The sequence below is a fragment of the Pseudomonas sp. F3-2 genome (assembly GCF_038804275.1).
In the GTDB taxonomy this organism is placed as follows: domain Bacteria; phylum Pseudomonadota; class Gammaproteobacteria; order Pseudomonadales; family Pseudomonadaceae; genus Aquipseudomonas.
Genome location: NZ_CP152388.1, coordinates 5,153,226 through 5,210,778 on the forward strand (window position 1 = coordinate 5,153,226; position 57,553 = coordinate 5,210,778).

Below are 57,553 nucleotides of genomic sequence, written 5' to 3' on the forward strand. Positions count from 1 at the left end.
CGGCCAGACGCCTGACCTGTGGGAGCGAGCTTGCTCGCGAAGGGTGAGTCTCAGTCACAGAAGAGGCTGAACTCAACCGAGCTATTTCAACACCAGCAACCGATAAACCCCCGCCTCGTTTTCGATCCCGTGGGTATCGTGGGTGAACCCCGGGAATGACTTGTCGAAGCTTTCCAGCGCGCGCAGATAGGCCAGCAGCGGGCCGTCGGCGGGACCTGCGTTCTCGCCCGGCATGAGCAGCGGGATACCGGGTGGATAAGGCACGATGCCCGTCGCCGCGATGCGCCCGGCAGCTTCCTCGAGCGTCACCTGTTCCACCTCGTTCTTGACCAGCTTCTCGTACGCTTCCACCGGGCTGAATTCCGCTTTGGGCAGCGTGCCGAACGCTTTGGACATGGCAGCGGTTGTCCTGGTCTGCTTCATCGCTGCGAAGATTTCTTCAGACAAATCCTTCAGGCCCATGCCGGCGTATCGCAACTGGTTGGCGGTCAGCAGGTCGGGCAGGCAGAGCTCCAGCTCAAGGTTGCTGTCGTAGTCGCGTTTGAAGTCCAGCAGCGCATTGACCAGCGTGCCCCACTTGCCTTTGGTGATGCCGATGGAGAACAGGAAGAGGATAGTGAAATCAGTGGTCTTCTCAACCACGATGCCCTGATGGCCAAGGTAGGCGCTGAGCACGCACGCGGGGATCCCGAAGTCGAGCAGGTTGCCGTCGTCGCCCATGCCGGGGCTCAGGATCGACACCTTGATCGGGTCGAGCATGCAGTAGCCGTCTTCGATGTCGCCAAAGCCATGCCAGACTTCGTTCGGGTGCAGCACCCAGCAACTCGGATCGGTTTTCAGCCGCGCCGGATCGACCTCGTGAAACGCCAATGCACTGCCGTCGACCTGCACGGACGGCGGCTGCCAGCACGAGAAAAACCAGTCGTCATGCCCCAGCATTTCAGTGCGCATGCGCGAAATGACCTGGCGGAAGGCGATGGCCTCTTCGATCGATTCGTTGGTGAGGATCTGCCCGCTCGGGGCCTCCATCATCGCTGAGCTGACGTCGCACGAGGCCATGATCGCGTAGTTGGGCGACGTCGAGGCGTGCATCATGTACGACTCATTGAAGCGGCCGTGCGGAATCGGGTTACGCCCGTTGCGCACATGGATCATCGACGCCTGGGACAACGCCGCAAGCAGTTTGTGGGTCGACTGCGTGGCGAACACGGTGGGCCGGGATTCATCGTGATCGTCCGGGCTGCCGTGCATCGCGAAGCGGTCCTTGTACAGCGGATTGAAGCGCGCGTAGCCGTACCAGGCCTCGTCGAAATGCAGCCGATCGACGCTCTGCCCGAGCAGCTCCTCGACGCGGGTGACGTTGTAGGTCAGGCCGTCATAGGTCGAGTTGGTGACGATCGCGTGCACCGGCTTCGGGTCGATGTGGCTCTTGACCAGCGGGTTGTTGGCAATCGCCGCCTTGACGCCCTCGGCGCTCAGCGTCTGCGGCAGAATCGGCCCGATGATGCCGAAGCGGTTGCGAGTCGGCACCAGATACGTGGGAATGGCGCCCGACAGCGTCATCGCATGCTCGGCGGACTTGTGGCAATTGCGGTCACACAGGGCGATCTGGTCCCGCGTGACGCTGGCCATGAGGATCACCCGGTTAGACATCGACGAGCCGTTGGTCACGTAATACGTACGATGCGCGCCGAACACCTTGGCCGCGTAACGCTCGCCCTGACCGATGGGGCCGCTGTGGTCGAGCAACGAACCCAGTTCGCCGACCGAAATCGACAGATCGGATCGCAGCAGGTTTTCACCGAAGAACTCATAAAACGCGCGCCCTGCCGTGCTCTTCAGAAACGCCGTACCGCCGGCATGGCCAGGCGTGTGCCAGGAATATTCGTAGCTGCGCGCGAACTTGAGCAGTGCGCCGAACATCGGTGGCAGGACCGCCTGGCGGTAACGCTCGATGGCCGCCATGATTCGCCCGCTCAAGAACCGGCTGGTGTCTTCCGGCAACCAGATGAAGTCATCGGCGTGCTGCATCACGATCAACGGCACGCTGGACGCGGTGCTGCGGTCGCTGATCAGGAACACCGGCACGCGCGTGTTGCGTTCACGCAGCGCGGTGAGCAAGTCGATGCATTCCTGATGGTCCTCGCTGTCGTCCATTTCCCAACTGAGCAGCACACACTGAATGGCAGGATCGGAGCTGAGAATCGACTTGGCATCGCTTAGGCTTTCAGACGTCAGCACGCTGATGGAGCGCTCCTCGACATCGCTGATCAGCTGGATCAGGGCCCGGCCGAACACGCTGCGTTTGTCCGGCTGTTTGCTGACCAGCAGCGCCAGCATGCCAAGCAGGTGTCTGTATTCCGTCATGGTTGGTTCTCCAGGGTGGCGTGATTCATGGCGTTGGGCGGCAAGTCATTGACCGGGATCGGCTCGCCGACGATGTGCTGCGCCGCGACGGTCTGAGTCGGAACGCTGTTGTTCAAGGCTTCGAGGCGGATCAACCGCGTGTTGACGAAGCCGAACAGCGTGTAGCCGACGATGGTCGCGACACCGCCGAGCATCAGCGCCTGAGCGCCCGAGCTGTAAAGCGCCAGATAGCTGTAGGCGGCAGCGATGCCCGCAACGATGTTGGTAATGAGTGCCTTGTTGGCCGGAACGTTCGAGATTTTTTGCAGCGTCATCAGCGTGGCCATCGACAAGATGTACGGCACCAGGTTGGTGACCACTGCCAGGTTCACCAGTGTGTCGAACTGCTTGGCCAGATCGGGGCTGATCGTCAGCAGCGCCATGGCGGTCTGCATCGCCAGCAGGATCAGCATGCTGATGATCGGCACGCCATGTTTGTTGGCTTTGGCGAAGATTGGCAGGAAGTAACCGGTGTCCGCCGAGCTTTTGAACACCTGAGCCACGGTGAATTGCCAGCCCAGCAACGAGCCGATGCAGGCGAGCACCATCAGACCCATGACGATGTTGCCGACCATCGGCGTAAACATCTTGGCGAACACCAGGCCGAACGGCGCGGTGGACGAGACCAGTTCGGCGTTGTCGACAATGCCGGCGATCACATTGGTGGAAACGATGTAGATCACCGCTGCGCCCAGCGTGCCGCCGAGCACGGCAATCGGCACGTTCTTCTCGGGGTTTTCAACGGCGTCGCCGTTGGCGCAAGCCGATTCCAGCCCCAGAAATGCCCACAGCGTGATCGCCACCGAGGCGCCCGCCGCTTCGTACCAGGATTTATCGTGGGGATTCCAGCCTGCGGCATAAACGCTGCTGTCGAACCAGAACCAGCCGATGGTGGAAACCAGCACCACCGGGGCAATGACGCCCCAGACCGTCACCGCACCGATCTTGCCGGTAATGCTCGCGCCGCCGAAGTTGGCGAACGTGGTAATCCACAACAACGCGATGGTCGCCAGGCCAACTTGCAGTGAGTCGAGTTTGATGTCGAACAGCGTCTGGATATAACCCACGGCGGTAATACTGATCGCCACATTGGCAATCAATAACGACAGACCGTAGGTGTAGTTAGTGATGTAGTTGCCGGACTTGCCGAACGTATATTCCGCGTATCCGCCCATGCCGCCCGTCTTGCGACTGAGCATGCCGCATCGTGCAAACGCGTACGCCAGAGCAAGGGAGCCGGTTGCGGTAATGAGCCAGGAGAGGATTGAAATACCGCCCACTTCTGCGAGTTTGGTCGGCAGTAACACAATGCCCGAGCCCAACATGTTGACGGCGGTCAACATCGTCAGCTGTCCCACACTCATTTTCTTTGCGACTGACATTCCATTGCCTCATTTGATGACGTGAGAGGCTTTTAGCTATAGCAAAAGATTCTCACTAAGCAAGAAATGAAAGCGGGCGGGACAACTAGCGAAATGCCATCTTTGGCAATAAAAGATGAAGGTAACTCACTCGTTTGGGGGCATCCGTATGACAACTAAAAACAGACGGCTAATTGGCAGCGGCGGGTCAGAATCGCCACTGCCAATGGACGTTTTCAGCCTCAGGCGCAATCAGTTGGATAGGCCACTTTTCAGCCGACCCATGACCTCAAGGTCCGTTCGCTCAAATCGCAACGGTGTGACGGAAATCCCACCCTGGGTCACAACGAAGGTTTCGCTGTCGTCGAAATCCGGGCGTTCATGACGATCAATGTTCAGCCAGTAATAACCTTGTTCGCGCATGTCGGTGCGCTGAGTGATGTTCAAGCCATCCATGCGTCCGATGCCCTGTCGGGTGATCTGCAGCGGCCTGGCATGTTCGGGGGCGACATCCGGAAAGTTGATGTTCAGGCAAACGTCCGCAGCCCATTCCATGCCGATCACGCGACGAATGACATCAGGTGCGAGCGCTCTGGCGGTTTCCCATTTCACCGCATCGCGGCGTGTGAAGAACTGGCTGAGTGCAATTGAAGGTACGCCCATCAACAGCCCCGCCATCGCGGCGCCGACGGTGCCGGAAAACATGGTTTCCACACCCAGATTCGCGCCTTTGTTGATGCCTGAAAGCAACAGCTGTGGCCGCTCTTCCATCAATTGACCAAGGGCAATGGCCACACAATCGGCCGGCGTTCCGGACACCGAAAAACGCCGCTCGCCGCGCGCCTTGACTCGCAAGGGGTGATGGATGCTGAGCGCGTGGGAAATCCCGCTCTGATCCTGCTCGGGTGCGACAACCCAGACTTCTTCCGCCAGCTCGCGGGCAACGGCTTCCAGAACTTCCAGCCCCGGCGCGTCGATGCCGTCGTCGTTGGTGATCAGGATGCGCTCGATTCGCGGGTTCGACATGCAGTTCTCCTTCGCAAGGGTTTGATCAACAATGTTCAAGCGTTGCAGCCACGATCGCTGCCGGATCTCAGACGAACAAGGTGAACAACGCAAATCCGACGTACCAGACAATCGCAGCGCGAATCAGCAGTTCCCACAGCACGTCGAGACTGTTCACACCGTCGACGCCCACCACGGGAGCAGGCACTTCACCGGCGACGCAACCCACTTTGGTAATCAGGCCGGAGGCAGTGATATTCCAGTTGAGCAACTCGCTGAGCATCACCCGACTGACCGCGACGAAATTGCCCACCAAGGCAAAACTTGCAGCCAGCAGACGCACCGGCACCCAGTCGAAGGCGTGTCGCAGCTGGGTCGCGCGCTCCACCAGTGCAGGCGTGCGGCCATGCTCGGACGCCAGCGCCAACAGCCGGTAGGCCAGCGCCGCCACCGGGCCAAGCACGAAATACCAGAAAATCACGGCGAAGAAACCTTGATAGACCTGCCACAAGAGATAGGTCTGGGCGCCACCCAAAAGCTGCTCTTCGTTCTCGGCCTGAACGCCGAGGTCGCGCTCGGCGACCAGCACCGCGGCCTCCTGATCGCCCCGTCGGCAGGCGTCGCGGAAGGAACCCAGGTTGGACTTGATGTCGCCGCGCCCCAGGCTGTAGATCAGCACCAGCAGATGAATCGGCAACGCGAGCCAGCCATAGGCGACGGAGCCGACGATCACCAATACCAGCGCCAGCACCAATAGTGGCAGCAACACGGTCAGCGTCAGAATCCACCAGGGACGGCTGGCGCTGCGCGGATTGGACTCAAGCCGCGCCAGTTGCTGCAGCCATGGCCCATCGCGTTGAACACGCTGGCGCAGGGCCGAGAACTTCTCGATCCAGACCGCCAGCAGCAAAACCAGAAAACTCATCTCCCGCTCCTCAATTCAAATCTCTAAAGCCGAACGAAACCGGGCCCAATCAAAGCACGGGCCGGGATCGGTCTTGCGTCCCGGAGCAATGTCGCTATGGCCGCAAATGCGCTGCGGGGTGATCGCAGGCCAGGACGACTGCAACTGCCGCGTCAGCGCGATCAACGCCTGATACTGCGCATCGGTGAAGGGCTGATCGTCAGTGCCTTCAAGCTCGATACCAATGGAAAAATCGTTGCACGTCTCGCGGCCTTCGAACACCGACACGCCCGCGTGCCACGCCCGGTCGAGGCAGGAGACGAATTGGGTGACGGCGCCGTCCCGCTCGATCAGAAAATGCGCGGAGACGCGCAAGTCGGCGATGCCTTCAAAATAGGGATGTTCGGTGATATCCAGCCGGTTCTGAAAAAATGCCTGAACCTTGCCGGTCTTGAACTGCGCGGGGGGCAAGCTGATGTTGTGGATCACCAGCAGCGAGATCTCGCCCTCGGGACGAGCATTGAAATTGGGCGAAGGGCAATGCTGAGCGCCGTGGCACCAGCCCGTGCCGGGGTCCAGTTGCATGAAGGGGTCCTTAAAGCATCATTCGACAGCAGCCAGTATGCCCGCGATGAGAAAGGATGTGGCAGCCAATGCGCCGCCACGCTGCGAATCAGCCCTTGAGCTTGCGCAGATTTCCCAGCACCGACTCCAGCGCGCGATCGAACAACAGCGCATCGTCCAGCACACGAATCGTGCCGCGACGAAACTCGACCGCCAGGCCCATGCGAGTCTTTTCCAGGACCTTCATGCCTGTGCGATTGACGAACACATAGCGGCCGCTCGGCTCGACGATGGCCGCCAGTTTGCACCGCAGCTTGTGATCTTCGTCTTCCTGGATTTCGACCCAGCTGCCCATGCGCAGCTTATCGACCTGCAGCAGACCTTCGTCGTCGGCAGGCAAATGCATCGAAGGCTCGCTGAGCACTTGTTCGCCCGGCGCGACCAACACGATCTCCTCAACCACCGCCATCATCGGCGTACCATCGGATGGCTCGCTCTGGACTTGCTCGGCATCGTCGGACGCCGGACGCGTCACGTGATTGAAGGCCTGAACGTGCAGGGCTTCGAGCTGACTGAAAAATTCGCTGGTCGCGAACGGATCGAATGCCGCGCTGCTCAGGCCGTCGCGCAGGGACTTGAGCAGGCCTGGCACCAATTCGAGCAGACGCTGACGCGCTTCGGGCTCGTCGTGGGACTCGACGCTCCAAATCAGGTCATCCATGGCCTGCAGCCCGGATTTCCATTCGACCGACTCCTCGCCGTGCTTGAGGCAGGTCAGCAGCAATACCTTGCTCCACGCTTCCTGGAGCAGACGCACGACGACTTCCGGCAACGTCCGGCCCAGCAGACGATCATTCAGCGCCTGTTGCACACGCTGACGCGCCAGCTCAGCCAGCGCGCGCCCTTCTTCAGCGTCGCGGGTGCGCTGTTCGAGCAATTCGCTGCGACGACGCTCGTCACTGGTGAACGCCAGGAAATCCACAAGCAATTCGGTGAAAATCGCCGGATCGTCGACGAAATCATGCAGCAGCCGCTGCACAATCTGATCGATGCGGGTGTAGAGCGAATCGCGCTGGGTGTCGTCACGTCCGCCCCAGCCAAGCGCCGCCGATGCGATCTCGTTGAGCAGGCGCCGCGCCGGGTGGCTGCCGCGGCTGAAAAAGCTCTTGTCGATGACAGCGACTTTCAGCATCGGGATTTGCAGACGACCAATCAGCGCGCGCAAGGAACCTGGCAGGTTGCGGTCGTCGAGAATGAACTCGAACAGCATCGAGATGAGGTTGATGACGTCCTCATCCATAGGCCCGACCACGCGAAACTTGCCGCTTCGCGCACTGACCCGGCCAATCAATTGCTCCAGCTGAGTGCGCAGATCGAAGTCATCCGGTGTTTCGGCTTTCGGCACGTACTGCTGCAAATGAGACAGCAGACGCAGCAGGTCCTGACTCGAAATCGGTCGGGCCTCGCCAACGTTGTCCGGGCGCGGCGTGATGTTGCCGCGCACGTGAACCAGCAGCTCTTGCAGCGCAGAAAAAACTTCTTGCACGCTGTTATCGAGCTTTTCAGTGGCCTGAATCAGCGACGCGTTATCGGCACGCTGCGCCTCGTTCGCAGCCGCCGAGCTGGCCGAACGATCGGTCGAACGGCGCGACGGCAGCACTTTCAATTCGGGCAGGACACCCGCCGAAATCAGCAACTGGTTGGCTTCTTCATACAATTGATCAGCATTGGCCAGCGCGTATTTCTCGAACAACTTGAGGATGATCAGCTTGACCTTGATCTCGACGCCGAGGCTGCGACCGGCCTGCAGGAAGAAATCGCAAAGCAGTGTAGGACCGAGCGGATTGGTTTCGTCGGTCACGGGCTGAGGGATCAGCTCGTTCAGCCGCGTCGTCAACTGACCCAACGCAACGCCGTCGCGGTTCATGACCTTGGTGACCATGGCATCCACGGCCACGGTCCTTTCCAGATCGTCGTTGTGAACCAGCGCGAGTTTGTCGAAGGACACAGGCTCGGAAAGGATCGGCTCGACGACTTCGTAATGCCCCAGGCGCAGGAAGGCCTCGAAGAACTTGTCGAGGAAATTGCGCTCGATGCTCTTTCGCTTCAGGCGCAGGTCGCGCATGGCTTCGAAGAAAATGTTCTGTTCGGCGTTGTTGTGGGCGCGGTCGGCCATCTCGAACAACGTGTCATCGGCGTTATCGAACAGCGTTTGCAGGCTTTCCTTGAGCTGCTGCGCGGCTTTGTCGCGCACCTGCAACAGAACGACGGGCAGCCGAGCGACAGGCGAGGATCCTGGATTATCCGGACTCGACTTGCTCAAAGGCACCACTTTATTACCGTCGTTATGCATCAAGGACTCCTATCAACCGACTACACAGCTGCTACTCAAGCTGCTACTCAACAGCCACAACCTCATCCCAAGCGCAGGCCGAGACTGCACTTGACCGGATCTTGAATTTTTGTCCCTGGGGTGTACAGGCGAAACGTCAAAGCTATGACGTCAAAAGCTAGGCGAATTATCTTGTAAATCGTGTCCGCCCGCCAGCGGACTCTTCGCCCTGATTGGAATAATAGGAGCGGGCGAAGCGGCATGTGCAGCGATAGACCGCGAAAAACACAATCTGTCGCATATACGGCGAAAAAACCGACAAAGTGCAGGTCATGCACTCAACTGGATGGTATGGGCCCGGTAGGTTGGTACAGTTGCCTGCCTTATACTCGAGGCACTTAGTAAGTGGAGCCCGATATGCCGAATCTACGTCTTGCCACGCTGACCGCCGAAATCGAAGCCAACGTACGCCGTGCGTTGCTCGAGGACGTCGGCACTGGCGACATCACCGCACAGCTGATTCCCGCTGAGCGCCTCGCCAAGGCAACCGTGATCTCGCGCGACGCTGCCGTGATCGCCGGCACCGCTTGGGTCGACAGTGTGTTTCGGCAGCTGGACCAGCGCGTTGCGGTGCACTGGCAGGTCGCCGATGGCGAGCGCGTGCAGCCCAATCAAGTGCTGTTCCATCTGGAGGGTCCGGCGCGTTCATTGCTGACCGGCGAGCGCAGCGCCCTCAACTTTCTGCAGATGCTCTCCGGCGTCGCGACCCGCTCGCAGCATTACGCCGACATGGTGGCCGACACGCAGGTCAAATTGCTCGACACCCGCAAGACCCTGCCCGGCCTGCGCCTGGCACAAAAATACGCCGTGACCTGCGGCGGTTGCCATAACCATCGCATCGGCCTGTTCGACGCCTTCCTGATCAAAGAAAACCACATCGCGGCATGCGGTGGCATCGCCGAAGCCATCACCGCCGCGCACAAGATCGCGCCTGGCAAACCGGTGGAAGTTGAAGTCGAAAGCCTGGACGAACTCCATCAAGCCCTCGAAGGCGGCGCCGACATCATCATGCTCGACGAACTGAGCCTGGACGAAATGCGCGAAGCCGTCCGCCTCACGGCCGGTCGTGCCAAGCTCGAAGCCAGCGGCGGCGTCACCGATGCGACGTTGCGCACCATCGCCGAAACCGGCGTCGACTACATCTCGATCGGCACCCTGACCAAAGACGTGAAGGCCGTCGACCTGTCGATGCGGCTCAGCGTTTGATGCAACGGCAGGCACAAGTGCGCTTGCTTGGGACGGTTGCCCATCGCAAGCGAGCGCACGCCTACTACGCACCTGAAGTTTGTGTGCGGTTTAGCTGACCGCCTGACACAGCTCGAACCAATCGAAAATCCCCGGGGTCACACCTGCAGATCATTTGAGGAGAGCGCCATGGCCGTTTCGTTGAAAAAACTCGAGCACGATGAATTACCCGCCGACTATCGCGCGAGAAACGCAACGACGGCGTTTCAGGTGACATCCGACGCAGGAGAAGTGTTTGTGGTGGACACCGAAGAGGAAGCCGCCGCAATCGTGACCAGGCTGCATGTGGAAGACCAGCAGCAAGCGGCGAAAGACTGACTGCGCGTTACGACGTATTGCTTTCGGAGCGGCGGTTCTGGTCACCCGCTGACATCGTCAATCCACGATCAATATTTCGCCCCTGAGAAGCCCGCGCAACGCGGGCCTTTTATCGAGTCCGCAATCAGCAAATGCTGTTTCTTTCGCCGTTGTAATGGCGTCTGCTGCACCTTCGATGACGCGCCAGCGAACGTCAGCAGACGGCGCTACGCCACCTGTCTGAATGCGTTAAAGGACTGCGTTGATCGGTCGTTAATCCGTCAGTAGCGTCAGGGACGGCGAATAGTGCTACGTATGACTGGCTGAACTCTCGGGCAAGGGAACAGCCCACATGAGCCTTGGCCATGATTGACCTGACCGTCTGGAACCTTACCCTTCCTGTTGATACTCCGCCTTTGACCACCGCCGCAGCGCTGCCGAAGCTCAAAACCGCTTACTTCACCAACACCGGTGACAAAGTTGTTTTCTGGGCGCCCGTCACCGGTTCCCACACCAGTCACAGTGACTTCCCACGCTCCGAAATGCGGGAAACCTTGACCAACGGCAAAGCCCGTAACTGGCTGTACAACAGCGGCCTGAACACGCTCAAAGGCACGCTTTCGGTCAACCAGGTGCCCTCCACCGGGCGAGTGGTGGTCGCACAAATTCATGCCAAGGATGCCGCCACGCCCTTGCTCAAGGTTGTGTACCGCTTCGCCAACGGCACAGGCAATATCGACCTCGAATACCGCGTAAACCCCGCCGACGTGAAAAGTCCCGTGGCCTACACGGTACCTAACGTGCCGCTCAACAAAGCCTTCGCGTACGCCATTCAAATGAACAAGCAAGGCAAATTGACCGTACTGATCAACAACGCCGGCCCGCAAATCCAGCTGGCGCCGACCTGGTACAAATACGCCTTCTACTTCAAGGCCGGCGTCTACACGCTGGACAACGTCGGCTACCCCACCGAAGGCGGCAAGGTGACCTATACAAGGTTGGAAGTCAGCCACTTGTGATTGGGGATGCGAGGATGCGGGAGAACTTCGATCATGGCATTGAGCGCAGCGAACCTGACGAAATGAACTCGCATCTTATCTATCACTGATTGAGGTCTCGCGGACGAAGAACTGGACGGGGGCACGTCGAGCGCAGGCCGTCGATATGCTCCATTAAGCCATCCGGAATCGTCTGCCACATGGGGTCCAGGATGAAGTCGATACCTTCGCGTCTCGCCATTTTGGCAGCGGGCACAAAATCAGCATCGCCAGCAATCAGCACAATCTGATCCACCTGTTTCTTGAACGACAATGACGCGACATCGACTCCGATACGCATATCAACACCCTTCTGCTTAGTGTCGATCGTGACGTCATTCTCGTTCAACTCTGCGATTTGTATACGTCCTTGCAGCAACTCGGAAATCCGAGCGGGCTTAATTGTCCACTTCACATCCTTTGCCAAGTGCCCGAGACGAAGGGCGACCTTTCGCTTGGAGCGAAGGCGTCTATGCAGTTCTTTTCGGAACAAGGCTTCATCTGACTTTGAGAAGTCAATCGCTCTGCGGGAGATCGGATTGTGATGCTTCATTTCAAGCGGAGGGCAGTCATAGAAGAAGATTCGATACAACTCCTTCCTACGACGCAGTGTTGGACGTTCGTTCTGGCCGCTTGCTTGACGCCTCGGTCCCTGAATCAAATGCGCCATCGCCCATCTGTGGACAAGATCGGCCGCTCTTTCGGCGTTGTGAGCATTCTGAGGCTCGATGCGACGGAAGCGCTTGATGAAATAAGCGCCATCGACCAGCACTGCTGTGGACATCCATTTCCTCCAGATAGCAAAACGCCCAAGGGTTCGGCACGTCCTGGATAGGTTGGACGGCTTACAGCCATGGGCGGGATGTCGCGAAGATTAGGCAGTGATTAAGATGGCGTCAATCAGAATCAGCCGGAGAAAATCCGGAGTTATTCCCAAATGTTACCGCCCCGTCCGCCCACCGCTGGTGCTCGCTGCTAACCACCCCCGATCGGGAAATCCAATGGAGGCGAACGTCGTGACGTGGACTTCTGGGATTGGCCAGACGAGGAAGCGGGCGTACCGGTCCAATATCCACCGCCTCCGCCTGGCTCTATTTCTTTCACGCTCTACGCGAGAGATGTTGAGCCTGAATAATGCCTCGTCAGGTGAGGTTTCATAAATCGCCACGGCCGACAGCAACGATCACCGGCCAATACTTCCATGATCTCCGCCCGCTTGATGGATGACATCCGGCATCCCAAAGTGACCGATCTGATTGCGCTCGCCGGGTGAGCAAAAAGATGAAACTGCTTGTCACCGAAAACCTTGACCTCTGTAGCGTCTGGAAGGGCGAACATCATCCGCCACTCTTTCTCGTAAGCCCAATGAGAGCTCTTCGTCAGGTACGCACTCATATCCGTCACTTGATTCATCACGAGCTGTGGCCTGGCATCCGTGTATCTGACCTGTCTCAAATGCCTGAACTCATCCTTCGGACTACAACGACGGTCAAAGAAATCGGAGCTCGGATCTAGTTCGATCGCAAAGCCCTCGTGGGCATTGGCGTAATGGGCCCACATCATCAGATCATCCTGCTGCTCCGCGGAGACACAGAATGCCGAGGGCTTTGGCGAGGGAGTCATTGATATGTTGTTGTAACCCTGGCGTACCAGCCTCGATTATGGCGGGAAGCATTTGACGAGCCATGCCTTGAATCATTTCCAACATATCGGGCGTCATGTAAGGCCTGAGGCCTGGCGGGGCCAGGTCGAGCTGATCCTGAATCGACATGCCAAATTGCTGTTCGGCTGCGGCAAGAAGGCTTTCGTTGGAGTCATATAGCTTCAACAGCGGACGCAATTCAAAAGGATCGTTCAGATTCGCAGGTGCCGAGAAGCACAAGAGTTTATCGCGAAGCACGTCCACGCGATCCGGGTCAAGGTATTTAAAAAGGCGCACGGTGGCTCCATGAAATGGCAAAGGTTAATGCGAGCCTGCCATCACCTTCTGGAAGGCATGGATTGGCGAGGTGTGAGCCAACACTTAACACGACTGTCTCAGTCGTCGGTCGTCCGCGGATCAGATTGCTAACATAGCTAATCCATTTTTGAGCAGACCCCTATGGACGCCCACCAAACGATTGAAACGATAAAATCTGCACTAGCCGAGCGACGTCATCATGGTGAGACGGTCGTTCCTATTGAGTTGCTCGAAGAGTATCTCGACCGACTCAAGCAGGTCGGTAATCTTCAATCGCAGGAGCAGCAGCTATAAGCCGATGAGCACCTTCATCAGTGGAACGTTGAGATGGTGCGCTCAGGAATAGAGTCTGGCGCCCAGGCGCTTAGGACATGCCTACTCATTTCGGGGGGGTCGGCCGCCGCGCTTCTGGCATTCGCAGGTTCGGCTTGGTCCGCTCTCAAACCCGAGGGCATTGCTGCGCTGAGTCAGACGATGTTTTATCTCAGTATCGCAATCTTCTTGACAGGTATTGCTAGCTCAATGGCCTACCTTGCCCAATACTTTTTCGCTGAACGCTTAAGTTGGCATAAAAGCGCCGGAGGCCTATGCCAATGGGGAGCATGTGCCTTAGTGCTTGCAGCTTACGTGCTGGTTTTCATGGCCTTTATGCAGGCCGGCGACATGCTAACAATGTTCAAGGTAGTGAAATTATTCCCCGCATCGTAAGGTCAGCGAAGCCCGACTCACATCGGGCACTGGCTCAAAGTGAATATCGATGAGGCTGTGATCTCCGACGAAGCCACAAAACTTACGCAGAAGCGCCGACAGCTGAAGTTTCGAGTTTGCCCTGCAACTGATGTTTTTCAGAAAGCATTTGCTGTACCCGGAGCGCATCTGGCCTGCTGGGGTAAGGCCCCACGCGTACCGCATCATCGTCTAGCACCATCGGCAGGTCCAGATCGCTTAATCGCGAGCACAAGGTTACGTAGTCAGCGTCGTTCTCGGACGCAAAAGCGATAGTCCAACCGGGCTTAGTAAAATCATCACCAGAATCTTCTGCTTGTCGTTTGACTTTTGACCCGCAGTGCTTGACTTCACAGCCGCCTTTTTGATTGGCTCAGCGCAGTATGGGCAGTCACGATAATGGGTCTGATCCAGGCTGAAAGGGAGCGCTTCTGAAGCAGCCTCTTTCCCCATAGGACGCATAACAAGCACTGCAATCAAACCCATGAATGAACAGAGCAGCCCGATAAAAAACCATCCGATGGGCGACCGCCCGCGAGCCCCAGCAGCGATGGCAGTGACGATCGCTACCCCGAACCAAATTGCGAGAATTTCCACGTTCATTTCCTTATGCATGCAACATCAGATGTTTGGCTAATATAACAAGCTGGTGCCTCAATGGTTCGAATCCTGCCGATTAGGCGGAAACTCGAGGGCAGATGGATGGCAAACCGCGTGGCAAGCATTGCAGCCACAAGGTCGGGACACGGAGGTCATCATGATGGAAGAAAGGGAATTAGCACCTTCGCTAGCGCTTGAGGCGGTTCTATCGGCAGCGTACGGGTAGCGCAGGCAATCGACGAAATAGAACAGTCCGCCGACTCGCTCGACTACCCCGCCGATGTTGGCTAACTCGAGGAGTCTGCCAGCAGCCGCGCCATCCGGCTTATAACGCTCCAACAGCACACCGAGTTGCTTAACGATGGCGTCTATTTGTTTGCGGCTGTGTTCGTTAGCTGCGGTATCGTGCAACTCACCACTCAGATCATCATCTGGCCGTATTCGTTGACGCGTGCGGGCTTGTCGTCGCGCATGATGCCAGCGCCATCGTCAAGCTACTGACCGCATCCATGGCTGACACTGCTGATGAAGTGCGCACCACTGCGCCACTGTTCTCGGCATGCCAGCTGGCCAGGTGACGGATACCTAGTTAGGTATAAAGCCAGCGACAGTTATAGACGCGCAGGAACAAAAAAGCCCGCACAAGGCGGGCTTCTTGAGGATTCATGACACTGCTTGGCACTGCATGAACCTGTCTACTGGTGCCGAAAATAGGAATCGAACCTACGACCTTCGCGTTACGAGTGCGCTGCTCTACCGACTGAGCTATTTCGGCGATGGGGGAGAAATTATCAGGACTGCTTCGACCGGGCAATAGCTACTGTGGCTTGGCGGCGATCACGCCTTGCAGCCAGAAACGTGGCTGGAAGTGTCCGCCGAAATCGTGCATGTACTGCTGCTCGTTTTCTTCCAGATGGGGCACGTCGCGCACGACCACGTACCCTAGAAACAAGACAGCGCATAACGCCGTTGCAAGCCAGGCCCATGTCGCAGTCGGGCTTGAAGCGGTTTGCGGTTCGCGTTGTGGGTGAATCGCGATGAGCCATCCGACGATCAGGCAGAGCCACAGCTGCGAATAGGGCATGACGATGATGCCGTCGACCATCGACTGCGCAAGGGCCGCCACCAGACTGGCGAACAGGCCGATGCGCAGAACATCGACAGGCTCATCGGACCCGGCTTTCGCGCGAATAAACGTGAATGTCGAGTAGAGCCCTTTCGCCGCGAGCCCGCAGACAAGCAACGCCGACGGCACGCCCCACTCGCTGGCCCATTGCAGGATGGCCTGATGCGGATGTGCGGCGATGGGATTGGGGATGTCGGCAAAACCCATCGGTCCGTACCCGAGCCATGGGCGCGCCTTGATCATCTCCCAGGCCTGCTGCCAAAGGATGTCGCGGGCAGAGAGCGTCGTTGTGAGGCGGTCGCCGACCGAGTTGATGATTTTGATGTCCAGCCAGGCTGGCAGAACGCTGAACAACAACCAGAACAGCGCGAAGCCCGATGCTGCGGCCGTGAGCTGCCAACCTGCCCACCGTCGACCAAACTGACCACCGAACAACATGACGACAGCCGCAGCTGCCAATGCCATCCAGGTGCCACGCGTGCCCCCTGATATGGCGATCATCCACCAGCAGGCGAGCAAGACGAACACCCACGCCTTGGCGGATTTCTTCACCTGTGGATAGAGCAAGGGCAGTGCCAGCAGAGGAAGCGTGAAGGTCTGAAACTGGCCGTAACTGCGCAGGTTCGAAAAACCTTCGAACAGAAGCGTCATGTCCAGTACATCGACGCCGCCGACAAATGCAGCCGTTGCGCCGGCTGCGAATTGCAGGGTTTTGACGCAACACAGCGCCACCACGAAAGCAATCAACAGGCGGTCAGATTTCGCGTTTGCTGTTCGCTGGCCGGCAATCCCGCACACGACGCAACAGCAGGCCAGCAATACAGCCAGTTCAATGAGTGCCCACTGGGGCTTGCCTGCGTTGATGACTGACAGCAATCCAAATCCGAAAACCAACCCGAACGCCAGCCGCGTTCTTGTATTGAAAAGGCCAGGTTCCGGGCGTTTAAGGTGGCAGGCTATTGTAAGAAACAGTGAGACAGCGGCAATGAAGATCAGAACGAACCGTTGCCAGTTGTGCACCGAGAGTGGTGTGAAAACCACAGAAATAAAAAGAAGTGTCAGGCACAGCGTCAAATAGATGCCGGGCTTGGCTGGTTTAGGAAATGACATAAGCTCTGCCGAAAGACAATCGAATGATCGCGCACAAAAAAAGGCGCTTTTCAGCGCCTTTTTTTATACGGCTAAATTACGAGCCTGCGCGCTTACACAGAATCGGAGCGGAGCCCTGAGCCTGCAGACAGCCGCCACCAACGGCCCATGTGATAGCGCCGTTGGTGATCGCTGGTGTCAATTGGTAAGTGGAGGCTGCCGGAATGTTGCCATTACCGTTTGGAACTACGGTGATCACACCGTTAGCGACGGCAACGCTTGCGACATATCCGGTAGAAGTAGTACCAGGAATGTCGTTGGTGCCAGAGTTGCAGCCGGTGGGCGTGTTCAATGCCGATACGCACATAGCTACGGCGGTCTTGTATCCATCAGAAACCGAAGTAATCTCCGAGTACTTGGCGCGCATTGTGTAGTTCTGATAAGCAGGCAGCGCCACCGCCGCCAAGATGCCGATGATCGCGACCACGATCATCAGTTCGATGAGGGTAAAGCCCTTTTGTGCTTGCATAACGTACTTCTCCGATCGTCAATTAGGTGTCGCTCCGCAAGGATAGACGCATACCTCGTGCCAATTCGCGAATCCAGTCTCCTGTTGCATTTCTTTGTCGCACCGATGAGGAATACAGGACGGGCGCCAGCAAAAAGTGACAATTATTGTCACCCCTGCGGCGTACATTTGGCAGCCAAGCCCGACTGCGCTATAAACCACACACTGTCTGTGTCTGGTGGTTGTAATGACTGATGTCGTGCTTACGGGTTTGGCCAAACAGCTTGTCGTGGCTGAGCTCTTGAATGAAAAATCTGCGCAGCAGGCGTATCAGCAGGCTCGCCGCGACAAGGTGTCGCTGGTCAGCTATCTGGTACAGAACAAGCTGGTAAAAAGTCTGACCCTTGCCGAAGTAGCTTCCGACCAGTTCGGCATTCCCTTTCTTGACCTCAATACCCTCGATAAGGAAAGCCAGCCCAAGGGGTTGGTCAGCGAAAAGCTCGTGCGCCAGCACTCGGCGCTGCCTTTATGGCGACGGGGTAACAAGCTGTTTATTGGTGTATCGGACCCGACCAATCACCAGGCCATTACCGACATCCAGTTCAGCACCGGCTTGAATACAGAAGCGATTCTGGTCGAAGACGACAAGCTCACTCTTGCCATCGAGAAGTTCTTCGACACCCACAGTGGCATGGGCGATCTGGCCGATGTTGACCTGGGGTTGGAAGTCGAAGCTGTAGACGAAAGCAAAGAGACCTCCATTGGCGGTCAGGATGCCGACGACGCGCCGGTGGTCCGGTTCGTGAACAAGATGCTGATGGACGCGATCCGTCTCGGCTCTTCGGACCTGCATTTTGAGCCTTACGAGAAGATCTTCCGGGTTCGCCTGCGCACTGACGGCATCCTTCATGAAGTGGCCAAACCGCCGACGCACCTGGCCGGCCGTATCGCTGCGCGCTTGAAGGTCATGGCCAGTCTGGATATTTCCGAGCGCCGCAAGCCGCAGGACGGGCGCATCAAGCTGCGCATTTCGAAAAACCGCGCCATCGACTTTCGTGTCAACACGTTGCCGACCTTGTGGGGCGAGAAGATCGTGATGCGGATTCTCGACCCGACCAGCGCGCAGATGGGCATCGACGCGCTGGGTTACGAGCCGGAGCAGAAAGCGCTGTATCTCGAAGCGCTCAGCAAACCACAGGGCATGATTCTGGTCACCGGTCCTACAGGCTCGGGTAAAACCGTTTCGCTCTATACCGGTTTGAATATTCTCAACACAACGGACATCAACATCTCCACCGCCGAGGATCCGGTCGAAATCAACCTGGAAGGCATCAACCAGGTCAACGTCAACCCGCGTCAGGGCATGGACTTCGCCCAGGCGCTGCGGGCATTTCTGCGTCAGGACCCGGACGTGATCATGGTCGGTGAGATTCGTGACCTCGAAACCGCCGAGATCGCGATCAAGGCCTCGCAGACCGGCCACATGGTGCTGTCGACGCTGCACACCAACAGCGCGGCGGAAACACTGACTCGCCTGCACCACATGGGCGTGGCGGCTTTCAACATTGCTACCGCGATCAACCTGATCATCGCTCAGCGGCTGGCCCGCAAGCTCTGCCCGCACTGCAAGAAAGAAGTCGACATCCCGCGCGAGACATTGATTGCCGAAGGTTTCCCGGAAGAGAAAATCGGCGCGTTCAAGCTTTACTCTCCAGTGGGCTGCGAACAATGCAACGCCGGCTACAAAGGCCGTGTCGGTATTTACGAAGTGGTGAAGAGCACTCCCGCCCTGGAGCGCATCATCATGGAGGAAGGCAACTCCATCGAGATTTCCGAACAGATGCGCAAGGACGGCTTCAACGACCTGCGCACCTCCGGCCTGATGAAGGCCATGCAAGGCGTGACCAGCCTTGAGGAAGTCAACCGGGTGACCAAGGATTAAGCATGGCGACCAAAGCAGTAAAAGTCAGCGTCTACACCTGGGAGGGGCTCGACAAGAAAGGCGTCAAACAAAAGGGCGAAATCAACGGCCACAACCCCGCGCTCGTCAAAGCCCAGTTGCGCAAGCAAGGCATCAACCCGACGAAAGTCCGGAAGAAAGCCGTTTCGATCTTCGGCTCCGGCAAGAAGATCAAACCGCTGGACATCGCGTTCTTCAGTCGCCAGATGGCAACGATGATGAAAGCCGGCGTTCCTTTATTGCAGTCGTTCGACATTATCAGCGAAGGCTCCGATAACCCGAACATGCGCAAACTCGTTGACGACATCAAACAGGAAGTGGCTGCCGGGCACAGTTTTGCCACGGCCTTGCGGCAGAAGCCTCAGTATTTCGACGACCTGTTTTGCAACCTTGTCGACGCGGGCGAGCAAGCCGGTGCGCTTGAGTCGCTGCTCGATCGAGTGGCCACCTACAAAGAAAAGACCGAGTTCCTCAAAGCCAAGATTAAAAAAGCCATGACCTACCCGATTGCCGTGGTCATCGTGGCGATCATCGTGAGCGGGATTCTGCTGATCAAAGTGGTGCCGCAGTTTCAGTCCGTGTTCGCCGGATTTGGCGCGAAGCTGCCCGCTTTTACGCTGATGGTCATTGGTCTTTCGGAAATCGTTCAGAGTTATTGGTACATCCTTCTGGGCGCCATGCTGGTCGCTTTTATGGCCTTCCGCAAAGCCTACAAGACCTCGGAAAAGTTCAGGGATCGCATCGACCGCATGCTGTTGAAGGTACCGGTGATCGGCCCGCTTCTGTTCAAATCGGCGGTCGCCCGTTTTGCCCGGACGCTTTCAACCACCTTCGCTGCCGGTGTGCCACTGGTCGATGCTCTCGACTCAGTTGCTGGCGCGACCGGCAACGTGGTTTTCCGCAACGCCGTGCATAAGGTCAAACAAGACGTTTCCACCGGTATGCAGCTCAACTTTTCGATGCGCAGCACGGGCGTCTTCCCGATGCTGGCCGTGCAGATGACCGCCATCGGCGAGGAGTCCGGCGCGCTGGATTCGATGCTCGATAAGGTCGCGACGTATTACGAAGAGGAAGTCGACAACATGGTCGACAGCCTCACCAGCCTGATGGAGCCAATGATCATGGCCGTCCTCGGCATCATCGTCGGCGGGCTCGTGATCGCCATGTACCTGCCCATCTTCCAGCTCGGAAACGTCGTCTAACATGTCTGTTCTTGACCTTCTGGCCAGCTCCCCGCTGGCCTTTGTTCTGTGCGCGCTGGTTTTGGGGCTGCTGGTGGGCAGCTTCATCAACGTCGTGGTTTATCGCCTGCCCAAGATGATGTTGCAGGACTGGAAGGCTCAGGCGCGCGAAGTGCTGGAACTCCCCGCCGAGCCGAAACCCGAGACCTTCAACCTGCTGCTGCCTCATTCTCGCTGCCCGCATTGCGCGCACCGAATCCGCGCCTGGGAGAATCTGCCGGTCGTCAGCTACCTGTTTCTGGGCGGCAAATGCTCCCGCTGCAAGGCGCCCATCAGCAAGCGTTATCCCGTCGTCGAACTGGTGTGCGGATTACTGTCGGCTTTCGTCGCCTGGCATTTCGGCTTCGGCTGGCAGGCTGCGGCCGTGCTGGTGTTGAGCTGGGGCCTGCTGTCGATGAGCCTGATCGACGCCGATCACCAATTGCTGCCGGACGTGATCGTGCTGCCGCTGCTGTGGCTTGGGCTGATCGTCAATGCGTTCGGGCTTTTTGCTTCGTTGACCGATGCGCTGTGGGGCGCGGTGTTCGGGTATCTGGTGCTGTGGGCAGTGTTCTGGCTATTCAAGCTGGTGACTGGCAAGGAAGGCATGGGCTACGGCGACTTCAAATTGCTGGCCATGTTGGGCGCCTGGGGCGGCTGGCAGATTCTGCCGCTGACGATCTTGCTGTCCTCGCTCGTTGGCGCGGTGTTGGGCCTGATTCTGCTGCGTTTGCGCAACGTCGAGACCAGCACGCCGATTCCCTTCGGCCCTTATCTGGCTATCGCGGGGTGGATCGCATTGCTCTGGGGTGATCAAATAACCACTTCGTATTTGCAGATCGCCGGTTTCAGATGATGGCTCCCGAACCGCAACCCGCCGCACAACCCTGGACTCTTGGCCTGACCGGCGGCATCGGCAGTGGCAAGAGTGCGGCTGCGCAATGTTTTGTCGAGCTGGGCGTGCATCTGGTGGACGCCGACCAGGCCGCACGCTGGGTGGTCGAGCCGGGTCGCCCTGCCCTTCGGCACATTGCCGAGCATTTCGGGGCTGGCGTGTTGCAAGCCGACGGCACGTTGAATCGCGCCGCGTTGCGAGAGCTGATTTTCAAGGACCCGACACAGCGCGTTTGGCTGGAAGGGTTGCTGCATCCGCTGATTCGCGAGGAAATCCGTCAGTACCTGGCGCGAGCCGAATCGCCTTATGCGATTCTGGTTTCACCCTTGTTGCTGGAGACTTCACAGCATCAGATGGTGCAGCGGGTGTTGGTCATCGACGTGCCGCAGGCCTTGCAGATCGAACGCACCGTGCTGCGTGACAAGACCAACGAGGAGCAGGTCCGGGCGATTCTCAATGTCCAGGCCAGCCGCGAAGAGCGCCTGAGCCGCGCGGATGACGTGATCGTCAACGACCGCGACCCGGCGTGGCTGAAAAGCGAAGTTCAGCGGCTGCATCACTTTTATCTTACTTTGCGTGGAGGCCAATGATGAGCCAACCAATGACCGTCGATTGCCCAACCTGCGGAGCGCCTGTGGAATGGACCCCGGAAAGCAAGTTCCGGCCGTTCTGCTCAGACCGTTGCAAACTGATCGATCTGGGCGCGTGGGCATCGGAAGAACATGCCATCCCGGTGGCGCCCGATGCCGAAGACGAATTGTTCTCAGGGGATTTCGACCCGCGCCAGCATTGATCGAGCACAGTTGCGGAGTCGAATCCAGTCGGTGACAGCGGGCTTGTTCGCGAAGACAGAAGGCGGCCATCAAGTGTCGTCTTCGTCCTTCCACGGCGCTGACAGATAGCGCGTGCGATTGAACGTCTCTAGCCACTCGGGGCAGAACACCACCAGCGCCGTCACGATCATCCCGTTGATGAAGGCTTCGGGAAAGATGATCAGCCACAGATACCCGATGAAATCCCCCAGCCATTCCGGCATCGCGAAAAGGCCGTCATGCCACAGTACGCCCACCGCTAAAAGCAGGCACAGCATTGCAGCCAGCCCGGCGGCGAAAAATCCGGAGCAGAAGATGTAGGTGAAAGGGTTCTTGGGCTGTGCGCGCTCGACGATCAACGCACAGCCTTCGGTGATCAAGACCGGCAGCACGATCAACAGCAGCCCATTGACACCCATCGCGGCCAGATCCTGCCTGCCCATCGCCAGCATGCCCAATTGCGCAATCAGCCCGCCGACGATAGCCAGCGGCCAGTCCAGCAGTAACGTCACGGCGGTCATACCCAGAAAATGGTAAGAGACACCGCTGTCGAAATCCCGCCGCATCAACCACAGCAGAAACAGGGCGAAGACCGTCCCGAACAGCAGGTGCTGGCGACGCGTGTCGGTGAACAGCTCGACCCACGGGCAACGCCATGCCGCCCACAACACCATCGGCGCGTACAGGAACCAGGCGAGGGTCATGGTCTGGGGAGTGAGAACCTGGGCGCCGATCATGATGGCAGGCTTGGGGAGAGGAGACAGGATGAGTCTAGTCCTTCACCGCGTCAGCGAAGGTCACCCGTCGCGCTGACGGGAAATCCAGACGCACGAACGCCTGCGCAGCACGGCTTTGCGGTAAGCGGTGCTGCACAGGCGATATCAGTGTGTGTGGCTTGTTAACCGAGCTTACGTTGCGGTGCGCCATGCACCATGGTGTACGCGTAATCGACGCCCATGCCGTACGCACCGCTGTGTTCCAGAACCAGTTCCATCACCGCTTCGTAGGTCTCTTTGTGAGCCCAGTCGCGCTGGAATTCGAGCAGAACCTGTTGCCAGGTCACCGGCACTGCGCCTGCTTGAATCATGCGTTGCACCGACATGTCGTGAGCTTCTCTGGTCGTGCCGCCGGAAGCGTCGGTCACGATGTAAACCTCGTAGCCTTCGGCCAGTGCATCCAGCGTCGGGAAGTTCAGGCAGACCTCGGTCCAGAGCGCTGCAATGATCAGCTTTTTGCGACCGGTGGCCTTCACCGCTTCGACCAGCTTCTTGTCTTCCCAGGAGTTCATCGAGGTGCGCTCGATCGGCTGACTTTCCGGGTTCACTGCCAGCAGTTCCGGCCAGATGAAGCCGCTGAAGCTCTTGGTTTCGACCGAGGTGTAGATGGTCGGCACGTTGAAGATCTTGGCGGCCTTGGCCAGGCCCACGGTGTTGTTCTTCAGCGTCTGGCGGTCGATCGACTGAACGCCGAATGCCATCTGTGGCTGGTGGTCGATCAGGATCAGAGCGGAGTTGGTTGGGTTCAGCAGTTCGCGGATAGACATGGCATGTTCCTTTAGATGTCGAAATCAGAGTGAGAAATGGGGTTAGCCGCTGCGCTGTGTTGCGCTTGTTGGCTGGCTTGGAAGTGAATTTACGGACTAGGCGGCATTGGAACAATCCCATAGAATTGAGACTCATTGTTTCCAATTCAGGGACGGCTATGGACCGGATCGAATGCATGCGCGCTTTCGTCGCGACGGTGGGCGCTAACGGTTTTGCCGCCGCGGCCCGCGCGCTGGACGTACCACGCTCAAAAGTCAGTAAGCAGATTCAGGCGCTGGAGGAAGCCATCGGCGTGCAGTTGCTGCAACGCACCACTCGCAGCTTGCATCTGACCGAAGCAGGCGCCGAATACTACGACTCGTGTCGAGATGTCATCGCCGCGCTGGACGAAGCCGAACAGCGCGCACGCACCGGCATGGGAGAGATACGTGGCGTGCTGCGGGTCAACGCGCCGATGTCGTTTGGTCTGAGCCGTCTGGGGCCGCTGATTCCGCACTTCAACGAGCAGCACCCGAACGTCGAGTTGCAGGTGGTGCTCAGCGACGAACAGGTTGATCCGGTGAAAGGTGGGTTCGACGTGACGATTCGTATCGCCAGCCTGCCGGACTCCTCGATGGTGGCCCGCTCGCTGGCACCGGCGCCGCGGATCATGGTGGCGTCCCCGGCGTATCTGGCGCGCGAGGGCACGCCGCAATCGCCCAAGGATCTCGGCAACCATAAGTTTCTGAGTTATGGCTATCTGCAAAGCGGCGTGAGCCTGCAGCTGTGCAACGGCAAGGAAACCCAACGCGTGACCGTCAGCGGCCCGCTCCACGCCAATAACGGCGACATCCTGGCGCAGGCAGCCGTGGCGGGAATGGGCATCGCCTTGCTGCCAAACTTCATCATCGAACGCGCCGTCGCCGATGGTCGTCTGGTCCCCGTCCTGTGCGAGTGGCAAGCCCCGGCGATTTCTGTGAACGCGGTCTACCCCTCCGCCCGACGAGTGCCGATGAAAACGCGGGCGTTCATCGATTTTCTGGTCACCGAACTGGCGTTGGGCTCTGCCGGATTTTGAGGTTGTTGCCACAGCCTTCAGAGCAGAATCCGACATCAAACCGCAAAGCCGGTGCACGCGGTTTGTCTGATGTTCCGAGGCGGCCGGTTTTACGACTGCTGCGCAGCCGATCGTCCGAGTGCGGCCCAGGGCAAGCCACACTCCTACAAGGTGGTGCGGCGATGACGGGGTTCGGCTCACGCCACGGCGCCGACCGGTTCTTGACCTGCCAACACGGCGGCGAGGCTGGCCAGCACCATTTCGCCCATGCGCGTGCGGGTCTGGACGGTTGCGCTGGCGCGGTGTGGTTGCAGCACGACGGTTTCCAGGCCGAACAGGACGTCTGGCACGTGAGGTTCGTCGACGAAGACATCCAGTCCCGCGCCTGCCAGGGTGCCGGCTTGCAGCGCGGCGATCAGGTCAGGTTCGTTGACCAGGCTGCCGCGCGCGACGTTGATCAGATAGCCCTGCGCGCCCAGCGCCTCCAGCACGGCGGCATTGATGATGCCTTTGGCCTTGTCGGCTGCGGCCGCGACGATCAGGGCGTCACTTTGCCCGGCCAGTTCCACCAGATCGCTGACGAAGGTGTACGGCACGTCACTCATCGGCTGCAGGTCGGTGTAGCTGATCGGGCAGCCGAAGGCCGCTGCACGCGTGGCGACCGCGCGCCCTACCCGGCCCAGTCCGACGATACCGACGCGCATGCCACTGAACTGCCGCGCCAGTGGCAATGGCACCAGCGGCGTGGCAGTCCGCGCCCACTCGCCGGAGCGCACATAGCGGTCGGCAGTGCCGAGCCCGCGACAGGCCGAGATCAGCAGACCAATGGCAAGGTCAGCGACGTCTTCGGTCAGTGCGCCAATGGTCGCCGTCACGCGGATACCGCGATCCCGCGCATAGGCCAGGTCCACCGCATCCGTGCCGACGCCATTGACCGCGATGACTTCCACTTTCGGCAGTTGCTCCATCACTTCGCGAGTGATGCCGGTGTGTCCGCCGGTGACCACACCGCGAATAGTGGCGCCATGCTCGCGCAGGTAAGCCGCCTTGTCGGTCTGCTGAAAATAAGGCCGCACGGTGTACAGCTCGTTGAGGCGCGCATTGATTTCCGGGATGAGGATCGGGCTCAGCTGGAGAATTTCAGGTTTCATCGGAATCTCGCTCATATCGAATCGGACAGGATCAACCACGGCCCACGAAAGGCATGTTGGTCGCCATGACGGTCATGTTCAGCACGTTGGCCGACAGCGGCAGTGCCGCGATGTAGCGCACGGCATCGGCGATGTGCTTGACGTCGATCATCGGCTCCACGGCAGTCGAGCCGTTGGCCTGGCGCACGCCCTTGGTCATGCGCACCGACAGTTCGGTCAAGGCATTGCCGATGTCGATCTGGCTGCAGGCGATGTTGAATTCACGACCGTCGAGCGCCAGGCTTTTGGTCAGGCCCAACACGGCGTGTTTGCTGGCGGTGTAAGGCGCGGTGAACGGACGGGGCACATGGGCGGAGATCGAGCCGTTGTTGATGATGCGTCCACCTTGCGGCGACTGCTTGCGCATTAGCCCAAAAGCGCTGCGGCTGCACAGGAAAACCCCGGTGACATTGGTGTCGATCACACTCAGCCACTTCTCGATGGGCAGCTCGTCCATCGGCACGGCCGGGGCGTTGACGCCGGCGTTGTTGAACATTACATCGAGGCGACCGTAAACCTCCTCGATCGTGGCGAAGAGGTGGTCGACACTGGCCGGATCGCGAACATCGCACGACACCGCCAGGGCTTCCCCGCCCTGCTCTCGCGCCAGGCTGACCAGCTCTTCGAGCGGCTCCAGCCGGCGCCCGGTTACCACCACTTTGTAGCCATCTTCCAGCAGGCCCAGCGCGACCGAGCGACCGATGCCGCTGCCAGCGCCTGTGACCAAGGCAATTTTGGAAAGGGATTGATCAGTCATTATTGTTCTCCTTGTTTCCTGTCTGAATGCAGTGCTTGCAAAATCGCTTAACGGGGTTCAATCGGCGCGGCGGCTGCCGATGCGCACTTCGAACTCGCCGATGCCGACGACGCCACCGGTGATCACGTCGCCCGCGTCCAGGGCAGCGACGCCTGGCGGCGTGCCGGTCATGATCAGATCGCCAGCCCGCAGGCTGACCGAATGTGACAACTGGCTGATGACCTCACTGACCGACCAGATCTGACTTTCCAGATCCGAGCGCTGCCGCTCGACCCCATTGACGCTCAGCCAGATAGCGCCTTGGCGCGGGTGACCGTTGCGGCTGGCGGGCAGAATGGCCGTGATGGGCGCCGAGCCATCGAACGCCTTGGCCGGCTCCCAGGGATTGCCCACGGCCTTGGCCGCCATTTGCAGGTCGCGGCGCGTCAGGTCGAGCCCTGCGGCATAACCCCAGACGTGATCCAGCGCCTCTTGCTCTCTGATCTGAAAGCCGTCCTTGCCGATGGCCACGACCAGCTCGATCTCATGGCAGAACTGCTCGGTCTGGGTCGGGAAATCCAGCTCGCCGGAGGCATCGATGACCGACGTCGCGGGCTTCATAAAAAACGCCGGCACTTCGCGAACCGCGTTAAGGGTGTCGCCCCAGTAATAGTTGCGGCCCAGGCAGAACACCCTGCCGACCGGGAAGCGTCCGGCACTGCCGCTGACTGGCAGACTCGGGACGCGCGGGGGATCGATAACAAACTCACTCATGGAAATTCCTCAGGCCTGCAGCGCTCGCTACTCATCACCGTGACAGGCATCGCGCTGCAGAAGGTGGCCGTTTGATCCTGAGACTACGGGATCAACTCGCCCGAAAGTTGGACAAAACCGTGTTCGCGCTGGACTAAAAAACTCAATCCTGTCGTCCATAAAAAAGGCGTACTCGCGTACGCCTTTGCCTAGTCCGGCAGAAGGTCACACACACATGCTTGCGCTTACTTCGCCTTGAGCTCGATCCGGTAGATACGGCCCAACAGCAGCGAATACGACAGGGTTCCGATGCACGCCACACCCCCGATGAACCAGAAGGCCCAGGCAAAACTGCCGGTCACATGAAGAATCTGTCCGATCACGATGGGCGTGACAATGCCGCCAATGTTGGCCGCCAGGCTGGTGATGCCGCCGGTCAGGCCAATCAGCTCCTTGGGCGCGATTTCCGACACTGCGGCCCATGAGGCCGACGCGATGCCCTGGGCGAAGAAGGCAATGGTCAACAACGCGATGCAGACTTCGTTGGAATCGGTGAAGTTGACCAGCATGATCGACATGCCCAGCGCAGAGCCGACAACCAGCGGCAACTTGCGGGCGAAAGACAGCGACGTACCGCGCCGAATCATCCAGTCCGACACGATGCCCGCCAGCAAGACGCCCACGGTCGCGCCAATGAACGGCAACACCGCGAAGATGCCCACTTTGACCATCGTCAGGTGGCGCTCTTCGATCAGGTAAGTCGGGAACCAGGTCAGGAAGAAGTACAGCGCCGACGTGCTGGCGAACTTGCCCAGACAGATCGCCCACACCTGGCGGTACTTCAACAGCTCGGCAATTTGCGCCCACTTGAACTTGTTCTTTTCCTGGCTGCTTTTCACCAGGCCACCACCGTCCTCGATGTACTGCAGCTCCTGCTTGCTGACCTTCTTGCAGTTCAACGGATCGCGGTACAGGTACAGCCAGGCGACGCCAAACAGAATGCCGACGATGCCGGTGCTGTAGAACACATGGCGCCAGTCGTAGGTCGTTGCCAGCCACAACAGCAAGCCGGTGAACAGCGCGGTGCCCAGGTACTGACCGCAGACGTAAATGCTGCTCGCCATGCCGCGCTCTCTTGCCGGAAACCAGACCGTGACCGCGCGGCTGTTGGCGGGAAATGCCGGCGCTTCCATGGCGCCGATGGCCAGACGCAGCCCGAACAACGAAGCGAAGCCACCCGCCAGCCCCTGGCAGACAGTCACGGCCGACCAGGAAATCAGCGAGGCGCCATAGGTCAGGCGAGAACCGAAACGGTCGGCGATGAAACCGGCAGGCACCAGCGCGAAGGCGTACGTCCAGGCGAACGCGGAGAAGATCAGGCCCATCTGGACCTTATCCAGCCCCAGGTCTTTGGCCATGAACGGCGCGGCGATGGAGATGTTCACCCGGTCCACGTAATTGATGATCGTGGCGATCAGCAACAGTGAGAGCATGAACCAGCGACGATGGGAGGTTGGGCGGGCCGGTGCTGCCGCCATGGGTGCGGCGGAGACGGCATCGATAGCCCGAATATCGGGATTGCTCGACATGTGAATTCCTCGTTGTTTTTATTGGAATCGAGTGATGAAGCGCAGCCCTAAGTTATCGTACGACCGGTTTTAAACAACCCGCTGCTTAGAACGTTTCGGGATTTCGGAACAGGCCCGTAATTATTTGTCCAAGAAATTCCCGAGCGTCGGCAACCCTCCTTGTCTGACTTTTTTGTGTGGAAATGGGCGTAGTAGAGCGGCTCTTTCATTTCGAACCTTCCGCAAAGTTTTTGGACAAAAAGACTGGCGAGCGACAGCGGAAAAGTTTTGAATCAGGTCATATGACAACCGACAATAAGAAACACCGCAGTGAGGAACCGCATCATGGAATCTGCCAACCGCGTACCCACTTATGGAATGCAGCAACGCAGTGAGCGGCCAGACTTCTACATCCGTGGCAAAACCGAGGGCAAGCCTGAAACCGCGCCCCATCGTCACGAATATTTTCAGATCCAGATCAATCTCGGCGGTGACACCGTGCAGCACATCGGCGGCGTCGTGCGGCCCTTCCCGCGCAACACGCTGGCGTTCATCCTGCCGCACAAATTGCATCTGATCCCGCATCCGCCGGAAGGCAATTTCCTGCTGATCAACTTCGCCCAGACCTTCCTGCTGCCGCAGTTGCAGTGCGATCCGCTGGACCTTGAAGACGTCGCCATCGCGCTGGCACCCGAGCTGTCGCCGTTCCGGTTCCAGGAGCATCTGGATTTCACGCTCGGTGCCGAAGACTTTGCCGAGGTCCAGCGTTTGCTCGACCGCATGCGCGATCTGGACAAGGATCGTCAGTTCGGCACGCGCGAGATTCTCAAGGGCTATCTGCTGCAATTGATCGGCACCATCTGCCAGCTGTACGCCGAACCGATCAAGCTGCTGGCCGATGATAACGCCGCCGAACGCAGCCGCCGCGATGCGCTGGCGAGGATGTCGGAGTACGTGCGCAAGAACCTCAGCGACCCCGACCTGAGCCTGAAAAAGGCGGCGTCCGCGGCCTTCCTGTCACCCAATTACCTGACCCACTGGCTGCGCAAGGAAGTCGGTAAAACCTTCAGCGAGCTGGTGCTCGAACGGCGCATGCACCTGGCGCGCACGCTGCTGCTCAACGGCAGCAAACCGGTCGGAGAAGTCGCGCGGCTGTGCGGCTTTGCCGATGAGGCGTACTTTTCACGACGCTTCCGTCACGCCCACGGCATGCCGCCTGGGCAATTTCGCAAGCAACGGGATTTATAGGCCGCCGTCGCGCACTGGGGCGTTCCTCTGGATCAACTTTATGTCCCTGTCGGCGTTTCATCTTCACGCCAGAGCGCTAAGCTTGCCGTCATGGATGACTCCGACTACCTGCGTCTGTTGACGATCCAGGCCGAGCAAGCCAATGCGTTTCTGTCCAATGCGCGCAAGTGGGAACGCGAGCGTTGGGTGTGCCAACGGTTGCTGCAAGGCTTGAACATTCCTCACCGCACCGACGATTTTCTGCCCGCCGGGCAAGAGCCGCCGGACGTACTCTTTCGCGATGCGTGTTTCGAGGTGTTCTTCGTGCTCGATGAAGGCCGTCGGCTCAACGATGAGTGGCGCGAAGAGTTACAGCGTCGGCGCAGCGCGTTTTCCCTCAGTCAGTTGGTGCGCCGCGAAGCCAAACCCAAGCGCATCCCGGCCGCTGAACTGCTCAGACGCCTGGCGCCGACGTTGCGCAAGAAAGCCCATAACTACAAGGAGCGCGGCCTGGATCTCAGCGAACTGGACATCATCGCGTTCGCCAGCCTCAAACGCGAAGTGCTGGACCTGAACAGCCACTTCCCGCCGCCCACCGAGTACCTGCGCCAGGGCTGGCGCTCGCTTTCGCTGGTAGGGCCGACCTTTGCGCGGGTATTGTTCGCCCATCCGGACGCCCCGGATTTTCTGCGGACCAATCTGGGCCGCAGCGTGGTGTTCGACGTGGGAATCAGCCTATGAGTCCGTTGCAAGCCCTGATCGCCGACGTGCCGCAGCGCGGTCGCGTGCGCTGGATAGGCGTACGTCCGCAGTCGCGAGAAGAGATGATCGAACTGGAGGCGGTCGAGGCGCGCCGCGAGGCCGGCCTGACGGGCGATCATGCCCGTCCCGGTCCGCGCAATGCCCGCCAGGTGACGCTGATTCAATGGGAGCATCTGGCGGTGGTCAGTGCTCTGATGGGGCGCGGGGAAGACAATCCCGTCCTGCCTCGGGACCTGCGACGTAACATCGCAGTCAGCGGCATCAACCTGTTCAGCCTGAAAAACCGTCGCTTCCGCATAGGCCAGGCGGTGTTCGAGACCACCGGCTGGTGCCAGCCGTGCGCCAGACTGGAGCAACGCCTGGGCCACGGGACCTTTCAGGCGGTACGCGGACATGGCGGAATTACCGCGCGAGTGTTACAAAGCGGCATTATCCGTCTGGACGATGTCCTGCGTATCGAACCGCTGGACGACGACAACGAATCTAATGCATCGGTGGCCATCGGTTGATGACGCCGATCAATGTTCATGCCGAGGCTCGAATGACCAGCCGCCTGAACCCTGACGACCAAAAGCGTGTCGAAGAGTACCTTCGAGCACCTCAGCACCAAGTCGAGCGCCGGCCATTCAGGCCCTGGCTGCTCCTTGTGGTGGTGCTGGTCGTGGTGATCGGACTGGGCCTGTTGAGCCGTTTACTGAGCTATCTGACGCTATGAGCTGCCTGGCGCTCGCTCGGATAGAGCCTGAAGAGAATTCCTTAAGCCTTATGAGATATCCCCATGACTCATCGTATCGTGATCGTCGGCGGAGGCGCTGGTGGTCTGGAGCTGGCTACCCGCCTGGGTAAAACGCTGGGCAAGAAAGGCACCGCCAGCGTCACGCTGGTAGACGCCAATCTGACGCACATCTGGAAACCCTTGCTGCACGAGGTCGCCGCAGGCTCGCTCAACTCCTACGAGGATGAGCTGAACTATGTCGCGCAAGCCAAGTGGAATCACTTCCAGTTTCAACTTGGTCGCATGACCGGGCTGGACCGCGAAAACAAGCAGATTCACCTGGCGGCAACGCAGGATGAAAACGGTCAGGAGCTGGTCCCGGCGCGCAGCCTGAGTTACGACTCGCTGGTGATTTCCGTCGGCAGCACCACCAATGATTTCGGTACCAAGGGCGCGGCGGAGCACTGCCTGTTCCTCGACACGCGCAAACAGGCCGAACGCTTCCATCAGCAGTTGCTCAATCGTTACCTGCGTGCGCATGCCAGCGAGCTGGCGGCCACCGAAGAAATCAACGTGGCGATCGTCGGCGCCGGTGCGACGGGCGTCGAGCTCGCGGCAGAACTGCACAATGCCGCCCACGAACTGGCGGCCTATGGCCTGGGCCAGATCAAACCGGAAAACCTGCGGATCACGGTCATCGAGGCCGGTCCTCGGGTGTTGCCGGCCTTGCCTGAACGGATCGGCGGGCCGGTGCACAAGACGCTGGAAAAGCTCGGCGTGACCGTGCTGACCAACTCGGCGGTCAGTGAAGTGACTGCCGACAGTCTGGTGACGGCGACCGGCCAGGTGATTCCGGCGACCCTGAAGGTCTGGGCAGCAGGCATTCGCGCACCGGCGTTTCTGGAAGGCATTGCCGGGCTGGAGACCAACCGCATCAATCAGCTGCAAGTGCGCCCGACCCTGCAGACCACCCGTGACGACAACATTTTCGCGTTCGGCGACTGCGCGGCCTGTCCGCAAAAAGGCACCGACCGCAACGTCCCGCCACGCGCACAAGCGGCGCACCAGCAAGCCTCGCTGCTGGTCAAATCGCTCAAGCTGCGGATCGAAGGCGGCGACCTGCCGGAATACAAATACAAGGATTACGGCTCGCTGATTTCGCTGTCGAAGTTCTCGGCGGTCGGCAATCTGATGGGCAACCTGACCGGCAGTGTCATGCTCGAAGGCTGGCTGGCGCGGATGTTTTACGTCTCGCTGTACCGCATGCACCAAATGGCGCTGTACGGCACGTTTCGCACGCTGATGCTGATGCTCGGCAGCCGGATCGGTCGCGGAACCGAACCGAGGATGAAGCTGCACTAAAGACGATGGCCTGCCGTGCATATGGCAGGTTCTCAACGTTGGCTTTAACGCCCCTTCCATCAGCGGCGTCACACTCGAAGCCTTCCCGGCTAAAGCCGGTCCTACGAAGAGGTCGCAGCTTCAGTAGGACCGGCTTCAGCCGGGAAGAAGCCGGCGCAGATGCAGAGGTTTTAAATCAGCCTTCGCCAGCAAGCTCGCCCCACAGGTTTTATGCCGCTCCATGCCGACTACGGCATCACCCGCCCTTTGCCCGAGTGCTTGGCTTTGTACATCCAGCGATCGGCTTCGCGCATGAGTTCGTCCGGCGCTTTGCCCGAGCCTGGCTCGTACATGGAGAACCCGACGCTGGCGTTACTGCGGATGACGTCGCCTTTGATGATGATCGGCTCGGCAATCGCCGCCAGCAGCTTTTTCGCCACTTCCCGCGCTTCGTCGGCACCCGGGACAATGCCTTCCAGCACCACGATGAATTCGTCACCCGCCAGCCGCACCAGGCTGTCGGTCCTTCGCACGCAGGTTTGCAGGCGAGCGGAAATGGTACGCAGCAGATGGTCGCCCGCATCATGCCCGTAGGTGTCGTTGATGCCCTTGAAGCCATCCAGATCGATGAACATCAGCGCCAGCTGCAACCTGGAGCGGTCCGCCCGCGCCTGCGCGATCGGCAGTAACGCATCCAGCGCGCGTCGATTGTGCAGACCGGTGAGCGCGTCGTGCCGCGCTTCTTGTTCCAGTTCCTTGCGCGCCTGAATGTCCTGAATGATGGAGATGAAGTAATCCAGATCGCCGTTCTCGGACAGCTTCTTGGTCACGCTCAGGCTGACCCACACCGACGCGCCGCCCTTGCGCAGATAACGCTTTTCCAACTGATACCGGTCGATCTCGTTACCGACCAGTTGATTGAGCAATTCCATGTCCGTGTGCAGGTCATCCGGGTGGGTGATGTCCTGAAAGGTCAGGTGTTTGAGCTCCTCCGGCGTGTAGCCGATGATTTCGCATAACGCCGTGTTGACGCTGATCCAGCCACCGTCCGGCGCCACCAGCGCGATGCCCACTGAAGCCAGCTCGAACATCGACCGATAGCCCGCTTCGCTGGCCTTGAACAGAGCGTCAGAGCGGCTTTTCTGCAACCGCGCCAGCATCAGGTTCTCCCTCAGCTGCACTTCACGACTGACGATGTCGGCCAGATCGCGAAGGATGTCCAGCTCCTCCTGAGTCAGTTCACGCGGGCGCTCGTCAATGGCACACAAGGTGCCTACAGCGAAGCCTCTGCTGGTGCGAATGGGCACGCCGGCGTAAAAACGGATATGGGGCGCGCCGGTCACTAACAGGTTGTCGCGAAAGCGCTCATCTTCGGCGGCGTCGGGGACGACAAGGGGTGTGCTCTGCAGGATGGCGTGGGCGCAGAAGGCCATTTCTCTGGGCGTTTCCGGCGCATCGAGCCCCGTGCGGGACTTGAACCATTGCCGGTCCTCATCGACCAGCGAAACCAGCGCGATCGGCACATCAAGCACACGTGCCACCAGACGGGTGATCCGGTCGAGTGACGCTTCGGCCGGGGTGTCGAGAATTTCCAGTTGATGCAGCGCCTCGAGGCGCTCGTTTTCATACAGAGGAATTGGCGCTTTCATATACCGGCCGATCCTGAAAAGACTGTCTGGAGTCTATACCCCACACCTTGAATGCGCACCCACGGACAGAAATCAGTCATTAATCCGACGCGATCGGCTGCGCAGCGGCCCGGTGCCGCAGCAACTCGATGAATTGCATCAACTCGCGACTCGCCGCCTCGCCCCGGCGCGTCAACAGACCGAACGGCGCCATCCGCTCCTCGATCCTCACGGGCAGCGCCTTGACCAGCCCCATTTTCAGGTAATCGCGCAGCGCCGACTCGGACAGCACCATGATGGCATCGGTGAGCTGAACCAGTTGCTGCATCGAATACACCGAACTGCATTCGATGATGTCGGCAGGCGCGGGCAGTGCGAGCCTCTCCAGCGCCTGATCGAACGCCATGCGCGCCGGGCTGCTCTCGGGTTGCAGAATCCAGGGCCAGTCGCTGACCAACTCGGCCCAGTCGAGCTTGCGCCGCCTGGCAAGCGGATGGCCCTGGTGCACGACGACCATGAGCTGCTCGTTGCCCAAGGGCTCGAACGCGTAGTGCTCGCGGTCGGTGGAGGCATTGCGACGCGCGATGGCCAGATCGATGCGGCCCTGCTCGAGCAACTGAATCACCTGATCGCTGGTATCGCCCATGATGCGGATGCGCAACTGAGGGTTGAGCGTCTTGATCTCGGCCACGGCATTCATGACCAGATCAGGCGCCGCGCCCATGATCGTCCCGATCGCCAGATAACCGTAGCCACCGTGAAGCCGAGCCTGCATGTCGGCGGCACAACGATCGAGCCCACTGAGCGCGGATTCGGCAAAGCGCAGAAGCTCCATGCCCAAGGCCGTCGGGCGCATGCCACGCGGCAGGCGCTCGAACAGTTCGCAGCCGAACATGTCCTCGATTTCGTGAAGCATGCGCGTCGCGGCGGGCTGCGACATGTGCATGTTCAACGAGGCGCGGTGCAGGTTGAGGCTGGACCCGAGCACGACCAGCATCTGCAGATGCTTGTAGCGCAGACGGCTGAACAGCTGCTGTGAGGAGACGTTTTCAGCCATCGACTGACCTCTGTGGACCGATACCTTGAGGGTATCGATCTTAAGCTAAAAACGATTAGTCACGCATCGCTTCGCAGCAGTAGAGTCCTTCTCATTCCGGGCTGACCGGAACGGCGATACGCCGGCTTACGCAGTCAAATAATTCCAAAAAAGGAAACTGTCGTGAACACACTCCCCGCGTCCTTGCTGGCCAAGGTCTCATGGCGTCTTCTGCCCTTTCTGTTGCTGATGTACATCATGGCGTTTCTCGATCGCGCCAATGTCGGCTTCGCCAAGCAGGCTTTCCAGGCTGATACCGGTATCAGCGACGCGGCGTTCGCCTTCGGCGCTGGCGTGTTCTTCGCCGGTTACGCGCTGCTCGAGGTCCCCAGCAACCTGATGATGCACAGGATCGGCGCCAAGCTGTGGATGTGCCGGATCATGGTGACGTGGGGCCTGGTGTCTGCGGCGATGGTCTTTGCCCACACCGAAACGACGTTTTATGTGCTGCGCTTCCTGCTGGGCGTGGCCGAGGCCGGCTTTTTCCCTGGCGTCATCCTCTACCTGACCTATTGGTTCCCCAATGCCGCGCGAGGCCGGGCCATGGGCTTTTTCTACTTCGGCGCGCCGCTGGCGTTCATCTTCGGCAGCCCGCTGTCCGGCCTGTTGCTTGAACTCGATGGCGTGCTGGGCAGCCATGGCTGGCAATGGCTCTTCGCAGTCGAGGGGCTGATGGCGACTGCCGTCGGCGTGTGGGCCTACTTCTATCTGGACAACCGCCCGGCCGATGCCAAGTGGCTGACCGCTGATGAGCGTCAGCAATTGCAGGCCGTGCTCGATGCCGAAGACAGCGAAAAACAGCGCCACGGCAGCGTGCTCAAGGCCATGTGCCAACCAGCGGTGCTGTACCTGTGCGTGATTTACCTGCTGATTCAGGCCAGCGTTTACGGCGTGGTGTTTTATCTGCCCAGCCAGGTCGCTGGCCTGATGGGCAGCAAAGTCGGCCTCATGGTCGGCCTCGTCAGTGCCATTCCGTGGGTCTGCGCGCTGATTGCCGCCTGGCGCGTCCCTGCGATTGCCGACCGCACAGGCCAGCGTCGGACGGTCGCGGCGCTGACGCTGGTGGTGTCAGGTCTGGGCATCGCCGCGTCGGTGACGTTCGCCAACCCGCTGCTGGGCATCCTGGCGCTGTGCTTTGCTGCATCGGGGTTCATCGCCGTGCAACCGGTGTTCTGGACCTTCCCGGGAAGTTTCCTGGCGGGCAGCGCCGCCGCAGGCGCCATCGCTCTGATCAATTCGTTCGGCGCGCTGGGCGGATTCATCGCGCCAATCATCAAGAACTGGGCCGAAGGCGCCTTTCAGACGCCGACGGCGGGGCTTTATCTGCTGTCAGTGACCACGCTGATCGCTGCGGCGCTGGTGATGGGCATTCGCTCGCCCAGAACCGGGACACCCCACACGTTACCGACCTTTCAACACTGATCGCCATTCTCTCGGATCACAGGAGTCCTCCATGAGCACGCCCACCATCAAACACGTCCGCGCTTTCGTTCTGCGCGGCGGCGGTGCCGATTATCACGACCAGGGCGACGGCCACTGGATCGACGACCACATCGCCACGCCAATGAGCAAATACCCGGAATACCGTCAAAGCCGCCGCAGTTTCGGGATCAATGTGCTCGGCACCCTGGTGGTGGAAATCGAAGATTCGGCAGGCAACGTCGGCTTCGCCGTGACCACCGGCGGCGAACCCGCGGCGTACATCGTCGAGAAACATCTGGCGCGTTTTGTCGAAGGCGCGAAGGTCACCGACATCGAGAAAATCTGGGATCAGATGTACCTGTCGTCGCAGTACTACGGCCGCAAAGGGCTGGTGATCAATACCATTTCCGGCGTCGACCTGGCGTTGTGGGACCTGCTCGGCAAAGTGCGTCAGGAGCCGGTTCATCAATTGCTGGGCGGTGCAGTGCGCGATGAGCTGCAGTTCTACGCCACCGGCGCCCGCCCGGACCTTGCCCAGAAAATGGGTTTCATCGGTGGAAAGCTGCCCCTGCACCACGGCCCGGCGGAAGGCGAAGAAGGCCTGCGCAAAAACCTCGAGGCGCTCGCCGTAATGCGCGAGCGCGTGGGCAAGGATTTCTGGCTGATGCTCGATTGCTGGATGAGCCTGGACCTCAACTACGCAACAAGGCTGGCCCACGGCGCGCAGGCGTTCGGACTGAAATGGATCGAGGAGGCGCTTTCGCCTGACGATTACTGGGGTTACGCCGAGCTGCGCAAGAACGTGCCCAAAGGCATGCTGGTCACCACCGGTGAGCACGAAGCCACGCGCTGGGGGTTCCGCATGCTGCTGGAAATGGGCTGCTGCGACATTATCCAGCCGGACGTCGGCTGGTGCGGCGGCATCACCGAACTGATCAAGATTTCTGCGCTGGCCGATGCCCATAACACGCTGGTCGTGCCGCACGGATCTTCAGTCTACAGCTATCATTTCGTCGCAACGCGCACCAACAGCCCGTTCGCCGAGTTTCTGATGATGGCGCCCAAGGCTGATGAAGTCGTGCCGATGTTCCATCCACAACTGCTCGGCGAGCCGGTACCGGAAAACGGGCGCATGCGACTGTCCAGGCTTGATCAGCCGGGGTTTGGCGTCACGCTCAACCCTGAATGTCAGCTTCATCGTCCGTACACGCACTGACAGGAAATGGTTATGAAAATGCCTCACAACGCGTTCAAGGCCGCTTTGGCCAGACGCGAGCCGCAGTATGGAATCTGGGCCGGTTTCGCCACGGGCTATGCGACTGAAATCGTCGCCGGGCTGGGATATGACTGGATGCTGATCGATGGCGAGCATGCGCCGAACACCGTGCCGAGCATCCTTGCGCAATTGCAGGCGGTAATGCCCTACAGCACCGCGCCCGTCGTGCGCGCCGTGACCGGCGATGCCGTGCTGATCAAGCAATTGCTGGATGTCGGCGTGCAGACGTTGATGGTGCCGATGGTGGAATCCGCCGAGCAGGCCCGCGCGCTGGTGCAGGCAATGCGTTATCCACCGCACGGCATTCGCGGCGTCGGCGGCGGCCTGACCCGCGCCACGCGCTGGGATGCCGTGCCGGATTACCTCAACACGGCCCACGAGGAGCTGTGCCTGATCGTGCAGGTGGAATCGCGCAAAGGCGTCGAAAACGTGGAAGCGATCGCGGCGGTTGAAGGCGTCGACGCCGTGTTCATCGGCCCGGCGGATCTGTCGACCGGCATGGGCCATATCGGCAATCCGTCGCATCCCGACGTCCAGGCCAGCATTCGCCATGCGGTGGATGCCACCCTCGCGGCGGGCAAAATCTGCGGCATCCTTGCGCCTGCCGAGGAAGATGCCCGGCGCTACATGGGCTGGGGTTGCCAGTTCGTGGCCGTGGGCATCGATATCAGCCTGCTGCGTCAGGCGGCGAAGGAAAACCTGGCACGCTACCGCGAACCTCAGGACCTCGCCGCGCCCTCGCGGACGTACTGATCTCCCGAACTGTGGGAGTCAGCCAACGGGCTTTGAAGCCCCCATCGATCAACGGCGTCACACCCGACGCCTTCCCGGCTGAAGCCGGTCCTACGAAAGCTCGCAGCGTCTGTAGGACCTGCTTCAGCCGGGAAGATGCATACATCTAAATTCACCGCCCCTGCTTTCCGACATTTTCTGTCATAAAAACGTGCTGATTACTGTGATCCCATTAAGACATCACACCCCGATGTCGCCCGATTACAGGAAGTCACCCATGTTTCGATTTTCCCGAATGATGCTGGCCGCAGGCCTTGGCATTGCGCTCAACCTGTCTTTGCCGAGCAGCGCTGGCGCGGCGCAGGAGGTGACCGGCGCCGGCTCCACATTCATTTATCCGGTGCTCTACAAATGGGCGACCGATTACAACAAGAAGACCGGCGTCAGGGTGAATTATCAGAGCATCGGTTCCGGTGCCGGTGTGGCGCAGATCAAGGACGGCGCCGTGGACTTCGGTGCAACTGACGTACCGATGAGCCCGGCCGACTTGCAGACACTCGGCCTGCAGCAATTTCCGTCGGTGATCGGCGGCGTCGTGCCGGTGATCAACGTGGCATCGATCAAGCCCGGCAGCATGAAATTCACCGGCAGCGTGCTGGCCGACATCTACCTGGGCAAAATCGCGCGCTGGAACGACCCTGCGCTGGTGGCGCTGAACCCCGAGCTCAAACTGCCGGACGCCAAAATCAACGTGGTCTACCGCTCGGAAGATTCAGGGACTACGTACAACTGGGTCAGTTATCTGTCTCGCCTGAGCCCTGAGTGGCAAAGCAAGGTTGGCGCAGGCACTTCTGTGAAATGGCCCGTCGGTATCGGCAGTAAGGGGAGCGAAGGCGTAGCGTCCTACGTGAAGCAGATGCCCAATTCCATCGGCTACGTCGAGTACGCCTACATCAAGCAGCAGAAGCTCAACTTCGGCCTGTTGCAAAACGCTGCCGGACATTTCGTCGTGCCCAGCGCTGAAACATTCCAGGCCGCTGCTGCAACGGCTGACTGGAAAACCGCCAAGGACTTCGACTTGTCGTTGCTCAATGCGCCGGGCGACAACGCTTATCCGATCACCGCGGCGACCTTTATCGTGATGTACAGACAACCCAAAGACGCAGATCGTCAGAAGACCGTTCAGGATTTCTTTCGCTGGACACTGGAAAGCGGCCAGGAGCTTGCGCGCTCGCTGGACTTCGCGCCGATTCCTGACGATCTGAAGAACCAGATCGAGCGCTATTGGGGCGATACGCCCAAGGCGCAGTGACGTTGTAACCCCGCGGCGCTGGGCGAATGACGGCCGATTGCCAGAGCCGTACAGTCGCAATGAATAAAGACTCATGCGAAAACCGTGCAGCACCGGAGGAATGAGGGAAGGCAAGAAGAGTGGCGGAAACGAAAAAGGCGTCCCGAAGGACGCCTTTTTGTGGGCTTCGACACGAGTGGCGTCGGAGCCGGATTTTCTGCCCGGGTACTGCTGGGGCGAAAATGGTCGGGGTAAGGGGATTCGAACTCCTGACATCCTGCTCCCAAAGCAGGCGCGCTACCGGACTGCGCTATACCCCGATGAAACAGAGAAACACCTCGTAAGGCGTTCCTTAAGCGGGTGACGCAACTGGCGTCACTCCCTAAGATTCAACCCGATGAAGCCAGGTCAAAAATGGTGGGTCGTGTAGGATTCGAACCTACGACCAATTGGTTAAAAGCCAACTGCTCTACCAACTGAGCTAACGACCCAAATAATGGTCGGGGTAAGGGGATTCGAACTCCTGACATCCTGCTCCCAAAGCAGGCGCGCTACCGGACTGCGCTATACCCCGACGGTACTACGTCTTGAAATTGGCTCCGTGACCAGGACTCGAACCTGGGACCCAATGATTAACAGTCATTTGCTCTACCGACTGAGCTATCACGGAACGATCTATCAATTTCAGATGTAGCGTTTGACGCGCTTCGACACAACAAATTCAGTACATCTTTGCAAGACGAGTCCTGCACCTACGACCCTGAATCTACTGCATTTTCAGCCTCTTCGACCTGTCTGCATCGCTGCGTTCACGTCTCTGAGGCGCGCTATTCTACATTCCCAGAAACACCTGTCAACCCTCTAAATTGCTTTTAAGACAATGATTTGCGACTTTTTTTCGAGAAGGCCCGCAAGCCGCGAAAAACCTGCTTTCGCAAGCAAAACTCGACGCGCATAAAAAAGGGGCTCCTGATGGGAGCCCCTTTCGCGCTTCTATATAGAAGCAGCGGATCAGCCGAACACGATCTCGTCGTCTGCCACCGAGCCCTTGATACTGGTGCCGGGCATGAAGCCACCGGACAGGATCAACTGAGCCAGCGGGTTCTCGATCCAGCGCTGGATCGCACGCTTGAGTGGCCGTGCGCCATAGACCGGGTCGTATCCGACTGCGATCAGCTTGTCCATTGCCTCAGGCGTCAGCTCCAGTTTCAGGTCACGCTCAGCCAGACGCTGACGCAGACGACCGAGCTGGATTTCAGTGATACCGGCAATCTGATCACGAGCCAGCGGTTCGAAAATCACCACTTCGTCGACCCGGTTGATGAATTCCGGGCGGAAGTGCGAGCCCAGCGCATCCATCACCGCAGCGCGCTGCGCCTCGCGATCACCGACCAATTCCTGGATGCGTGCCGAGCCCAGGTTGGAGGTCATGACGATCACCGTATTGCGGAAGTCCACCGTGCGACCATGGCTGTCGGTCAGACGCCCGTCTTCGAGCACCTGCAGCAGAATGTTGAAGACATCCGGATGCGCCTTCTCGACCTCGTCCAGCAGAATCACCGAGTACGGCTTGCGACGCACCGCTTCGGTCAGGTAGCCGCCTTCCTCGTAACCGACATAGCCTGGCGGCGCACCGATCAGACGAGCCACGGAATGCTTCTCCATGAACTCAGACATGTCGATCCGCACCATGGCCTCTTCGGTGTCGAACAGAAATTCGGCCAACGCCTTGCACAGCTCAGTCTTACCCACACCGGTCGGACCGAGGAACATGAACGAACCGCTTGGACGATTCGGGTCAGACAGCCCCGCTCGCGAACGACGCACTGCGTTGGCCACCGCCACCACCGCCTCGTTCTGACCGATCACACGCTCGTGCAGCAGGCTTTCCATCTTCAGCAGCTTGTCGCGCTCGCCTTCGAGCATCTTCGACACCGGGATGCCGGTCCATTTGGACACGACCTCGGCGATCTCCTCCTCGGTCACTTTACTGCGCAGCAGCTGATTTTCAGGCTTACCGTGCTGATCGACCATTTGCAGGCTGCGCTCCAGATCCGGAATCACGCCGTACTGCAACTCGGCCATGCGGTTGAGATCACCCTTGCGGCGAGCCGCTTCCAGCTCCTGACGGGACTGCTCGATCTTTTGCTGAATCTGCGCGGAACCGGTGACCTCAGCCTTCTCGGACGTCCATATTTCTTCCAGGTCGGCGTATTCGCGTTCCAGACGCTCGATTTCTTCCTGAAGTTTTTCCAGGCGTTTTTTCGCGGCTTCGTCGTCTTCTTTCTTGAGCGCCTGAGACTCCACCTTCAGCTGAATCAAGCGACGCTCCAGGCGATCGAGCACTTCCGGCTTGGAGTCGATTTCCATGCGGATGCGGCTGGCGGCCTCGTCGATCAGATCGATGGCCTTGTCCGGCAACTGACGGTCCGTGATGTAACGATGACTGAGCTTGGCGGCTGCGATGATTGCGCCGTCAGTGATCGCGACTTTGTGGTGAACCTCGTAACGTTCTTTCAAGCCACGCAGGATGGCGATGGTGTCTTCTTCGCTCGGCTCGTCCACCAGGACTTTCTGGAAGCGTCGCTCAAGCGCCGCGTCCTTCTCTATATATTGGCGGTATTCGTTGAGCGTGGTGGCGCCAACGCAGTGCAACTCGCCACGCGCCAGTGCGGGCTTGAGCATGTTGCCCGCGTCCATCGAGCCTTCGGCCTTGCCCGCGCCGACCATCGTGTGCAGCTCGTCGATGAACAGAATGATCTGACCTTCCTGTTTGGACAGCTCGTTGAGCACAGCTTTCAGGCGCTCCTCGAACTCGCCGCGGAACTTGGCCCCGGCAATGAGCGCACCCATGTCCAGAGACAGCAGACGCTTGCCGCGCAGGCCATCCGGCACTTCGCCGTTGATGATGCGCTGGGCCAGACCTTCGGCAATCGCGGTTTTACCCACGCCAGGCTCACCAATCAGAACCGGGTTGTTCTTGGTTCGCCGTTGCAACACCTGGATGGTCCGACGAATTTCATCGTCACGGCCGATGACCGGGTCGAGCTTGCCGTCTTCGGCGCGCTTGGTCAGGTCGACGGTGTACTTGTCCAGCGCCTGACGCGACTCTTCGGCGTTCGGGTCGTTGACCGCATCGCCGCCTCGCAGGTTGCTGATGGCGTTTTCCAGCGCCTTTTTGCTCACGCCCTGGCCAAGCAGAAGCTTGCCCAGCTTGCTGTTTTCGTCCATTGCGGCGAGCAGGACCAGTTCGCTGGAAATGAACTGATCACCTTTTTGCTGAGCCAGACGATCGGCCTGATTCAGCAGGCGTGCGAGGTCCTGCGACATGTTCACGTCGCCGGTCGGGTTTTGAATCTTGGGAAGCTGGTCCAGCTCTTTGCTCAGCGCCTTGCGCAGGCTGTTGATGTCGAAGCCGACTTGCAGCAGCAGGGGTTTGATCGAACCACCCTGCTGATCGAGCAAGGCCTGCATGAGGTGCGCAGGCTCGATGGCGGGATGGTCCATGCCCACCGCCAGAGACTGAGAATCGGATAAAGCGAGCTGTAACTTGCTGGTTAAACGGTCAATACGCATTGGTCACCTTCCTAAATGGGCAGGCCGGAGCAATGAACACACCTTAATGAAGAAAACCTGCCAGATAGCCCTTAGATGTGGCCGATTACGCAGGATTCAAGCGGCGGACGCTTGACACAGATCAACGTTAGCTTGTCGGGGAGGGATAGGAGGAATAAACACGGAAATTGTAGGAGCGTGGCTTGTCCCCGCGATCGGCGACGAAGTCGCCGTAAGTCCAGAGCTCACGATACATCTACCATTGCCAATAACCATGGACGCGACTGCTTCGCAGTTGATCGCGGGACAAGCCACGCTCCTACAGATATCGCCGTAAAGACTATTGCTCGATCCACACCAACGACGCAAACCGTCCGGTGCGCGCACCTCGGCGGTAGGAGAAAAAGCGTTCGTCGTTATAGGTCGAAAGACCGCCGCCATACACCGCCGTTACGCCGTGGGCCGCCAGACGCGCGCGGGCCAGCTGATAGATGTCGGCCATGAATTTGCCCGGATTGGCACCAGGCACGAACGCATTTGCAGTTTGCGGGTGAGTGGCCATGAAGGCTTCGCGCACTTCGGGGCCGACTTCGAAAGCCTGCGGGCCGATCGCCGGACCCAGCCATACCAGAATCTCGGAAGGCGCATCATCGAAGCTGTCGACAGCCGCCTCCAGAACACCTGCCGCCAACCCGCGCCAGCCGGCATGGGCAGCGGCGACCTGCGTGCCCTGACGATTGCAGAACAAGGCCGGCAGGCAATCGGCGGTCATGATGGTGCAGGCAATGCCAGGCGTCCTGCTCCAGCTGGCGTCAGCCTGCATGACCTCAGCCGGCGTCGCTTCGACGACGTCAATGCCGTGAACCTGCTTCAGCCATGCGGGCTCGACCTGTAGCCGCGAGGTCAGCGTCGATCGGTTCCGGGCGACGGCAAGTGGATCATCGTCGACGTGATCGCCGAGATTGAAACTGTCGAACGGCGCCGCGCTGACACCGCCCGCACGCGTCGTGACGCAGGCCTTGATGCCTGCAGGCGCAGGCCAGTCAGGTATCAGCCAGTCCGTCACGAACTCACTCATCCGATGAATGCCTCACGGTCCTGCTTGAGCAGGGACAGCAGCCAGACGAAGTCATCCGGCAGCGGCGATTCCCAGCTCATGCGCTGACCGGTCGTCGGATGGTCGAGCTCCAGGAAGCGCGCGTGCAGGGCCTGACGCGGGAAATGCTTGAGCGACTCGACCATCGTGGCGCTCGCTGCTGGTGGAATGCGGAAGCGGCCGCCGTAGGCAGGATCGCCCACCAGCGGGAAGTTGATGTGCGCCATGTGCACGCGAATCTGGTGCGTGCGGCCGGTTTCCAGCTTGACGCGCACGTGGGTGTGCGAGCGAAAACGTTCCAGAACGCGGTAGTGGCTGACGGCAGGCTTGCCGCCTTCCATCACCGCCATGCGCTGACGCTGCTGCCCGTGACGACCGATCGGTGCGTTGATCTTGCCGCCGGCCGTCACCACGCCGATGACGATGCATTCATAGATGCGGCTGACAGTCCGCTTCTGCAGCTGCGCGACCAGTTGAGTCTGCGCCTGGATGGTTTTTGCCACGACCATCAGGCCGGTCGTGTCCTTGTCCAGACGGTGCACGATGCCGGCACGCGGGACATTGATGATGTCCGGCACGTGGTGCAGCAATGCGTTGAGCAACGTGCCGTCGGCATGGCCGGCAGCCGGGTGCACGACAAGGCCGGCCGGTTTGTTGATCACCAGAATCTGGTCGTCTTCGTAGACGATGTCCAGTTCGATGTCCTGAGCCACCCACTCGCCCTGCGCCTCTTGCTCGGCCTGCAGCACCAGCACAGCGCCGCCGTGCACGATGTCACGCGGGCGCAGAACGCCACCGTCCACTGTCAGGCGGCCGTCTTTGATCCAGGCGGAAAGGCGCGAGCGCGAGTGCTCTGCGAATAATTGGGCGGCGACTTGGTCGAGGCGTTGACCGCCCAATTCGGACGGCACCTCTGCGCGGAGTTCTATGATCTCAGACATGCTCAAACTAGGAGGTGGCACTGGCCTTTGGTTTCGGCTGTGCGCTTGTGGTTAAATACGGCGTCTTTTGTCCCGGGGGTTCCACGGGGCGCCCATCATAACAGGACGGTCCTGCGCAAGACAGCAGGCCGTTATAGGGACGCAAGCCGCCATGCAAGTGAAACACCTGCTGCTGATAGCCATCCTCGGACTTACCGCTGCCTGTTCTTCGAAGAAAGAAGTCATCGACGAAAACCTCAGCGAAGTCGAGCTGTACCAGCAGGCGCAGGCCGATCTGGACAACAACAGCTACAACAGCGCCACTGAAAAGCTCAAGGCGCTGGAATCGCGCTACCCGTTTGGTCGCTATGCCGATCAGGCACAGCTGGAACTGATCTACGCCAACTACAAGAATGGCGAACCTGAAGCCGCGAAATCCGCCGCCGAGCGCTTCATTCGTCTGCACCCTCAGCATCCGAACGTCGACTACGCCTATTACCTGAAAGGCCTGACATCGTTCGACCAGGACGTCGGCATCATCGCCCGCTTCCTGCCGCTGGACCAGACCAAGCGTGACCCGGGAGCCGCGCGCGACTCTTATAACGAGTTCGCCCAACTGACCAGCCGCTACCCGAACAGTCGCTACGCCCCTGATGCCAAGCAGCGCATGATCTACCTGCGCAACCTGCTGGCGGCGTACGAAATCCACGTGGCTGACTACTACCTGACCCGTCAGGCGTATGTCGCTGCCGCCAACCGCGGCCGTTACGTGGTGGAAAACTTCCAGGAAACCCCATCGGTCGCTGACGGCCTGGCGGTGATGGTCGAGGCGTATCAACGTCTGCAACTGGACGATCTGGCCGATACCAGCCTGCAAGTGTTGAAAGCCAACTACCCGGATCATCCGCAACTGGCCGACGGCAAGTTCGAACCCCGCACGCCAGACCCGGACAACCGCTCGTGGCTGTCGAAAGCGACACTGGGCCTGATCGAGAGCCGTCCGCCGCTGCCGCCGGGAGAAACCCGCGCCAACCAGGACGTGATCAAGCAGTACCAGGACGCCAAGGAAGCGATTCCTGCCGATCTGCTGCCTGAGAACCAGCCAGCCGAAGAAGAAAAGAAGAACGATGACGACGACGGCACGCCGAAAAGCCGCTCGATCTTCAGCTACATGACCTTCGGCCTGTTCGACTGATCCAGTCCTGGCAAAGCGTCAGACAAAAAGAGGCCCTGCGGGGCCTCTTTTTCATTTCCGGCAATCTTGAGCGATGCAGATCACTGTGCGCCCGACAATGCCTTGGCTACACTGCGGCATCTTCACTTCATAAGCTGGTAGACATGATTCGCTTGATTATGTGGATTGCCTTGGTCATGGCGATCATCTGGTTCTTCAAACGAGCCACGAAAAGGCCTGCCGCCAGGCCCAAGGCCGCATCGCCTGAACTCGACGCCGCGCCGATGGTGCGTTGCGCGCAGTGCGGTGTGCATGTCCCGCGCGACCGCGCCTTGAGCCAGAACCAGCAGTGGTATTGCACCGAAGCGCACCGGCTACAGGGCCCCGCCGCCCGTGACCGCTGAAAGCCTGTCGCTGGCAACCCCGCAAGCCCAGCGCATTCTGCGGCTGTACCACCTCTACCGGCTCAGCATCGGCATCCTGCTGGTGCTGCTCATCTCCAGCAGCCTGGACGCCGAACTGCTGGAGCTGGCGGACATCGAGCTGTTCCGCACCGGTTGCTGGCTGTATCTGGTGTTCAACATTCTGGTCGTTGTGCTGCTAGAACGGCCCAGCCGTCAGGGCCAGCTGTTCACGCTCGCCATGACCGACACGCTGATGCTCGCTGCGCTGTTCTATGCCGGCGGCGGCGCGCCGAGCGGCATCGGTAACCTCATCGTCGCGTCGGTGGCCATCAGCAACGTGCTGCTTCGCAGGCATACCGGCCTGTTGATCGCTGCGTTGTCGGCGATCGGCATCATTTACCTGACGTTCTATATCAGCTACCACAAGCCGGCCGCGTCCAATCACTTCGTTCAGGCAGGCTCGCTGGGCGCATTGTGCTTTGCCGCTGCGCTGCTGGTGCAGACGCTCGCCAGTCGCCTGCAGGTCAGCGAGGACATTGCCGAGCGCCGCGCCGCCGACGTCGACAATCTGGAAGAGCTCAACGGACTGATCCTTCAGCGCATGCGCACCGGGATTCTGGTGCTGGACTCCAGCCGCGAAGTGCTGCTCGCCAATCAGAGCGCGTTGAACCTGTTGGGCCACGAGCGTTTGCTGGGCGAAATCATCGACGCCTATTCCCCACAACTGGTCGAGCGGCTGCGCCAGTGGCTGATCAACCCATCGATGGTCCCGCGCAGCATTACCACGTCTGCCATCGGCCCGGTGCTGCGTCCCGGGTTCGTTGCGCTGACCCGTGGCAACCACCGACATACGCTGGTGTTTCTCGACGACCTGTCGCAGATTTCCCAGCAGGCTCAGCAACTCAAGCTTGCCGCGCTGGGCAGGCTGACGGCCGGTATCGCCCACGAGATCCGCAATCCGCTGGGCGCGATCAGCCATGCGGCGCAGCTGCTGGGCGAATCCGAGGAACTGAGCGGCGCGGACCAACGTCTCAGTCAAATCATTCAAGATCAATCACGACGGATGAATCTGGTGATCGAGAACGTTCTGCAGTTGTCTCGTCGACGTCAGACCGAACCTCATCTGCTCGATCTCAAGCAGTGGCTCGAACACTACGTCGAAGAGTTGCGCGGCAGCCTGCCAGCCGACCAGGCCGTACACCTGGACATCAGCCCCGGCACGCTGACGACGCGCATGGATGCCGAGCAACTGCAGCAAGTGATGACCAATCTGGTGCAGAACGGGTTGCGTTACAGCGGCCAGCTGCATCAGAACGCTCAAGTCTGGCTGCGGCTTTTCCATGCGCCCTACAGCGAATTGCCGAGCCTGGATGTGATGGACGACGGCCCCGGCGTCGCCGAAGAGCATCTGACGAAGATCTTCGAGCCCTTTTTCACCACCGAGAGCAAAGGAACCGGCCTTGGCCTGTACCTTTCGCGCGAGCTGTGCGAAAGCAATCAGGCGAGCCTGAATTACACACCCCGGCAAGGTGGCGGAAGCTGCATGCGGATCACCTTCGCCCATCCGTTCAAATTGAGTTGAGCATGAGCCCACGGCAAAAGATCCTGATCGTCGACGATGAGCCGGACATCCGCGAACTGCTGGAGATCACTCTGGGGCGGATGAAACTGGACACGCGCAGCGCCCGCAACGTCAAGGAAGCGCAGGACTGGCTGGCGCGCGAGGCATTCGATCTGTGCCTGACGGACATGCGCTTGCCGGACGGCAACGGCCTGGAGCTGGTGCAACACATCCAGAAGCGCCATACACAGGTCCCGGTGGCGATGATCACCGCCCACGGCAGCGTCGACACCGCGATTCAGGCGCTCAAGGCTGGTGCCTTCGATTTTCTGACCAAGCCTGTGGACCTGGGCCGCTTGCGCGAGTTGGTCAGCAGTGCACTGCGCTTGCCCAAGGCACCTTCGAATGACACGCGCCTCGACCATCGTCTGCTCGGCAATTCGCCACCGATGCAAGCGCTGCGCAAGCAAATCGGCAAACTGGCGCGCAGTCAGGCACCGATTTACATCAGCGGCGAGTCTGGCAGCGGCAAGGAGCTGGTCGCGCGTCTCATCCATGAGCAGGGCCCTCGGGTCGAGCAAGCATTTGTGCCGGTCAATTGCGGAGCGATCCCGACCGAGCTGATGGAAAGTGAGTTCTTCGGGCACCGCAAAGGCAGCTTCACCGGCGCCCACGAAGACAAACCCGGTCTGTTCCAGGCAGCCAGCGGCGGCACGCTGTTTCTTGACGAAGTTGCCGATCTGCCATTGGCGATGCAGGTAAAACTGCTGCGCGCGATTCAGGAGAAATCCGTCCGCGCCCTGGGCGAGCAACAGGAACAGGTGATCGACGTTCGCGTCCTCTGCGCCACGCACAAGGACTTGAGTCTGGAGGTGGCGGCCGGTCGCTTCCGGCAGGATTTGTACTATCGACTCAACGTGATCGAACTGCGGGTTCCGCCGCTGCGTGAGCGTCGCGAGGACATCGAAGAGATCGCCAACAACGTCCTTCGGCGTCTGGCCGACACCGCAGGCGATGCCCCCGCCCGCCTGCCGCCCCATGCACTGGCGGCACTGAAAGGCTATCGCTTCCCCGGTAACGTACGCGAGCTGGAAAACATGCTCGAACGCGCTTATACACTCTGCGAAGACGACCAGATCAACACCGAAGACCTGCGCCTGGCCGAACCCGCCAGCACCCAGGCCCAGCCCGGCCCGAACCTGTCGGACATCAACAATCTGGAAGATTACCTCGAAAGCGTCGAGCGCAAACTCATCCTGCAAGCCCTCGAAGAAACCCGCTGGAACCGTACAGCCGCCGCGCAGCGCCTGAACCTCACGTTCCGATCGATGAGGTATCGCCTGAAGAAGCTTGGTCTCGAGTGAGTCGGCCTTTCACGACGGGGATTTGATCGTTCCCAAAAAGGGAACTATCGTACCCTTTTTGGGAACGATGTAACCGGATCATCATGAGCATTGCCGACGCGCTTTTCACCATCACCCAACAGCGGTTGCTCGGGCTGCTCTACGGCCATCCCGCGCGAAGCTTCTATACCAACGAAATCAGACGATGGGCACAGGTCGGCACCGGCAGCATGGCCCGAGAACTCGCCAGATTACAGGCGGCAGGCCTGCTCACGGCGACGCGTCAGGGCAATCAGGTTCACTACCAGGCCAATCCCGCCAATCCGGTCTATGAAGAATTGCTCGCCATCGTGCGCAAGACGTTCGGCATTGCCGATCATCTGCGACTGGAGCTGCTGCCGTTCGCGGATCGCCTCCAGCGAGCCTTTATCTATGGCTCCATCGCCAAGGGGACCGCAAACACATCCAGCGACATAGACTTGATGTTGATTGGCGAAGGCCTCCGCTACAGCGAGGTGATGGAGCGTATGATGCCGCTCGAAGAAATACTGGGCAGGACGATTAACCCGACGCTGTACACGCCAGCCGACTGGCAAGCCAAGTTCGACGCCGGCAACAGTTTCGTGGTCAGGGTTTCGCAGCAGGAAAAAATCGACATCATTGGAAGTGACTAAAGGAATCCCACGGAATGGGCAGTCATGAAAGTCTGGAAAACCTCGTACGCACGGGCGGTTTGAAGGCCGAACCTACCGATAGAACCGAATGCCTCGGCCTGATTCGCTCTGCACTTGATCGTCTTCGGGATGCGCGTAATCCCACTCTCTCCTACGCCAGCCGTTTTGATCTGGCTTATAACTGCGCCCATGCGCTGGCGCTTGCTGCGATGCGTTTGCAGGGCTATCGATCAGATCGGCGCTATCTGGTGTTTCAGTGTTTGCCCCACACGATCAATTTGGACAAGGTTCAAGTACGACTTTTTGCCCTCTGCCATGAACGCAGAAACCTTGCCGAATACGAAGGTTATATGGATGTTGACGAGGCTCTGCTGGCAGAGCTGCTCGTCAGTGCCGATAGTCTCTGGCAACTGCTCGACGCGGCTATGCGCACCTAACCCTGCAGCCGCTCTGCCGGCGCGTAGGGTGATGGGTCGATGATCGGTGTGTCGCCCAGCAGCAGGTCGGTAAGCAGTTGGCATGAGGCGGGGGCGAGGACGAGGCCGTTGCGGTAATGGCCGCAGTTCAGCCACAGGCCTTGATGGCCCGGCACCGGCCCGATGAAGGGGATGCCGTCTGGCGAGCCGGGCCGCAGCCCTGCCCAATGCCCCACCACTTCGGCGTCGGCCAGCGCGGGGAGCAGCTCAACGGCTGAAGCCTTGAGGCTGTGCAGGGCATTTTCGGTGGGCGTCTTGTCGTATCCCTCGTGCTCGAGGGTGCTGCCGACGAGGATGTGACCGTCGCGACGCGGAATGGCGTAGCGGCCCTTGGCGAGGATCATGCTCGGCAGAAAATCAGACGCGCATTTGTACAGAATCATCTGGCCCTTTACGGGTTCGACCGGCAACGCGAGATCGAGCCTGGTAAGCAGATCGCCGCTCCAGGCGCCCGCTGCCAGCACCACGCTGTCGGCGAGGAGATCGCCTGCGGCGCTGCTTACGCCGATGACCCGCGTGCCGTCGCGGACAAAATCACGGACTTCACATTGCTCATGCACCACGACATTGGGCAGCGCCAGCAATGCGGCCTTCAGGGATTTGACCAGCCGCGGGTTACGCACATTGGCAACGTCGGCCATGTGGACGGCGCGCGAATAGCCGCCACCCATCACCGGAACGGCGTCATACACCGCCGAGATGTCCACAGCGCTCAACGGCCGGTTCTGCCGAGCCGCCCACGCCAGCGCTTCTGCCTCGTCATCCAGATCGAGCCAGTACAGCCCGGTCTTGTGCACTTCGGGATCGATGCCGGTCGAATCCGCCAGTCGCTCGGCGAGCTGCGGGTAAAAGTCCTGCGACCAGTGCGCCAGTGCCGTAACCGCCGGGCTGTATCGCCATGGATAGAGCGGCGAAACGATGCCGCCGCCCGCCCATGAAGACTCCTGCCCTACCCCGCTGCGCTCGAGCAAGGTAACGCTCGCGACCCGGGAAGCCAGATTGAAGGCGGTCAACAGACCGATGACGCCGCCGCCGACGATAATCACGTGTTGCCTGGACATGCTGAACTCGATCATCAAAAGAAAGTGAGCGCTGTTATCGTCTGTCGAATAGTCGTCGACATGACTCAAGAAATGCGAAAAACGGACGCTATGCCACTGGTCTGGCGAATAACTCCGGACATCCACTACATAGCGACTTCCAACCTGAGTAGTATCACCATATTTCGAACGAAAAACGGAATTTCCTTGATGGATTTCAGCTCCGGGCTCTCGGGCCCACCTACGCGCCTGAATTTGCGTCGCAGCTGGCAAGGTCCTGACAAGGGCAGTAGCCGCGGATTCACCCTGATCGAGTTGATCGTGGTGGTCGTGATCGTGGCCATTTTTGCGGGGATGGCAATGCCGAGCTTTTCGAGCCTGCTGCATCGCATGAACGTTCGGGCGGCGTCTGACGAGCTTTACGATCTGCTCCAGTACGCGCGGTCCGAGGCAGTGACGCGCGGGGCGAGAGTCACTGTGAGCGCGCCGGTCAACACCACGGAAATCAGTGTGGTCACCGGCACCGTAACGCTCAGAAAAGTCGGTAGCGGCGGCCTGCAGACGGGCGTCGCGATCAGTTCAGCAGTGAACAGCGTGGACTTCACGACCACCGGAACCGCATCAACGAACGCCTGCTTCCAGATCAACTACCCCACCGATTCATCCACTACTTCTCAGTACGTCACGTTGCTCACCAGCGGCCGGATTTCGCCTCCCACCGCCACCAAACCGAGTGGCTGCTGATGATGATCTCAGCACCGAGCCGCAACGCCGGCTTCAGCATGATTGAAGTGCTGGTCAGCCTGATCATCATCGTCATCGGCGTACTGGGCATGGTCGCGCTGCAGAGCAAAGCCATTCCATACACGCAAGATTCGGTACAACGCAACGCCGCGATCATGCTGGTGGACGATCTGGTCGAAATCATTCGCAGCGCGCCGGCGGACTGCACGGACGCGAACTCATGTCTCAAGGCTCCGGGCTCACCGTTCCCGGCTCCCGCGACCAAGTGCATTCCGACACCGGCCACCCTCTCAGAACAGATTGGCTGTTGGGCCATCCGGGCTGGAGCCACGCTGCCCGGTGCCGATACCTTACTGGCATCGAGCTTTTATATCTGCAAAACCCCTACAAAAGATAACGCCGACAATGTCGACGCCTGCACGACCTCCAGCGCGACCAACACCGAGCTTCAGATCCAGGTGGCCTGGACCGTGAAGAACGAGGCTGAATGCATGTCCGGCAGCTCATTGACGACCGCCGGCACCTGCACTTACCGACTGAGGACGCGCATCCGATGATCTCAGCAGTCCTGCACAGCCGGCAGAAGGGTCTGTCGCTGATCGAGTTGATGGTGGCCATGCTCATCGGGATGTTTCTGATTCTGGGCGTCACGCAGATTTTCATTTCCAACCAGCGAGCCTATCTGTTTCAACAAGGTCAGATGGGCAACCAGGAAAACGGCCGTTTCGCACTCGCGATCCTGAGCCAGGAGCTGTTGAAGGCCGGCTATCGCAGTAATCTCGGCGCCGGCATTCCCGCAGACGCCACGCTGAGCGGCTGCACATTCCCGGCGGGCGCTGCGGTGGTTGCGCTGTCGGATACATCGCTGTGCATTCAGTATCAGGCGACCAACAAGCTGGACGTGACCTGCCAGGGTGGTGTGTTGGCGAACGCCGACAAGGACAGCATCACCAGCCCTTACTCCGCCAAAACAGTGCCCTCGACGACGCGTCCAAAAATCGTCGAGAAGATCGCTTTCGTTGCCGGAACGGGTAACGATACCGGTGCCATCACCTGCACCAGCGGAACCACGACCCAGCAACTGGTCAGCGGGGTCAAGGACCTGCGTTTCGAATACGGTTCGGGCGCCGCGGATTCAAAAACCGTCAGCACCTTCAGTACCACACCGACCGGCACGATCGCAGCGGTGCGCTACAGCGTGCTCATGCAAAGCCCCGGCACCTCGATGATCCGGGACAACACCAGCGCTGTCTCGCCCGCGCTCAAGGACTGGAACGGTCGCTACGGCACCACCTACGCCGATGTGAACAGCATTTATCAGATCGTGCAGGGAACCATCATGATCAGGAACCAGATGCAATGAGGCGCTCGATCCGCTTCGTCATACAGTCGAACCGCAGCCAGACCGGCGCGACGCTGCTGGTGGCAATCATGATGCTGCTGATCATCACGCTGCTGGCACTTTCGAGCATGCGTGGGGTGTCGCTGGAGTCCCGGATCACGGGCAATCTCAGGCTGCAGAAAACCCTGACCAACGCCGCCGAAGCGGGGCTGCGGATCGGTGAGCAGAGCATCAACCAGTGGCAATGTTCGGTGATTGCAGGCAACACCAATAAACCCTGCATGGCCATTCCGACCACGCTGGTCAATGGCGACTATGCGCCCGCTTTTACGGCGGCGAATACGGCGAATATCAATCTGGTGACCACCTACCAGAACAACGAATACACCGGCGCCAACGTCGAAGTGGAATGGTATGTCACGGATTTGAAACTGCTCGACGGGCAGGCCCAGAACAACTGCGCTTTGCTGACCAAGGACTGTGGCCGACATTATTACGAAGTCACCGCCTGCGCATCGACCGTACGCTGCTCCAGCGATACCTCGACCCAGCGCGTCATCCTGCGATCCGTTTTTGCCGTGTCCGACTCATGAGTGCATACCTGATAGCGAACAACCATGAATAAGCCAAATCCGCTCAGCAGTTTCATCGTTGCCCTGGCCTGCCTCCTGCTTTTGCCGACCGCAGCCCGAGCCGCTGTCAGTCAGGTGCCAGCGCAGCTGCCGCTGTTCGTCAACAACTCGGTGCCGCCGCTGAACATGCTGGTGGTCGGGCGCGATCACAAACTGTTTTTCCCGGCATACAACGATGCGTCGGATCTGGATGGTGATGGCTCGATCGATATTCGGTACAAGCCGGACCCTGCGTTTAAATATCTGGGTTATTTCGATTCAGGCTTTTGCTACAGCTATGGGAGCGGTTACTTCAGCGCGTCCAGCAAGACTACGGATAAAACCTGCCCAGGTACGTGGAGCGGCGACTTCCTGAACTACCTGACCACTTCCCGTGTCGACGCGCTGCGTAAAGTGCTCTACGGCGGCTATCGGAGCACTGACAGCACCACTCAGACCATCATCGAGCGAGCCTATATTCCGACCGACGCACATACGTGGGGCAAGGAATACAAAAGTGTGGCAGTGGACGGTTATGACATCCATGACTACACGCCGCTCACGATTCCCAGCGCCGGTAACTACACGCTGTTTGCCAACAACACACAGACTTCCGCGCCACTGCTGCGGGTATTGTCCAATGTGTCGAACATCCGCCTTTCCGACTGGGTGTCTCGGGAAGTCACCCAAGGTGGCAACAAGGTCGGGAGCAACACCAGCGTATCTCCTGCGGACTACCAGGTCAGGGTAGAAGTCTGCAAGGCCAGCACCATCGCGGCGAACAACTTCATCGAGACCAACTGCAAGCTCTACCCCAACGGGAAGTACAAGCCCACGGGGATCCTGCATGACTTCGGCGAAGGCAATCAGATGTACTTCGGCCTGATGACCGGGACGTATCAGAACAACATTCAAGGCGGCGCCGTTCGTAAAGCCATCAGCAGCTTTTCCAATGAGATCGACGCATCCACCGGGATTTTCATCGATGGGGGGATTGTCGGCACCCTGAATGACCTGACTTTTTCTTCCGGGTGCAGCAGTTCGGGCAACACCATTACCAACGGCACCTGCCCCAACTGGGGTAACCCGTTGGCAGAGATGATGTTTGAAACCATGCGCTACTTCAGCGGCGCGACGACACCGACCAGCGGCTACCTGTCTGGGGCAGCCGACAGGCTGCTTGGCCTGTCGGGCCTCACGACCTGGACCAACCCATATTCCGCGACACCCAATGCCAACGCTACGAATCCGACCTACCCAAGCTGCTCCAGGCCATTCGAGACGCTGTTCAGCGACGTGAACCCGACATACGACTCGGATCTGCCCAACAGTGCGTTCAGCACGACCAACGCCCCATCGTCCACTACTGCATTAGACAATCTGGACGTTCAGGCCCTCGGCAGGACGATCTGGAACAATGACGTCGGCTCAGGCAGCAAGAACGTCAATATCGGCGAAACCGTCGGCATCAATGACCTGGCGCCCACGGCAAAAGCCGCCTCCAGCCTGGGCAATATCCGTGGCCTGCCCGAGGAGCCGACCAAACAGGGGACGTTCAACGCCGGCGCTGTCGCCTATTTCGCCAACACCAACCCCATTACGTCGCTGGGCAGCCAGAAGGTCCAGACCTTCTCCATCGCGCTGTCTTCTACTCTGCCGCGCATCCAGATGCCTGTCGGCAACGGCACCATCACGCTCGTCCCTTTTGGCAAGGTGACCAGCGGCGTGACCGAACAAATTACCGGCTTCTATATCGACTCGCTGTACAACATGCCAGGCCAGCCGACCTCCACTACAAACGGCGGTCGTCCTCAAGCAGTATTCCGCGTGGTGTACGACGACAGTGGCCAAGGCGGCGACTATGACATGGACGCCATCGTCCAATACACGGTCTCAGTGCTGGGCTCGGGTTCGACAGCCACGCTCGAAGTAATCACCCAGACTCTCTACTCCGTGGCGGGTTTCGAATCGCACATGGGCTATACCATTTCCGGCACCAATCAGGACGGGATCTATCTTGAGGTCACCGGTGGCGGCAACGGCAACACGCGTTACTCATTCGACACCCCGGGCAACCAAACGCCAGGATCCTGTGCCACGACCACCTGTGCGCTGCTGCCTGGGATGAAATCGGGCGGCGCGACCGCCAACGGCAGTACGTCCCATACCCGGACGTTCAGCCCCTCGAC

52 protein-coding genes and 5 tRNA genes (1 of these 57 running past the window's edge) are annotated in these 57,553 nt (G+C 59.6%); 29 read left to right on the forward strand and 28 right to left on the reverse strand.

Annotation, left to right across the window (positions count from 1 at the left end; genetic code table 11):
• Positions 1–81: 81 nt before the first annotated feature.
• The 6 genes from AAGQ88_RS23065 to AAGQ88_RS23090 form a co-directional block, all read right to left on the reverse strand.
• Positions 82–2,367: an Orn/Lys/Arg decarboxylase N-terminal domain-containing protein gene (locus tag AAGQ88_RS23065; RefSeq protein ID WP_342653680.1), complete on the reverse strand. Its 2,286-nt coding sequence runs from the start codon at positions 2,365–2,367 to the stop codon at positions 82–84.
• Positions 2,364–3,788: a putrescine-ornithine antiporter gene (gene potE, locus AAGQ88_RS23070; protein ID WP_342653681.1), complete on the reverse strand. Its 1,425-nt coding sequence runs from the start codon at positions 3,786–3,788 to the stop codon at positions 2,364–2,366. Before potE ends, AAGQ88_RS23065 begins: the two co-directional genes overlap by 4 nt.
• Before the next feature lie 231 nt (positions 3,789–4,019).
• Complete coding sequence (surE, locus tag AAGQ88_RS23075; protein ID WP_342653682.1) at positions 4,020–4,793, reverse strand: 5'/3'-nucleotidase SurE; 774 nt, start codon at positions 4,791–4,793, stop codon at positions 4,020–4,022.
• Between the two features lie 67 nt (positions 4,794–4,860).
• A complete protein-coding gene (gene ampE / locus AAGQ88_RS23080; protein ID WP_342653683.1) occupies positions 4,861–5,697 on the reverse strand; it encodes a regulatory signaling modulator protein AmpE in 837 nt (278 codons plus the stop codon).
• Positions 5,698–5,712: 15 nt separating this feature from the next.
• Positions 5,713–6,261 (reverse strand): 1,6-anhydro-N-acetylmuramyl-L-alanine amidase AmpD, encoded by a 549-nt coding sequence (gene ampD, locus AAGQ88_RS23085; RefSeq protein WP_285426265.1) that lies wholly within the window; start codon positions 6,259–6,261, stop codon positions 5,713–5,715.
• A gap of 88 nt (positions 6,262–6,349) precedes the next feature.
• Positions 6,350–8,593: a DUF1631 domain-containing protein gene (locus AAGQ88_RS23090; protein ID WP_342653684.1), complete on the reverse strand. Its 2,244-nt coding sequence runs from the start codon at positions 8,591–8,593 to the stop codon at positions 6,350–6,352.
• Positions 8,594–8,989: 396 nt separating this feature from the next.
• On the opposite strand from AAGQ88_RS23090, the gene nadC reads away from it, so the two are divergent.
• The 3 genes from nadC to AAGQ88_RS23105 all read left to right on the forward strand — a co-directional run bounded on the left by nadC (position 8,990) and on the right by AAGQ88_RS23105 (position 11,193).
• A complete protein-coding gene (gene nadC, locus AAGQ88_RS23095) occupies positions 8,990–9,838 on the forward strand; it encodes a carboxylating nicotinate-nucleotide diphosphorylase (protein ID WP_093464594.1) in 849 nt (282 codons plus the stop codon).
• Positions 9,839–10,006: 168 nt separating this feature from the next.
• Positions 10,007–10,195 (forward strand): hypothetical protein, encoded by a 189-nt coding sequence (locus AAGQ88_RS23100; protein ID WP_342653685.1) that lies wholly within the window; start codon positions 10,007–10,009, stop codon positions 10,193–10,195.
• A 344-nt stretch (positions 10,196–10,539) separates the two neighbouring features.
• A complete protein-coding gene (locus AAGQ88_RS23105; protein ID WP_342653686.1) occupies positions 10,540–11,193 on the forward strand; it encodes a polysaccharide lyase family 7 protein in 654 nt (217 codons plus the stop codon).
• Between the two features lie 82 nt (positions 11,194–11,275).
• Here the strand turns inward: AAGQ88_RS23105 and AAGQ88_RS23110 are convergent, their stop codons facing one another.
• The 6 genes from AAGQ88_RS23110 to AAGQ88_RS23135 form a co-directional block, all read right to left on the reverse strand.
• On the reverse strand, positions 11,276–11,995 hold the full coding sequence (locus tag AAGQ88_RS23110) for an NYN domain-containing protein (protein WP_342653687.1): 720 nt from the start codon (positions 11,993–11,995) through the stop codon (positions 11,276–11,278).
• A 783-nt stretch (positions 11,996–12,778) separates the two neighbouring features.
• On the reverse strand, positions 12,779–13,150 hold the full coding sequence (locus tag AAGQ88_RS23115; protein ID WP_342653688.1) for a hypothetical protein: 372 nt from the start codon (positions 13,148–13,150) through the stop codon (positions 12,779–12,781).
• Between the two features lie 984 nt (positions 13,151–14,134).
• The gene (locus tag AAGQ88_RS23120) at positions 14,135–14,494 is read right to left on the reverse strand and encodes a hypothetical protein (RefSeq protein WP_342653689.1); all 360 of its coding nucleotides are present in this window, start codon (positions 14,492–14,494) and stop codon (positions 14,135–14,137) included.
• Positions 14,495–15,196: 702 nt separating this feature from the next.
• Positions 15,197–15,272: transfer RNA gene (locus AAGQ88_RS23125), tRNA-Thr, on the reverse strand.
• A 42-nt stretch (positions 15,273–15,314) separates the two neighbouring features.
• On the reverse strand, positions 15,315–16,697 hold the full coding sequence (locus AAGQ88_RS23130; RefSeq protein ID WP_342653690.1) for an O-antigen ligase family protein: 1,383 nt from the start codon (positions 16,695–16,697) through the stop codon (positions 15,315–15,317).
• A 112-nt stretch (positions 16,698–16,809) separates the two neighbouring features.
• The gene (locus AAGQ88_RS23135; RefSeq protein ID WP_342653691.1) at positions 16,810–17,241 is read right to left on the reverse strand and encodes a prepilin-type N-terminal cleavage/methylation domain-containing protein; all 432 of its coding nucleotides are present in this window, start codon (positions 17,239–17,241) and stop codon (positions 16,810–16,812) included.
• A gap of 226 nt (positions 17,242–17,467) precedes the next feature.
• On the opposite strand from AAGQ88_RS23135, the gene pilB reads away from it, so the two are divergent.
• From pilB to yacG, 5 genes are read left to right on the forward strand one after another with little or no spacing between them, the layout of a single operon-like run.
• Positions 17,468–19,162, forward strand: coding sequence for a type IV-A pilus assembly ATPase PilB (pilB, locus tag AAGQ88_RS23140; protein ID WP_342653692.1), 1,695 nt, complete (start codon positions 17,468–17,470; stop codon positions 19,160–19,162).
• A gap of 2 nt (positions 19,163–19,164) precedes the next feature.
• The gene (locus AAGQ88_RS23145; RefSeq protein WP_342653693.1) at positions 19,165–20,382 is read left to right on the forward strand and encodes a type II secretion system F family protein; all 1,218 of its coding nucleotides are present in this window, start codon (positions 19,165–19,167) and stop codon (positions 20,380–20,382) included.
• Between the two features lies 1 nt (position 20,383).
• Positions 20,384–21,256 carry an A24 family peptidase gene (locus tag AAGQ88_RS23150; protein ID WP_342653694.1) on the forward strand — a complete coding sequence of 291 codons (873 nt, stop codon included), beginning with the start codon at positions 20,384–20,386 and terminating at the stop codon, positions 21,254–21,256.
• A complete protein-coding gene (coaE, locus tag AAGQ88_RS23155) occupies positions 21,256–21,885 on the forward strand; it encodes a dephospho-CoA kinase (protein WP_342655871.1) in 630 nt (209 codons plus the stop codon). Before AAGQ88_RS23150 ends, coaE begins: the two co-directional genes overlap by 1 nt.
• Positions 21,885–22,088 (forward strand): DNA gyrase inhibitor YacG, encoded by a 204-nt coding sequence (yacG, locus tag AAGQ88_RS23160; RefSeq protein ID WP_062378727.1) that lies wholly within the window; start codon positions 21,885–21,887, stop codon positions 22,086–22,088. The genes coaE and yacG overlap by 1 nt, the downstream gene beginning before the upstream one ends.
• Before the next feature lie 69 nt (positions 22,089–22,157).
• On the opposite strand, the gene AAGQ88_RS23165 is transcribed toward yacG, so the two are convergent.
• Both AAGQ88_RS23165 and AAGQ88_RS23170 read right to left on the reverse strand, forming a co-directional pair.
• A complete protein-coding gene (locus AAGQ88_RS23165) occupies positions 22,158–22,844 on the reverse strand; it encodes an energy-coupling factor ABC transporter permease (RefSeq protein ID WP_342653695.1) in 687 nt (228 codons plus the stop codon).
• 161 nt (positions 22,845–23,005) lie between these two features.
• Entirely contained in the window at positions 23,006–23,650 is a 645-nt protein-coding gene (locus AAGQ88_RS23170) for a hydrolase (protein ID WP_342653696.1), read from the reverse strand.
• A 158-nt stretch (positions 23,651–23,808) separates the two neighbouring features.
• Here AAGQ88_RS23170 and AAGQ88_RS23175 point away from each other — a divergent pair, with 158 nt between their 5' ends.
• Positions 23,809–24,708: a LysR family transcriptional regulator gene (locus tag AAGQ88_RS23175; protein ID WP_285426253.1), complete on the forward strand. Its 900-nt coding sequence runs from the start codon at positions 23,809–23,811 to the stop codon at positions 24,706–24,708.
• Between the two features lie 176 nt (positions 24,709–24,884).
• Here AAGQ88_RS23175 and AAGQ88_RS23180 read toward each other — a convergent pair whose 3' ends face one another.
• The 4 genes from AAGQ88_RS23180 to AAGQ88_RS23195 form a co-directional block, all read right to left on the reverse strand.
• Positions 24,885–25,838: a 2-hydroxyacid dehydrogenase gene (locus AAGQ88_RS23180; RefSeq protein WP_342653697.1), complete on the reverse strand. Its 954-nt coding sequence runs from the start codon at positions 25,836–25,838 to the stop codon at positions 24,885–24,887.
• Between the two features lie 31 nt (positions 25,839–25,869).
• Entirely contained in the window at positions 25,870–26,634 is a 765-nt protein-coding gene (locus AAGQ88_RS23185) for an SDR family oxidoreductase (protein ID WP_342653698.1), read from the reverse strand.
• Between the two features lie 57 nt (positions 26,635–26,691).
• Positions 26,692–27,393, reverse strand: a complete 702-nt coding sequence (locus AAGQ88_RS23190) for a fumarylacetoacetate hydrolase family protein (RefSeq protein ID WP_342655872.1) — start codon at positions 27,391–27,393, stop codon at positions 26,692–26,694.
• 218 nt (positions 27,394–27,611) lie between these two features.
• Entirely contained in the window at positions 27,612–28,955 is a 1,344-nt protein-coding gene (locus AAGQ88_RS23195) for an MFS transporter (protein WP_285426250.1), read from the reverse strand.
• Positions 28,956–29,279: 324 nt separating this feature from the next.
• On the opposite strand from AAGQ88_RS23195, the gene AAGQ88_RS23200 reads away from it, so the two are divergent.
• The 5 genes from AAGQ88_RS23200 (at position 29,280) to AAGQ88_RS23220 (ending at position 33,000) form a co-directional block, all read left to right on the forward strand.
• Positions 29,280–30,182 (forward strand): AraC family transcriptional regulator, encoded by a 903-nt coding sequence (locus AAGQ88_RS23200; protein WP_093464638.1) that lies wholly within the window; start codon positions 29,280–29,282, stop codon positions 30,180–30,182.
• A gap of 90 nt (positions 30,183–30,272) precedes the next feature.
• Entirely contained in the window at positions 30,273–30,902 is a 630-nt protein-coding gene (locus AAGQ88_RS23205; protein ID WP_120127636.1) for a DUF1780 domain-containing protein, read from the forward strand.
• Positions 30,899–31,432, forward strand: coding sequence for an MOSC domain-containing protein (locus tag AAGQ88_RS23210; protein ID WP_342653699.1), 534 nt, complete (start codon positions 30,899–30,901; stop codon positions 31,430–31,432). The genes AAGQ88_RS23205 and AAGQ88_RS23210 overlap by 4 nt, the downstream gene beginning before the upstream one ends.
• Before the next feature lie 32 nt (positions 31,433–31,464).
• On the forward strand, positions 31,465–31,638 hold the full coding sequence (locus AAGQ88_RS23215; protein WP_342655873.1) for a DUF3094 family protein: 174 nt from the start codon (positions 31,465–31,467) through the stop codon (positions 31,636–31,638).
• 63 nt (positions 31,639–31,701) lie between these two features.
• On the forward strand, positions 31,702–33,000 hold the full coding sequence (locus AAGQ88_RS23220; protein ID WP_285426248.1) for an NAD(P)/FAD-dependent oxidoreductase: 1,299 nt from the start codon (positions 31,702–31,704) through the stop codon (positions 32,998–33,000).
• Positions 33,001–33,227: 227 nt separating this feature from the next.
• On the opposite strand, the gene AAGQ88_RS23225 is transcribed toward AAGQ88_RS23220, so the two are convergent.
• On the reverse strand, positions 33,228–34,628 hold the full coding sequence (locus AAGQ88_RS23225; protein WP_342653700.1) for a diguanylate cyclase: 1,401 nt from the start codon (positions 34,626–34,628) through the stop codon (positions 33,228–33,230).
• 79 nt (positions 34,629–34,707) lie between these two features.
• Positions 34,708–35,664, reverse strand: coding sequence for a LysR family transcriptional regulator (locus AAGQ88_RS23230; protein WP_342653701.1), 957 nt, complete (start codon positions 35,662–35,664; stop codon positions 34,708–34,710).
• Positions 35,665–35,826: 162 nt separating this feature from the next.
• On the opposite strand from AAGQ88_RS23230, the gene AAGQ88_RS23235 reads away from it, so the two are divergent.
• The 4 genes from AAGQ88_RS23235 (at position 35,827) to pstS (ending at position 40,445) form a co-directional block, all read left to right on the forward strand.
• Positions 35,827–37,125, forward strand: a complete 1,299-nt coding sequence (locus AAGQ88_RS23235; RefSeq protein WP_342653702.1) for an MFS transporter — start codon at positions 35,827–35,829, stop codon at positions 37,123–37,125.
• 31 nt (positions 37,126–37,156) lie between these two features.
• Positions 37,157–38,341: an L-rhamnonate dehydratase gene (gene rhmD, locus AAGQ88_RS23240; protein WP_093464655.1), complete on the forward strand. Its 1,185-nt coding sequence runs from the start codon at positions 37,157–37,159 to the stop codon at positions 38,339–38,341.
• 12 nt (positions 38,342–38,353) lie between these two features.
• On the forward strand, positions 38,354–39,154 hold the full coding sequence (locus AAGQ88_RS23245; RefSeq protein ID WP_342653703.1) for an HpcH/HpaI aldolase/citrate lyase family protein: 801 nt from the start codon (positions 38,354–38,356) through the stop codon (positions 39,152–39,154).
• Between the two features lie 256 nt (positions 39,155–39,410).
• Positions 39,411–40,445, forward strand: a complete 1,035-nt coding sequence (gene pstS, locus AAGQ88_RS23250) for a phosphate ABC transporter substrate-binding protein PstS (RefSeq protein WP_342653704.1) — start codon at positions 39,411–39,413, stop codon at positions 40,443–40,445.
• Between the two features lie 222 nt (positions 40,446–40,667).
• Here the strand turns inward: pstS and AAGQ88_RS23255 are convergent.
• From AAGQ88_RS23255 to rluD, 7 genes are all read right to left on the reverse strand, one after another.
• Positions 40,668–40,744: transfer RNA gene (locus AAGQ88_RS23255), tRNA-Pro, on the reverse strand.
• Between the two features lie 95 nt (positions 40,745–40,839).
• Positions 40,840–40,915: transfer RNA gene (locus tag AAGQ88_RS23260), tRNA-Lys, on the reverse strand.
• A 6-nt stretch (positions 40,916–40,921) separates the two neighbouring features.
• Positions 40,922–40,998: transfer RNA gene (locus AAGQ88_RS23265), tRNA-Pro, on the reverse strand.
• A gap of 20 nt (positions 40,999–41,018) precedes the next feature.
• A tRNA-Asn gene (locus tag AAGQ88_RS23270) sits at positions 41,019–41,094 on the reverse strand.
• Between the two features lie 341 nt (positions 41,095–41,435).
• The gene (gene clpB, locus AAGQ88_RS23275; RefSeq protein ID WP_093464663.1) at positions 41,436–44,000 is read right to left on the reverse strand and encodes an ATP-dependent chaperone ClpB; all 2,565 of its coding nucleotides are present in this window, start codon (positions 43,998–44,000) and stop codon (positions 41,436–41,438) included.
• Between the two features lie 319 nt (positions 44,001–44,319).
• On the reverse strand, positions 44,320–45,045 hold the full coding sequence (pgeF, locus tag AAGQ88_RS23280) for a peptidoglycan editing factor PgeF (RefSeq protein WP_342655874.1): 726 nt from the start codon (positions 45,043–45,045) through the stop codon (positions 44,320–44,322).
• A gap of 8 nt (positions 45,046–45,053) precedes the next feature.
• Positions 45,054–46,016 (reverse strand): 23S rRNA pseudouridine(1911/1915/1917) synthase RluD, encoded by a 963-nt coding sequence (gene rluD / locus AAGQ88_RS23285; protein WP_093464666.1) that lies wholly within the window; start codon positions 46,014–46,016, stop codon positions 45,054–45,056.
• A 151-nt stretch (positions 46,017–46,167) separates the two neighbouring features.
• Here rluD and AAGQ88_RS23290 point away from each other — a divergent pair, with 151 nt between their 5' ends.
• The 6 genes from AAGQ88_RS23290 to AAGQ88_RS23315 all read left to right on the forward strand — a co-directional run bounded on the left by AAGQ88_RS23290 (position 46,168) and on the right by AAGQ88_RS23315 (position 51,588).
• A complete protein-coding gene (locus AAGQ88_RS23290) occupies positions 46,168–47,190 on the forward strand; it encodes an outer membrane protein assembly factor BamD (RefSeq protein WP_093464669.1) in 1,023 nt (340 codons plus the stop codon).
• A 143-nt stretch (positions 47,191–47,333) separates the two neighbouring features.
• Entirely contained in the window at positions 47,334–47,573 is a 240-nt protein-coding gene (locus tag AAGQ88_RS23295; protein WP_285426241.1) for a PP0621 family protein, read from the forward strand.
• The gene (locus AAGQ88_RS23300; RefSeq protein WP_342653705.1) at positions 47,563–49,155 is read left to right on the forward strand and encodes an ATP-binding protein; all 1,593 of its coding nucleotides are present in this window, start codon (positions 47,563–47,565) and stop codon (positions 49,153–49,155) included. Before AAGQ88_RS23295 ends, AAGQ88_RS23300 begins: the two co-directional genes overlap by 11 nt.
• Before the next feature lie 2 nt (positions 49,156–49,157).
• The gene (locus tag AAGQ88_RS23305) at positions 49,158–50,498 is read left to right on the forward strand and encodes a sigma-54 dependent transcriptional regulator (protein ID WP_342653706.1); all 1,341 of its coding nucleotides are present in this window, start codon (positions 49,158–49,160) and stop codon (positions 50,496–50,498) included.
• 83 nt (positions 50,499–50,581) lie between these two features.
• Positions 50,582–51,151 (forward strand): nucleotidyltransferase domain-containing protein, encoded by a 570-nt coding sequence (locus AAGQ88_RS23310; RefSeq protein WP_342653707.1) that lies wholly within the window; start codon positions 50,582–50,584, stop codon positions 51,149–51,151.
• A 14-nt stretch (positions 51,152–51,165) separates the two neighbouring features.
• Positions 51,166–51,588 carry a hypothetical protein gene (locus AAGQ88_RS23315; RefSeq protein WP_342653708.1) on the forward strand — a complete coding sequence of 141 codons (423 nt, stop codon included), beginning with the start codon at positions 51,166–51,168 and terminating at the stop codon, positions 51,586–51,588.
• Here AAGQ88_RS23315 and thiO read toward each other — a convergent pair.
• Entirely contained in the window at positions 51,585–52,688 is a 1,104-nt protein-coding gene (gene thiO, locus AAGQ88_RS23320) for a glycine oxidase ThiO (RefSeq protein ID WP_342653709.1), read from the reverse strand. The two genes, AAGQ88_RS23315 and thiO, sit on opposite strands and share 4 nt — an antisense overlap.
• A gap of 189 nt (positions 52,689–52,877) precedes the next feature.
• Here thiO and AAGQ88_RS23325 point away from each other — a divergent pair, with 189 nt between their 5' ends.
• The 5 genes in view from AAGQ88_RS23325 to AAGQ88_RS23345 are tightly spaced (at most 38 nt apart) and all read left to right on the forward strand, a layout consistent with a single transcriptional unit that may run on beyond the window.
• Positions 52,878–53,411, forward strand: coding sequence for a GspH/FimT family pseudopilin (locus tag AAGQ88_RS23325; RefSeq protein WP_342653710.1), 534 nt, complete (start codon positions 52,878–52,880; stop codon positions 53,409–53,411).
• A gap of 38 nt (positions 53,412–53,449) precedes the next feature.
• Positions 53,450–53,968, forward strand: coding sequence for a type IV pilus modification protein PilV (gene pilV, locus AAGQ88_RS23330; protein ID WP_342653711.1), 519 nt, complete (start codon positions 53,450–53,452; stop codon positions 53,966–53,968).
• Entirely contained in the window at positions 53,965–54,774 is an 810-nt protein-coding gene (locus tag AAGQ88_RS23335) for a PilW family protein (RefSeq protein WP_342653712.1), read from the forward strand. The genes pilV and AAGQ88_RS23335 overlap by 4 nt, the downstream gene beginning before the upstream one ends.
• Positions 54,771–55,346: a PilX N-terminal domain-containing pilus assembly protein gene (locus tag AAGQ88_RS23340; protein WP_342653713.1), complete on the forward strand. Its 576-nt coding sequence runs from the start codon at positions 54,771–54,773 to the stop codon at positions 55,344–55,346. Before AAGQ88_RS23335 ends, AAGQ88_RS23340 begins: the two co-directional genes overlap by 4 nt.
• Before the next feature lie 24 nt (positions 55,347–55,370).
• On the forward strand, positions 55,371–57,553 hold the 5' portion of the coding sequence (locus AAGQ88_RS23345; protein WP_342653714.1) for a PilC/PilY family type IV pilus protein. The gene runs 2,137 nt beyond the window's last position; only the first 2,183 of its 4,320 coding nucleotides appear in the window; the start codon lies at positions 55,371–55,373; its stop codon lies beyond the right edge, outside the window.

Coding starts and splice junctions, on each gene's coding strand:
- AAGQ88_RS23065 (WP_342653680.1), bottom strand. CDS start 2,367: ATGACGGAATACAGACACCTGCTTGGCATGCTGGCGCTGCTGGTCAGC.
- potE (WP_342653681.1), bottom strand. CDS start 3,788: ATGTCAGTCGCAAAGAAAATGAGTGTGGGACAGCTGACGATGTTGACC.
- surE (WP_342653682.1), bottom strand. CDS start 4,793: ATGTCGAACCCGCGAATCGAGCGCATCCTGATCACCAACGACGACGGC.
- ampE (WP_342653683.1), bottom strand. CDS start 5,697: ATGAGTTTTCTGGTTTTGCTGCTGGCGGTCTGGATCGAGAAGTTCTCG.
- ampD (WP_285426265.1), bottom strand. CDS start 6,261: ATGCAACTGGACCCCGGCACGGGCTGGTGCCACGGCGCTCAGCATTGC.
- AAGQ88_RS23090 (WP_342653684.1), bottom strand. CDS start 8,593: ATGCATAACGACGGTAATAAAGTGGTGCCTTTGAGCAAGTCGAGTCCG.
- nadC (WP_093464594.1), top strand. CDS start 8,990: ATGCCGAATCTACGTCTTGCCACGCTGACCGCCGAAATCGAAGCCAAC.
- AAGQ88_RS23100 (WP_342653685.1), top strand. CDS start 10,007: ATGGCCGTTTCGTTGAAAAAACTCGAGCACGATGAATTACCCGCCGAC.
- AAGQ88_RS23105 (WP_342653686.1), top strand. CDS start 10,540: ATGATTGACCTGACCGTCTGGAACCTTACCCTTCCTGTTGATACTCCG.
- AAGQ88_RS23110 (WP_342653687.1), bottom strand. CDS start 11,995: ATGTCCACAGCAGTGCTGGTCGATGGCGCTTATTTCATCAAGCGCTTC.
- AAGQ88_RS23135 (WP_342653691.1), bottom strand. CDS start 17,241: ATGCAAGCACAAAAGGGCTTTACCCTCATCGAACTGATGATCGTGGTC.
- pilB (WP_342653692.1), top strand. CDS start 17,468: ATGACTGATGTCGTGCTTACGGGTTTGGCCAAACAGCTTGTCGTGGCT.
- AAGQ88_RS23145 (WP_342653693.1), top strand. CDS start 19,165: ATGGCGACCAAAGCAGTAAAAGTCAGCGTCTACACCTGGGAGGGGCTC.
- AAGQ88_RS23150 (WP_342653694.1), top strand. CDS start 20,384: ATGTCTGTTCTTGACCTTCTGGCCAGCTCCCCGCTGGCCTTTGTTCTG.
- coaE (WP_342655871.1), top strand. CDS start 21,256: ATGGCTCCCGAACCGCAACCCGCCGCACAACCCTGGACTCTTGGCCTG.
- yacG (WP_062378727.1), top strand. CDS start 21,885: ATGAGCCAACCAATGACCGTCGATTGCCCAACCTGCGGAGCGCCTGTG.
- AAGQ88_RS23165 (WP_342653695.1), bottom strand. CDS start 22,844: ATGATCGGCGCCCAGGTTCTCACTCCCCAGACCATGACCCTCGCCTGG.
- AAGQ88_RS23170 (WP_342653696.1), bottom strand. CDS start 23,650: ATGTCTATCCGCGAACTGCTGAACCCAACCAACTCCGCTCTGATCCTG.
- AAGQ88_RS23175 (WP_285426253.1), top strand. CDS start 23,809: ATGGACCGGATCGAATGCATGCGCGCTTTCGTCGCGACGGTGGGCGCT.
- AAGQ88_RS23180 (WP_342653697.1), bottom strand. CDS start 25,838: ATGAAACCTGAAATTCTCCAGCTGAGCCCGATCCTCATCCCGGAAATC.
- AAGQ88_RS23185 (WP_342653698.1), bottom strand. CDS start 26,634: ATGACTGATCAATCCCTTTCCAAAATTGCCTTGGTCACAGGCGCTGGC.
- AAGQ88_RS23195 (WP_285426250.1), bottom strand. CDS start 28,955: ATGTCGAGCAATCCCGATATTCGGGCTATCGATGCCGTCTCCGCCGCA.
- AAGQ88_RS23200 (WP_093464638.1), top strand. CDS start 29,280: ATGGAATCTGCCAACCGCGTACCCACTTATGGAATGCAGCAACGCAGT.
- AAGQ88_RS23205 (WP_120127636.1), top strand. CDS start 30,273: ATGGATGACTCCGACTACCTGCGTCTGTTGACGATCCAGGCCGAGCAA.
- AAGQ88_RS23210 (WP_342653699.1), top strand. CDS start 30,899: ATGAGTCCGTTGCAAGCCCTGATCGCCGACGTGCCGCAGCGCGGTCGC.
- AAGQ88_RS23215 (WP_342655873.1), top strand. CDS start 31,465: ATGACCAGCCGCCTGAACCCTGACGACCAAAAGCGTGTCGAAGAGTAC.
- AAGQ88_RS23220 (WP_285426248.1), top strand. CDS start 31,702: ATGACTCATCGTATCGTGATCGTCGGCGGAGGCGCTGGTGGTCTGGAG.
- AAGQ88_RS23225 (WP_342653700.1), bottom strand. CDS start 34,628: ATGAAAGCGCCAATTCCTCTGTATGAAAACGAGCGCCTCGAGGCGCTG.
- AAGQ88_RS23230 (WP_342653701.1), bottom strand. CDS start 35,664: ATGGCTGAAAACGTCTCCTCACAGCAGCTGTTCAGCCGTCTGCGCTAC.
- rhmD (WP_093464655.1), top strand. CDS start 37,157: ATGAGCACGCCCACCATCAAACACGTCCGCGCTTTCGTTCTGCGCGGC.
- AAGQ88_RS23245 (WP_342653703.1), top strand. CDS start 38,354: ATGAAAATGCCTCACAACGCGTTCAAGGCCGCTTTGGCCAGACGCGAG.
- pstS (WP_342653704.1), top strand. CDS start 39,411: ATGTTTCGATTTTCCCGAATGATGCTGGCCGCAGGCCTTGGCATTGCG.
- clpB (WP_093464663.1), bottom strand. CDS start 44,000: ATGCGTATTGACCGTTTAACCAGCAAGTTACAGCTCGCTTTATCCGAT.
- rluD (WP_093464666.1), bottom strand. CDS start 46,016: ATGTCTGAGATCATAGAACTCCGCGCAGAGGTGCCGTCCGAATTGGGC.
- AAGQ88_RS23290 (WP_093464669.1), top strand. CDS start 46,168: ATGCAAGTGAAACACCTGCTGCTGATAGCCATCCTCGGACTTACCGCT.
- AAGQ88_RS23295 (WP_285426241.1), top strand. CDS start 47,334: ATGATTCGCTTGATTATGTGGATTGCCTTGGTCATGGCGATCATCTGG.
- AAGQ88_RS23305 (WP_342653706.1), top strand. CDS start 49,158: ATGAGCCCACGGCAAAAGATCCTGATCGTCGACGATGAGCCGGACATC.
- AAGQ88_RS23310 (WP_342653707.1), top strand. CDS start 50,582: ATGAGCATTGCCGACGCGCTTTTCACCATCACCCAACAGCGGTTGCTC.
- AAGQ88_RS23315 (WP_342653708.1), top strand. CDS start 51,166: ATGGGCAGTCATGAAAGTCTGGAAAACCTCGTACGCACGGGCGGTTTG.
- thiO (WP_342653709.1), bottom strand. CDS start 52,688: ATGTCCAGGCAACACGTGATTATCGTCGGCGGCGGCGTCATCGGTCTG.
- AAGQ88_RS23325 (WP_342653710.1), top strand. CDS start 52,878: ATGGATTTCAGCTCCGGGCTCTCGGGCCCACCTACGCGCCTGAATTTG.
- pilV (WP_342653711.1), top strand. CDS start 53,450: ATGATTGAAGTGCTGGTCAGCCTGATCATCATCGTCATCGGCGTACTG.
- AAGQ88_RS23335 (WP_342653712.1), top strand. CDS start 53,965: ATGATCTCAGCAGTCCTGCACAGCCGGCAGAAGGGTCTGTCGCTGATC.
- AAGQ88_RS23340 (WP_342653713.1), top strand. CDS start 54,771: ATGAGGCGCTCGATCCGCTTCGTCATACAGTCGAACCGCAGCCAGACC.